Source organism: Aliidiomarina haloalkalitolerans (genome assembly GCF_003987315.1).
GTDB classification, from domain to species: Bacteria; Pseudomonadota; Gammaproteobacteria; order Enterobacterales; family Alteromonadaceae; genus Aliidiomarina; species Aliidiomarina haloalkalitolerans.
In genome coordinates this window covers 402,692-460,362 of sequence record NZ_PIPI01000001.1, presented here as the reverse complement: position 1 = coordinate 460,362, position 57,671 = coordinate 402,692, and the positions used below count along the sequence as shown (strand labels likewise).

51 protein-coding genes and 4 tRNA genes (2 of these 55 running past the window's edge) are annotated in these 57,671 nt (G+C 47.4%); 15 read left to right on the top strand and 40 right to left on the bottom strand.

The features are described from left to right. The 10 genes from uspE to ccoN form a co-directional block, all read right to left on the bottom strand. Positions 1 to 210, bottom strand: the start of a protein-coding gene (uspE, locus tag CWE06_RS02165) for a universal stress protein UspE (protein ID WP_126790723.1). Its footprint begins 714 nt before the window's first position; the window shows 210 of its 924 coding nt (coding positions 1-210); the start codon lies at positions 208 to 210; its stop codon lies off the left edge, out of view. A 116-nt stretch (positions 211 to 326) separates the two neighbouring features. Further along, positions 327 to 1,064: a fumarate/nitrate reduction transcriptional regulator Fnr gene (gene fnr, locus CWE06_RS02160; protein ID WP_126790721.1), complete on the bottom strand. Its 738-nt coding sequence runs from the start codon at positions 1,062 to 1,064 to the stop codon at positions 327 to 329. A gap of 69 nt (positions 1,065 to 1,133) precedes the next feature. Continuing rightward, entirely contained in the window at positions 1,134 to 1,799 is a 666-nt protein-coding gene (locus CWE06_RS02155; RefSeq protein ID WP_126790719.1) for a sulfite exporter TauE/SafE family protein, read from the bottom strand. Further along, positions 1,796 to 2,026 (bottom strand): cbb3-type cytochrome oxidase assembly protein CcoS, encoded by a 231-nt coding sequence (ccoS, locus tag CWE06_RS02150; RefSeq protein ID WP_126790717.1) that lies wholly within the window; start codon positions 2,024 to 2,026, stop codon positions 1,796 to 1,798. Before ccoS ends, CWE06_RS02155 begins: the two co-directional genes overlap by 4 nt. A 12-nt stretch (positions 2,027 to 2,038) precedes the next feature. After that, positions 2,039 to 4,474, bottom strand: coding sequence for a heavy metal translocating P-type ATPase (locus CWE06_RS02145; RefSeq protein WP_241972443.1), 2,436 nt, complete (start codon positions 4,472 to 4,474; stop codon positions 2,039 to 2,041). 69 nt (positions 4,475 to 4,543) lie between these two features. Then, the gene (locus CWE06_RS02140; RefSeq protein WP_126790715.1) at positions 4,544 to 5,077 is read right to left on the bottom strand and encodes a FixH family protein; all 534 of its coding nucleotides are present in this window, start codon (positions 5,075 to 5,077) and stop codon (positions 4,544 to 4,546) included. 67 nt (positions 5,078 to 5,144) lie between these two features. Continuing rightward, positions 5,145 to 6,092, bottom strand: a complete 948-nt coding sequence (ccoP, locus tag CWE06_RS02135; RefSeq protein WP_126790713.1) for a cytochrome-c oxidase, cbb3-type subunit III — start codon at positions 6,090 to 6,092, stop codon at positions 5,145 to 5,147. Beyond that, the gene (locus CWE06_RS02130; RefSeq protein WP_126790711.1) at positions 6,085 to 6,267 is read right to left on the bottom strand and encodes a cbb3-type cytochrome oxidase subunit 3; all 183 of its coding nucleotides are present in this window, start codon (positions 6,265 to 6,267) and stop codon (positions 6,085 to 6,087) included. Before CWE06_RS02130 ends, ccoP begins: the two co-directional genes overlap by 8 nt. 2 nt (positions 6,268 to 6,269) lie before the next feature. Next, entirely contained in the window at positions 6,270 to 6,878 is a 609-nt protein-coding gene (gene ccoO / locus CWE06_RS02125; RefSeq protein ID WP_126790709.1) for a cytochrome-c oxidase, cbb3-type subunit II, read from the bottom strand. Between the two features lie 13 nt (positions 6,879 to 6,891). After that, entirely contained in the window at positions 6,892 to 8,328 is a 1,437-nt protein-coding gene (gene ccoN, locus CWE06_RS02120) for a cytochrome-c oxidase, cbb3-type subunit I (RefSeq protein ID WP_126790707.1), read from the bottom strand. 371 nt (positions 8,329 to 8,699) lie between these two features. Here ccoN and CWE06_RS02115 point away from each other — a divergent pair, with 371 nt between their 5' ends. The 3 genes from CWE06_RS02115 (at position 8,700) to CWE06_RS02105 (ending at position 10,633) form a co-directional block, all read left to right on the top strand. Then, complete coding sequence (locus CWE06_RS02115) at positions 8,700 to 9,068, top strand: hypothetical protein (protein WP_126790705.1); 369 nt, start codon at positions 8,700 to 8,702, stop codon at positions 9,066 to 9,068. Positions 9,069 to 9,096: 28 nt separating this feature from the next. Beyond that, positions 9,097 to 9,969, top strand: coding sequence for a substrate-binding periplasmic protein (locus CWE06_RS02110; RefSeq protein ID WP_126790703.1), 873 nt, complete (start codon positions 9,097 to 9,099; stop codon positions 9,967 to 9,969). A 106-nt stretch (positions 9,970 to 10,075) separates the two neighbouring features. After that, complete coding sequence (locus CWE06_RS02105) at positions 10,076 to 10,633, top strand: fasciclin domain-containing protein (protein WP_126790701.1); 558 nt, start codon at positions 10,076 to 10,078, stop codon at positions 10,631 to 10,633. Positions 10,634 to 10,723: 90 nt separating this feature from the next. Here CWE06_RS02105 and CWE06_RS02100 read toward each other — a convergent pair whose 3' ends face one another. Then, positions 10,724 to 11,287 (bottom strand): hypothetical protein, encoded by a 564-nt coding sequence (locus CWE06_RS02100; RefSeq protein WP_126790699.1) that lies wholly within the window; start codon positions 11,285 to 11,287, stop codon positions 10,724 to 10,726. A gap of 202 nt (positions 11,288 to 11,489) precedes the next feature. Here CWE06_RS02100 and CWE06_RS02095 point away from each other — a divergent pair, with 202 nt between their 5' ends. From CWE06_RS02095 to CWE06_RS02080, 4 genes are all read left to right on the top strand, one after another. Next, positions 11,490 to 12,359, top strand: coding sequence for a MaoC family dehydratase (locus CWE06_RS02095; protein WP_126790697.1), 870 nt, complete (start codon positions 11,490 to 11,492; stop codon positions 12,357 to 12,359). Positions 12,360 to 12,393: 34 nt separating this feature from the next. Beyond that, complete coding sequence (locus CWE06_RS02090; protein ID WP_126790695.1) at positions 12,394 to 12,843, top strand: NfeD family protein; 450 nt, start codon at positions 12,394 to 12,396, stop codon at positions 12,841 to 12,843. Between the two features lie 76 nt (positions 12,844 to 12,919). Next, a complete protein-coding gene (locus CWE06_RS02085) occupies positions 12,920 to 13,855 on the top strand; it encodes an SPFH domain-containing protein (protein ID WP_126790693.1) in 936 nt (311 codons plus the stop codon). A 462-nt stretch (positions 13,856 to 14,317) separates the two neighbouring features. Continuing rightward, positions 14,318 to 14,845: an outer membrane beta-barrel protein gene (locus tag CWE06_RS02080; protein WP_126790692.1), complete on the top strand. Its 528-nt coding sequence runs from the start codon at positions 14,318 to 14,320 to the stop codon at positions 14,843 to 14,845. 95 nt (positions 14,846 to 14,940) lie between these two features. Here the strand turns inward: CWE06_RS02080 and CWE06_RS02075 are convergent, their stop codons facing one another. Beyond that, positions 14,941 to 15,765 (bottom strand): MipA/OmpV family protein, encoded by an 825-nt coding sequence (locus CWE06_RS02075; protein ID WP_126790690.1) that lies wholly within the window; start codon positions 15,763 to 15,765, stop codon positions 14,941 to 14,943. Between the two features lie 262 nt (positions 15,766 to 16,027). Between CWE06_RS02075 and CWE06_RS02070 the strand changes: the two genes are divergently transcribed. Further along, positions 16,028 to 18,064 (top strand): AAA family ATPase, encoded by a 2,037-nt coding sequence (locus CWE06_RS02070; RefSeq protein WP_126790688.1) that lies wholly within the window; start codon positions 16,028 to 16,030, stop codon positions 18,062 to 18,064. 104 nt (positions 18,065 to 18,168) lie between these two features. Next, positions 18,169 to 18,678, top strand: a complete 510-nt coding sequence (gene fabA, locus CWE06_RS02065) for a 3-hydroxyacyl-[acyl-carrier-protein] dehydratase FabA (protein WP_126790686.1) — start codon at positions 18,169 to 18,171, stop codon at positions 18,676 to 18,678. A gap of 90 nt (positions 18,679 to 18,768) precedes the next feature. Here the strand turns inward: fabA and rmf are convergent, their stop codons facing one another. The 5 genes from rmf to rlmKL all read right to left on the bottom strand — a co-directional run bounded on the left by rmf (position 18,769) and on the right by rlmKL (position 25,237). Beyond that, positions 18,769 to 18,945, bottom strand: a complete 177-nt coding sequence (rmf, locus tag CWE06_RS02060) for a ribosome modulation factor (RefSeq protein ID WP_126790684.1) — start codon at positions 18,943 to 18,945, stop codon at positions 18,769 to 18,771. Positions 18,946 to 19,234: 289 nt separating this feature from the next. Then, positions 19,235 to 20,929, bottom strand: a complete 1,695-nt coding sequence (locus tag CWE06_RS02055; RefSeq protein WP_126790682.1) for a DUF3466 family protein — start codon at positions 20,927 to 20,929, stop codon at positions 19,235 to 19,237. Continuing rightward, positions 20,930 to 22,849, bottom strand: a complete 1,920-nt coding sequence (gene uup, locus CWE06_RS02050; RefSeq protein WP_126790680.1) for an ATP-binding cassette ATPase Uup — start codon at positions 22,847 to 22,849, stop codon at positions 20,930 to 20,932. It abuts the gene before it with no gap. After that, the gene (locus CWE06_RS02045; RefSeq protein WP_126790678.1) at positions 22,846 to 23,085 is read right to left on the bottom strand and encodes a glutaredoxin family protein; all 240 of its coding nucleotides are present in this window, start codon (positions 23,083 to 23,085) and stop codon (positions 22,846 to 22,848) included. Before CWE06_RS02045 ends, uup begins: the two co-directional genes overlap by 4 nt. Further along, positions 23,078 to 25,237 (bottom strand): bifunctional 23S rRNA (guanine(2069)-N(7))-methyltransferase RlmK/23S rRNA (guanine(2445)-N(2))-methyltransferase RlmL, encoded by a 2,160-nt coding sequence (gene rlmKL, locus CWE06_RS02040; RefSeq protein WP_126790676.1) that lies wholly within the window; start codon positions 25,235 to 25,237, stop codon positions 23,078 to 23,080. The genes CWE06_RS02045 and rlmKL overlap by 8 nt, the downstream gene beginning before the upstream one ends. 213 nt (positions 25,238 to 25,450) lie before the next feature. Between rlmKL and CWE06_RS02035 the strand changes: the two genes are divergently transcribed. Next, positions 25,451 to 25,527: transfer RNA gene (locus tag CWE06_RS02035), tRNA-Met, on the top strand. Positions 25,528 to 25,640: 113 nt separating this feature from the next. Beyond that, a complete protein-coding gene (gene cls, locus CWE06_RS02030; protein WP_157981110.1) occupies positions 25,641 to 27,071 on the top strand; it encodes a cardiolipin synthase in 1,431 nt (476 codons plus the stop codon). On the opposite strand, the gene CWE06_RS02025 is transcribed toward cls, so the two are convergent. The 11 genes from CWE06_RS02025 to CWE06_RS01975 form a co-directional block, all read right to left on the bottom strand. Continuing rightward, positions 27,054 to 27,599, bottom strand: a complete 546-nt coding sequence (locus tag CWE06_RS02025; RefSeq protein ID WP_126790672.1) for a cell division protein ZapC domain-containing protein — start codon at positions 27,597 to 27,599, stop codon at positions 27,054 to 27,056. The genes cls and CWE06_RS02025 overlap by 18 nt on opposite strands. A gap of 154 nt (positions 27,600 to 27,753) precedes the next feature. Next, positions 27,754 to 28,788: a quinone-dependent dihydroorotate dehydrogenase gene (locus tag CWE06_RS02020; RefSeq protein ID WP_126790670.1), complete on the bottom strand. Its 1,035-nt coding sequence runs from the start codon at positions 28,786 to 28,788 to the stop codon at positions 27,754 to 27,756. Positions 28,789 to 28,813: 25 nt separating this feature from the next. Continuing rightward, positions 28,814 to 33,658, bottom strand: a complete 4,845-nt coding sequence (locus CWE06_RS02015; protein ID WP_126790668.1) for an NAD-glutamate dehydrogenase — start codon at positions 33,656 to 33,658, stop codon at positions 28,814 to 28,816. A 129-nt stretch (positions 33,659 to 33,787) separates the two neighbouring features. Next, the gene (gene pepN / locus CWE06_RS02010) at positions 33,788 to 36,499 is read right to left on the bottom strand and encodes an aminopeptidase N (RefSeq protein ID WP_241972442.1); all 2,712 of its coding nucleotides are present in this window, start codon (positions 36,497 to 36,499) and stop codon (positions 33,788 to 33,790) included. Positions 36,500 to 36,525: 26 nt separating this feature from the next. Next, positions 36,526 to 37,986, bottom strand: coding sequence for a Na+/H+ antiporter NhaC (gene nhaC, locus CWE06_RS02005; protein WP_126790666.1), 1,461 nt, complete (start codon positions 37,984 to 37,986; stop codon positions 36,526 to 36,528). 188 nt (positions 37,987 to 38,174) lie between these two features. After that, on the bottom strand, positions 38,175 to 40,226 hold the full coding sequence (gene prc / locus CWE06_RS02000; protein WP_126790664.1) for a carboxy terminal-processing peptidase: 2,052 nt from the start codon (positions 40,224 to 40,226) through the stop codon (positions 38,175 to 38,177). Between the two features lie 11 nt (positions 40,227 to 40,237). Continuing rightward, the gene (proQ, locus tag CWE06_RS01995; protein WP_126790662.1) at positions 40,238 to 40,936 is read right to left on the bottom strand and encodes an RNA chaperone ProQ; all 699 of its coding nucleotides are present in this window, start codon (positions 40,934 to 40,936) and stop codon (positions 40,238 to 40,240) included. Positions 40,937 to 40,940: 4 nt separating this feature from the next. Next, positions 40,941 to 41,243 (bottom strand): hypothetical protein, encoded by a 303-nt coding sequence (locus tag CWE06_RS01990; protein WP_126790660.1) that lies wholly within the window; start codon positions 41,241 to 41,243, stop codon positions 40,941 to 40,943. Continuing rightward, positions 41,230 to 41,733: a GAF domain-containing protein gene (locus tag CWE06_RS01985; RefSeq protein WP_126790658.1), complete on the bottom strand. Its 504-nt coding sequence runs from the start codon at positions 41,731 to 41,733 to the stop codon at positions 41,230 to 41,232. The genes CWE06_RS01990 and CWE06_RS01985 overlap by 14 nt, the downstream gene beginning before the upstream one ends. Positions 41,734 to 41,760: 27 nt before the next feature. Then, positions 41,761 to 42,057 carry a YeaC family protein gene (locus CWE06_RS01980; protein WP_126790656.1) on the bottom strand — a complete coding sequence of 99 codons (297 nt, stop codon included), beginning with the start codon at positions 42,055 to 42,057 and terminating at the stop codon, positions 41,761 to 41,763. Between the two features lies 1 nt (position 42,058). After that, positions 42,059 to 42,391 (bottom strand): hypothetical protein, encoded by a 333-nt coding sequence (locus CWE06_RS01975; protein WP_126790654.1) that lies wholly within the window; start codon positions 42,389 to 42,391, stop codon positions 42,059 to 42,061. Positions 42,392 to 42,606: 215 nt separating this feature from the next. Between CWE06_RS01975 and CWE06_RS01970 the strand changes: the two genes are divergently transcribed. Further along, positions 42,607 to 44,118, top strand: a complete 1,512-nt coding sequence (locus CWE06_RS01970) for an alanine/glycine:cation symporter family protein (protein ID WP_126790652.1) — start codon at positions 42,607 to 42,609, stop codon at positions 44,116 to 44,118. 84 nt (positions 44,119 to 44,202) lie between these two features. Here CWE06_RS01970 and CWE06_RS01965 read toward each other — a convergent pair whose 3' ends face one another. Together CWE06_RS01965 and CWE06_RS01960 are read right to left on the bottom strand one after the other, a co-directional pair. After that, the gene (locus tag CWE06_RS01965; RefSeq protein WP_126790650.1) at positions 44,203 to 45,330 is read right to left on the bottom strand and encodes a M14 family metallopeptidase; all 1,128 of its coding nucleotides are present in this window, start codon (positions 45,328 to 45,330) and stop codon (positions 44,203 to 44,205) included. Between the two features lie 104 nt (positions 45,331 to 45,434). After that, the gene (locus CWE06_RS01960) at positions 45,435 to 46,883 is read right to left on the bottom strand and encodes a glyceraldehyde-3-phosphate dehydrogenase (protein WP_126790648.1); all 1,449 of its coding nucleotides are present in this window, start codon (positions 46,881 to 46,883) and stop codon (positions 45,435 to 45,437) included. Positions 46,884 to 47,134: 251 nt separating this feature from the next. On the opposite strand from CWE06_RS01960, the gene pyk reads away from it, so the two are divergent. Continuing rightward, positions 47,135 to 48,568, top strand: coding sequence for a pyruvate kinase (gene pyk / locus CWE06_RS01955; RefSeq protein WP_126790646.1), 1,434 nt, complete (start codon positions 47,135 to 47,137; stop codon positions 48,566 to 48,568). A gap of 23 nt (positions 48,569 to 48,591) precedes the next feature. On the opposite strand, the gene CWE06_RS01950 is transcribed toward pyk, so the two are convergent. From CWE06_RS01950 to CWE06_RS01940, 3 genes are all read right to left on the bottom strand, one after another. Beyond that, the gene (locus CWE06_RS01950; RefSeq protein ID WP_126790644.1) at positions 48,592 to 49,452 is read right to left on the bottom strand and encodes a DUF6279 family lipoprotein; all 861 of its coding nucleotides are present in this window, start codon (positions 49,450 to 49,452) and stop codon (positions 48,592 to 48,594) included. A gap of 103 nt (positions 49,453 to 49,555) precedes the next feature. Then, complete coding sequence (locus tag CWE06_RS01945) at positions 49,556 to 50,401, bottom strand: LytR/AlgR family response regulator transcription factor (protein WP_126790642.1); 846 nt, start codon at positions 50,399 to 50,401, stop codon at positions 49,556 to 49,558. A gap of 24 nt (positions 50,402 to 50,425) precedes the next feature. Next, positions 50,426 to 51,493 (bottom strand): sensor histidine kinase, encoded by a 1,068-nt coding sequence (locus CWE06_RS01940; protein ID WP_126790640.1) that lies wholly within the window; start codon positions 51,491 to 51,493, stop codon positions 50,426 to 50,428. Positions 51,494 to 51,676: 183 nt separating this feature from the next. Between CWE06_RS01940 and CWE06_RS01935 the strand changes: the two genes are divergently transcribed. Next, a complete protein-coding gene (locus CWE06_RS01935) occupies positions 51,677 to 53,455 on the top strand; it encodes a M61 family metallopeptidase (protein WP_198679009.1) in 1,779 nt (592 codons plus the stop codon). Between the two features lie 26 nt (positions 53,456 to 53,481). Here CWE06_RS01935 and CWE06_RS01930 read toward each other — a convergent pair whose 3' ends face one another. The 3 genes from CWE06_RS01930 to CWE06_RS01920 all read right to left on the bottom strand — a co-directional run bounded on the left by CWE06_RS01930 (position 53,482) and on the right by CWE06_RS01920 (position 55,913). After that, on the bottom strand, positions 53,482 to 54,318 hold the full coding sequence (locus CWE06_RS01930) for a M23 family metallopeptidase (RefSeq protein WP_126790636.1): 837 nt from the start codon (positions 54,316 to 54,318) through the stop codon (positions 53,482 to 53,484). Next, positions 54,311 to 55,189, bottom strand: a complete 879-nt coding sequence (locus CWE06_RS01925) for a 6-carboxytetrahydropterin synthase (protein WP_126790634.1) — start codon at positions 55,187 to 55,189, stop codon at positions 54,311 to 54,313. The genes CWE06_RS01930 and CWE06_RS01925 overlap by 8 nt, the downstream gene beginning before the upstream one ends. A gap of 61 nt (positions 55,190 to 55,250) precedes the next feature. After that, the gene (locus tag CWE06_RS01920) at positions 55,251 to 55,913 is read right to left on the bottom strand and encodes a LysE family translocator (protein WP_126790632.1); all 663 of its coding nucleotides are present in this window, start codon (positions 55,911 to 55,913) and stop codon (positions 55,251 to 55,253) included. A gap of 127 nt (positions 55,914 to 56,040) precedes the next feature. Between CWE06_RS01920 and CWE06_RS01915 the strand changes: the two genes are divergently transcribed. Continuing rightward, the gene (locus CWE06_RS01915) at positions 56,041 to 56,961 is read left to right on the top strand and encodes a LysR family transcriptional regulator (RefSeq protein WP_198679008.1); all 921 of its coding nucleotides are present in this window, start codon (positions 56,041 to 56,043) and stop codon (positions 56,959 to 56,961) included. A 5-nt stretch (positions 56,962 to 56,966) separates the two neighbouring features. On the opposite strand, the gene CWE06_RS01910 is transcribed toward CWE06_RS01915, so the two are convergent. From CWE06_RS01910 to pgsA, 4 genes are all read right to left on the bottom strand, one after another. Continuing rightward, positions 56,967 to 57,053, bottom strand: a tRNA-Leu gene (locus CWE06_RS01910). 36 nt (positions 57,054 to 57,089) lie between these two features. After that, a tRNA-Cys gene (locus tag CWE06_RS01905) sits at positions 57,090 to 57,163 on the bottom strand. Positions 57,164 to 57,179: 16 nt separating this feature from the next. Next, a tRNA-Gly gene (locus tag CWE06_RS01900) sits at positions 57,180 to 57,255 on the bottom strand. A gap of 174 nt (positions 57,256 to 57,429) precedes the next feature. Further along, positions 57,430 to 57,671, bottom strand: partial view of a CDP-diacylglycerol--glycerol-3-phosphate 3-phosphatidyltransferase gene (gene pgsA, locus CWE06_RS01895; protein ID WP_126790628.1) — the final stretch only. Its footprint extends 307 nt past the window's final position; only the last 242 of its 549 coding nucleotides appear in the window; its start codon lies off the right edge, out of view; the stop codon is at positions 57,430 to 57,432.

Sequence of the window (57,671 nt, the reverse complement as noted above, 5' to 3'; positions counted from 1 at the left end):
GATCCACTGTTCGCGTTCTTTGACTAAACCCAGGCGCATTTGCTCGCGCTCTTCACCTGAAAGCATGGTTGTCATTTCATAAGCGAAATCATAAATCGATAAGAACAAGGTCAAGCGGGCTGGCTGAAGCTTGGCAATGTGCAAAGCCCGCGCTAACGCTTTTTGTTGGTTATGGTTGGGATCGAGAACAACTAAAATATTCTGAAACATACGAGCATTCCTCGCGCTACACTGTTTCCACTAGCATAGCGCAAGTACATAAATTCGCACGTTTTTTAACAAGAAGATTGGTTTAAATCAAAGTTTCCAATGGGAGTTGGCTGTTGTTAGTCGTCGCAAGGAATACCTGGCAAACCCGCAAGGTCACATAAGGCATTGATTTGTTTCAATGATACCAAGCGTCCATCAACCGCGATGAGATCCGATTTTTGAAATTTACCGAGTAGGCGACTGACCGTTTCAACGGTCAAACCCAAATAATTACCGATTTCTGCACGAGTCATGGTTAGGCGAAATTCTTTCGATGACAAGCCGCGCGTACGAAAACGCGAGGATAACTCGATCAGGAAGGTCGCCAGCCGTTGTTCAGCGGTGCGTGTATTCAGTAGGGTTAGCATGCGTTTATCCGCATTAATTTCGTCGCTCATGAGACGCATTAATTGCCGGCGAAGTTCAGGGATTTGGCCACTTAATGATTCGAGGTTGTGATAAGGAATTTCACAAATCATTGATGTTTCCATGGCTTCAGCATAACCATGATGTTTGCCGCTACCAATAGCTTCAAAGCCGACTAAATCGCCTGGTAAATGAAATGCAGTAATTTGCATTTCACCCGCGTCGTTGAGTGTGTAGCCTTTAATACTTCCCGAGCGTACAGCATAGAGCGCTTGCAACGGCTGACCGGCTCGGAAAAGCGCATCGCCGCGTTGATAGGGGCGTTTACGCTCGATCATCGAATCAAGGCGGTCGAGAGAGTTAGCATCTAGCGTGAATGGCAGACACAACTGACTAATGCTGCAATTCTGACAGTTAATGTGATTGTTGAGCTTAGACTCACCGGCCATGCTGACTCCTTAAAAGACTGAGCGGATATTCTACCGTAAATGTTTGTCGACTACACCTGTCGGCTCAGTTTAATGTACCATTCGCTGCAACTGCTGAATCGCAATCCAGAGTGTTGCTATACCGTACCCCAAAAGAAGTAGACCTGCAATCCAACGAAATCCTTTTGAAGCGATGATATGCGAAAGTCTATGGCTTAAGACACCGGTTAAAAACATAGCAGGAAAGGTTCCAAGCCCAAAAATAAGCATGAAGCCTGCACCTTGAACAGGGTTTGCACTTAATGCAGCCCATGCCAATGCGCTGTAAACCAAGCCACACGGTAGCCAGCCCCAAAGCATACCGGCCAGAAAAATTTGGCCGCCGCGACGGTTTTGTTGCGGTAATTTCCGAGTGAGCGGTTGAATTCGGCGCCAAAGCACAGCACCCAGTCGTTCTAGCCAGATTAAAGCGCCGTTCCAGCGGATTAAATAAAGTGCCAGTAGAATCATCATGACGCCGGCAAGCCCGCGCAAATAAATAAGGGCATTGGGATAGAGCGCAGTCACCGAGAACAGCGCGCCACTGATCAACAAACCAGCGATTGCATAACTACTGATGCGGCCTAGATTGTAGAGTAATAGGCGGGCAGGTGACTGATTCATGCCCATGGCAGCGGCAAGGCCGCCACACATGGCTAAACAATGGCCACTGCCAGCCAAACCCATTATTAGCGCGGCGAGCCAATCAATTGTCACTGGGAGTCCTTGTCGCTGTCGTGTTTTTCATCGTTTTTGTCAGCATCGGTCTGGCTTTGCTGGCGTGTCGATTTTTTCCGTTTGGGCTGATCGTCGTCTAACAGAATATTGTAGCCTTGACGTTCAAGATCATCGAATTGGCCGCTACGTACCGCCCAAAAGAAAATCACAATCGCAATCACCACGAGGATGATGGCAATCGGCACCATGAGATGTAGTATTTCCATTGCGACTCCGGTTTAGCGAGCATCACGCATTAAGCGCAGCGAGTTTGTCATCACGATCAACGAGCTAGCAGACATGCCAAGCATAGCAAGTAAGGGACCAACATGACCAGTCACGGCTAATGGCAGAATAACGAGGTTGTAGCCAAGTGCCCAGGTGAAGTTTTGTCGAATCACACGGCGTGTCAAACGGGCGGTGTCGTGCAAACGGCGCAGAGCTGCGAGCTCCCCCGTGAGAATAACCACATCACTGCTGGTTTTCGCGAGGTCAGAGCCGGTAGCAAAAGTGACCGAGCCGTCTGCTCCCGCTAAAACTGGACCGTCGTTAATACCGTCGCCGACCATCAGCACAGGACCTTGCTCACGCAAAGTTTGCAGTACCGTCAATTTGTCTTCAGGTTTTAAGCCTGCATGAACTTCATCAATCGCTAGCGTTGCGGCCAGACTAGTTGCGCGCTCATGGGAGTCGCCCGTTAGCATAACAATACGGAAGCCGTGGCGGCGATACCAATCAAGCGTTACAGCGGTGTCCTGACGTAATTGGTCATCGACTTGCCAAGCACCTAATACTTGCTCACGCGAGGCTAGAATAACGTTTGCTTGCGGCAGCGCTAGTTCAAAATTCGGGTGCCATTGGCGAATAAACTCGAGACTACCGATGCGATACTCAAGACCTTCAATAAAACCTGATAAACCAAAACCTGGATGGTTTTCAACGCCGCTTGCTGCCACATGCGTACTGAGTCGCTGTAGCGGTCGTGCGATCGGGTGTTCAGAATAACTTTCAAGACTCGCAGCTAGGGTTTCAACCCGTGCTGGATCAAGCAGTTCCTGGTTGTGTGTTGTCGGCGGCTGGTTGTGTGTTGTCGGCGGGTAGTAGCGTTCGATAATCGCAAATTTACCATGCGTGAGCGTGCCGGTTTTATCGACGCACAAGGTTTTCATTTTCGGCAATGCTTCGAGCAATACCGCTTGCTTCATTAGAATGCCACTGCGATTGAGGCGACTCACCGCACCGCTCATTGCGGTTGGTGCGGCAAGGGAAAGTGCGCAAGGACAGGTTGCAACAAGCACTGCCAACATAACCCAGAACGCTTTCGACGGGTCGACGAACATCCATGCGATATAGGTGAGGGTGGTAATGATCAAGGTTGCCGCAACGAAATAGCGACTCACAATATCTGCCAGTCGAACAAACCGAGGTTTCTGTTCGAGAGCGCTGTCCTGTAACGCAATAATGCCGGACAACAAGGTTTCTTGCCGGGTCGCTTGAATACGGATGGTAATGGGGTGTTCTTGGTTAATCGCACCGGCAAATACAGTGTCGAGATATTTCTTTTGTACCGGACGGCTTTCACCGGTCAACAAGGCTTCGTCACACCAAGCTTCTTGTTCTAGTAACTCACCGTCGGCGGGTATTGCTTCACCAGCCTTAACGCGAATGACATCGCCTTGCTCGAGATATTTCACCATGACTTGTTGCCAACCGTCGTCGGTTTGGCGCTCTGCTATCGCTGGAATCAATTTCATTAAGTTTGCAGCGTTTGCTACCGCTTTATGCCGCGCTTGCATTTCTAAAAAACGACCGGACAGCAAGAAAAAGGCAAACATAGTGACGCATTCATAGTAGATTTCGCCACTGTCAGTCACTGTCGCATAAAAGCTCGCGACAAAAGCGATGGCCATGGCCAGTGCCACCGGCACATCCATATTCAAACTTCGCGCCTTAAGGGCTTTAATCGCATTGACAAAAAATGGTTGGCAGCTGTAAACAATCACGGGCGCGGTAAAGAGCAGTGAGACCCACCAGAAGTAAAGGCGAGTGGTGTCATCAATGTCGTCAAAATACAAACCGAACGCAACCATCATGGTTTGCATCGAGGCAATACCAGCAACGCCGAGACGACGAATGTAGCCACGCCGCTTCTTCTCATAAGTGGCTTCTAAGTCAGCTTGTTGGAAAGGCAGGGCTTTATAGCCGACTTGATGAATTGCCTGCAGAATTTGACTGAGGCGAGTTGCTTCTGCCTGCCACTCAACGTAGAGGCGCTCGGTAGCAGAGTTAACAACAACTTTGCTGACACCGGGGGAGTTCATAAGCTGGCGTTCGATTAACCATGCACAGGCAGCGCAAGTCATGCCTTCGAGTGCTAATGTTGCCGACTGCCGGTCACCGTCGCTATGCACAAACTCTTGTTGAATGTCTGGGTCGTCATAGCGTGTTAGTTCACTCGCCAAAGCCTGCAGTTCATCGGGAACGAGAATTAGTTCACCAGGTTTACTCTCGCGAAACTTGTAGAAATGGGTCAGTCCTTGGTCGACGATCGTCGCCGCCACTGATTGACATCCATAGCAGCACATCGGCTCGCTTTGGCCGTCAATTTCGACACTTAAATCAACCCCGCGTGGTACCGGTTGATGACAATGAAAACAAGCTGTTGTTGTACTCACATCGACCTACTGAGTTATGACCTTTTTAGCAACTGCGCAATGACTGCTTTGTCGAGCACGCGATAAGCGTTAAATACCGTAGTTCACCGGCAAAATCGTAATTCGCTGGCTGACTGGTAAGTGGATATTCTGGCTAACTCGCCACTCGCGATCAAAAGGTTCGATGTCGAGTCGCCAATGGCCATCGAGTTCGCGCGGTAGCATTTGCCGATATACGCCATCACCGCTTTGAGTCATACGCAGTTCAAAGTCATACTGTTGAGTGGTTGGATGATAGAATGTGACGACTAAGGCAGAACCGTCATTCGGTGCACCCGAGCGAAAACGAAGCTCGAGGTTATCGTTTTTAAACTCAGCATAAAAAGAAATATTCCGTTCTTCTGCGATGGCAACACGCTGCAGTTGAAGATTGATACTACGGCCTTCGTTGTAGTAGTCGTCAACAACCATCGAAATCGGATTCCGATATATCAAAATTGCAGTAACGATACACGCTGTAATAACGGCGAATTTCATGAAAATAATGTACCAAACCCAAGTCACTTTGTACCAAGGAGTATGGTTGTTAGCGTTGCTGTGATTCGTTTGCTGTTTTGTCGTCATAGTGTTCTCGAGTTGAATAACAGAAAGCCCCGACGAGCGGGGCTTCCATGCCTATCAAGTGACTGTGTTATTCGGCTAAGCTTAATACGTAACCGGATAAGATTTTCACTTTGTCTTCACCTAGGATGTCTTTCCATGCTGGCATGACACCGTTGCGACCATAGCGCAGCGTTTCTGCAATTGCGCGCTCTGTCGCTCCGTAAATGAATACATTATCGGTTAAGTTTGGTGCACCTAGAGCCGGGTTGCCTTTCGCATCCTGGCCGTGACAAGCCGCACAAACCATCCAATTCTGTTCACCGGCGCGAGCAAGTTCACGGTCAACAATACGACCATTCAAGCTAAGCACGTAGGCCGTCATTTCTTCAATGCCACGTTCACCTAGTTGTTCACCGAAGGCAGGCATTGCAGCTTGACGTCCGTCCATAATGGTGGTGTGAATCTGTTGTGCTGAGGCACCCCAGTTAAACACGCCATCGGTTAGGTTGGGGAAGCCTTGCGCACCGCGTGCGTCAGAGCCGTGACACTGGGCACAGTTTTGTAAAAACAACCGCTGACCAATACGTAGGGCGTCGCGATCTTGAGCAATCTCTTCAATAGCCATACTTGCGTATTGCTGGAAGATTGGACCGTAGACTTCATCAGCGCGACGACGTTCGGCGTCATATTGAATGTTCAGACCAGCTTCACGTGAATCGATTGCCGCTTGACGTGATTCGTCAAGCGATAACACGAATTGGTTCGCGCTTTGCCATTTAAACAAACCTGGGAAATTACCTAAACCAGGATAGAGGATTAAATAGAGCAAACCCCAAGCTAAACAAATCCAAAATAGAACCGTCCACCATGTCGGCAATGGGTTATTCAGTTCGATAATACCATCGAACTCATGCCCCATACTTTCGCCTTCTTCGACATCCGTGAAGTTCTTCATGTTCCACCAGAGTAGTAGGCCAATAGCGACCAACGACCCGAGGGTGAGTACGATTATCCACCAACTCCAGAAGCTACTCATCTTTATCTGACTCCTGTTGTGAGCGTTTGACGTTTTTCTTCTTATCTTCTTCGAAGATCGAATTTGCGTCGTGCTCAAATTTATCTTTGTTTTTCGGCCAAAATGCCCAAACAATCACAATAATGATGACTAAGAACACCAAGGCTGTGTGAACCGCCTGAAATTCAGCACCCATGATTACCTCAACGCTGTTCCTAAGGATTGCAGGTAAGCGATTAACGCTTCCATCTCTGTTTTCCCTTGTACAGCAGCTTGCGCACCGTCAATGTCTTCGTCCGTGTACGGCACACCAAGACGTTGGAAAGCACGCATCTTCCGAGCAGTCAACTTGCCGTCGAGGGTGTTCGTTGCAAGCCATGGATAGGCTGGCATATTTGACTCTGGAACGACTGCGCGTGGATTCACTAAGTGCACATAGTGCCATTCATCACTATAACGGCCGCCAACGCGAGCAAGATCAGGGCCAGTCCGTTTTGAACCCCACAAATGTGGATGTTCCCAAACGTGCTCGCCAGCGACTGAATAGTGACCATAGCGCTCAGTTTCCGCTCGGAAAGGGCGAATCATTTGCGAGTGACAGCCAACGCAGCCTTCACGGATGTAAATGTCACGACCTTCAAGTTCAAGGGCAGTATACGGGCGCAGGTTTTTCACTGGTTCTTGTAGCTGCTTCTGGAACAGTAGGGGGGTGATCTCTACGAGACCACCAATTGAAATTGCGATGATTGAAAAGACCGCGAACCAGCCGACGTGCTTCTCGACCTTCTCATGTTTATTTTTACTCATGATTTAGCCTCCTTTACGCCGGTTGCGCCGCAGCTAACGGCTCATTGCTACGGACTTTATCAGAACGGATGGTTTTCCAAACGTTGTAACCCATAATCAGCATACCCGCGACGACAAACACGCCACCGACGAAGCGAACGAAATAGAATGGGTACGACGCTTCTAAGCTCTCAACGAAGCTGTAAGTCAGGGTGCCGTCAGAGTTAACTGCACGCCACATAAGACCTTGCATGACGCCGGAGATCCACATTGCAACGATGTAAAGGACAACGCCAATGGTATGTAACCAGAAGTGCATGTTGATCAGCTTGATGCTGTACATACGCTCGCGGTCGAACAAAATTGGAATCAAGTGATAGATAGCACCGATGGAAATCATGGCAACCCAGCCTAAAGCACCTGAGTGAACATGACCAACGGTCCAGTCGGTGTAATGCGATAACGCGTTAACCGATTTGATCGCCATCATTGGGCCTTCGAATGTCGACATGCCGTAGAACGACAGGGAGACAATCAAGAAGCGCAGAATTGGGTCAGTCCGCAATTTGTGCCATGCACCTGACAGGGTCATGATACCGTTGATCATACCACCCCAAGACGGTACGAAAAGGATCACCGACATGACCATCCCCACTGACTGTGCCCAGTCTGGCAGCGCAGTGTAATGCAAGTGGTGTGGGCCGGCCCAAATATAAATAGTGATTAAGGCCCAGAAGTGCACGATCGATAAACGATACGAATAGACAGGACGCTCGGCTTGTTTCGGCACGAAGTAGTACATCATACCGAGGAAACCGGCTGTCAGCAGGAAGCCGACCGCGTTATGGCCATACCACCACTGCATCATGGCATCGACTGCGCCAGAGTAGATAGAGTACGACTTCCAGAACGACACTGGAATTGCCAGGTTGTTACCAATATGCAGCATGGCAACGGCAATCATAAATGCGCCATAGAACCAGTTGGCCACATATATGTGTGAAGTTCGACGAATTGCCAAGGTGCCAAAGAAGACAATAATAAACGCGACCCAAACGATTGCGATTAGAATTGAAATTGGCCACTCAAGTTCAGCATATTCCTTCGTGGTTGTGATGCCCAGTGGCAACGTGATTACCGCAGATACGATAACCGCTTGCCAGCCCCAAAATGTAAACGCTGCGAGGCGGTCAGAAAACAGTCGAACTTGACAGGTCTTCTGAACAACATAGTAGGCGGTGGCGAACAATGCACTGGTACCGAAGGCGAAAATTACCGCGTTCGTATGCAATGGACGTAGACGAGAATAGGTTAACCACGGTGTATCGAAATTCAGCGCAGGCCAAACAAGTTGCGCAGCAATTAAGACACCGACGACCATTCCGATAATTCCCCAAATAATCGTCATCACAGTAAACTGTTTAACGACTTTCAGGTTATAGTCGACAGGCTGATTGGAAGTTGTGCTCATTATTATTAATCCGCTGTAGTTTGCAGAACAGACAGTGAGTATGAACCATAACCACAAAAATTAGTAATTTGATATGGTTATGCATTTCAACTCGGATTGTAAGGGTTTTCGGCCCGAAAATACAGCCGATCAATACCCCGAAAGCATGATAAAGATCAAACTAATCCCGATTGGGTAGGTCGTTTGTAGTAAAACTTATGAGTCGGATTAACATTAATAATTCTTTTGCTGAAAAAGAGAACATTATTATGCAGTTAATAGGAATTTGCAGATGCACTCTGGCTCTTGCCTTAATACCTCTTTTGGGAGCCTGTGGGGGTGAACCAGAGGTTTACATTGGTAACAACCAGTTCTGCACTGTAGGCACAGATTTGGAACAAGCTTACCACCAATGTCGGGTACCATTACCTGCTGAATTCGCCGACGGTGACCTCTACCTGTTCACAAGCGACCTTTCTATGACTGTCGAACAACTCTTAGAACTAACCCTAGTTACGCCAGCGGCTGTGCAACCGATCATGAGTGATATTGTTGGCGTGTCGATGTATATGGGGCGAATACCAGTTGTCTGGGAACAACGTGACGCCGATGAGGAGCTAGCTACGTCTGCCACATGGCAGGCACAATTGTTACTCGGCGCCTGCAGTGACCCTAATATGGTGTGGAATTTACGCCTCAACGTTGAAAACATCGCCGGCGATCGGCACACTCTCATTATTCCGTTCCAGTCTAGCTGGTAATTTAATTTTACATTACAGGACTATTCTAATGTCTTCTATTCGTCGTTCATGGCTGCTTCTAATTGCCACATTGGTTTTGCTTGTAGGCTGTAGCCCAAACTCAAATACGGTCGACAGCGGGCCATATCGCAGTGACTCCACAGGCCCGACTGAGGTAACGCTAAAAGTGTTGTACGTGAACGCTGATGGTTTTGCATTTCGCAACGAACAAGGTGAGTTAACCGGCGTCACCGTCGACATCATGCATGAGTTTGTGCGCTGGTTTGAGCGTTATCATGCTGCGCGAATTAATCTCAACTTTGTCGAAGAAGAAAATTGGTCTGTATTTTACCAACGAATTCGCAATGCGAGCGGCGGTGTATTTGGCTTAGGCAATGTGACAATTACAGAAGCCCGTCGCCAAGAGCTGCAATTCTCGCCACCTTATATGACAAATGTAGCCGTTCTTATTTCCCCGGCAGAGACTGCCGAGCTCACTAGCTTTGACGAGTTTCCACAGGTTTTTACTGGCCTCCAACCGATGGCATTTGCTGGTACTTTACATGAAACTCGCATTAAGCAGTTGCGTGATCGCTATCAACCGGATGCCGAAGTTCGGGCCGCTACAAGTAACCCAGAGATCATCGAAGCCGTTGCCAGTGGTCATTATTACAGCTATATCGACGCTTATAATTATTGGCGGGCAGTTGCGGGCGGGGCAGCAATCCGTCATCACTCGATAGCTGATGATCCCGGTGAGACCTTTGGCATTATTATGCCTCTAGATAATGACTGGGCGCCTTTACTGACGGCGTTCTTTGCTGCTGAAGGCGGATTCACTTTAACCGAACGTTATCGTGAGATTATGCATGAGCACCTCGGTGAAAACTTGGCTAATTTATTATTAGAAGCTGCGCGTTAACGTAATCTTTACAAAAAAGTTTGCGTGAAAAGTAATCTAAATTCGGCTTTCGTTCCGTTTCTAGTGGGCAACAACAATTCTCCCCCAGGAAATGAGGAACTTTAAGATGAAAAAATTGAATCTTCTTACCCTAGCAATGACGTTTGCTTCAGGTTTGGCTTTAACTGGCGTCGCAATTGCTGATCATCACGGTGGCGATCGCCAGAAAGAGCGTTCTGAATACGGTTCAAAAGATTACAGCGATAAGAAAAAAGGGACGATCGCTGAGATTGCGGCAAACAATGGTAGCTTCAACACCTTAGTTGCAGCGCTTGATGCTGCTGACTTGGTAGACGTACTGGCTGGAGAAGGGCCATTTACAGTATTTGCGCCGACCGATGAAGCCTTTGCGCAATTACCAGAAGGCACGGTTGAAAGCTTGTTACAGCCAGAAAACCGCGACCAGCTCATCGCAATTCTTACTTACCACGTTGTTCCAGGTAAAGTAATGAGTGGTGATATTAATGGCGACACCTACGCAGAAACGGTGCAGGGTAGTTCGTTAAGCATTCGTGCCAGCAGCTACGGCGTGCGCATTAACGATGCTCGTGTTGTGACTGCTGATATCGACGCAGACAACGGCGTTATTCACGTTATTGACAGCGTGCTAATTCCTAGCGAATAAAATTTGTGAGACTCGTGAGACGCAAACGGGCGCTTTTAGCGCCCGTTTTTATTTTTACTCAATGCTTCTACTTGTGCAGTATGTTTCGAGTTAGTCTTCATAGCCCCATGGCGTAGGGGGCAGCTCAACTGGATTAGTCAGATCGAAATCGACACGCAACTCTCGGCCTTCTCGTGTCAGACGGTAACTGAAGAAATTACCCGGATATATATACATGTGCCAGGTATTCCAGATCGATTGTGGGATTTGACGACGAATGAAGTCTTCTTTTGAGTATTGATCGGCCGGAAATGATTGCGCGAATTCCCAACCGGCATCAACAGTATGGCCGCCATACATGGTGCCATCATCGTCGCTACCATCAGGCTGGCGATGATCATGCTTCAAAGAAATACCTGAACCCGTCTTGGTTAGAATCCAAGTCCGACTATGGTTATCGCCAATGTGAAACGGAATCCGCAGCTCATTATCACTACATTCACGTACGTGCATCACGAGTCGATTCTCAGTAAAGGTTTCTACCCCTTTAAAATTGTCTTCGACCACTTGACCTTCGAACGCTTGTCCACAGTATTGTCGGATATTGTCAAAAAATGCGTCGTGAGTGGGGATTGAAACTGTGCTACTTAACATGAATGCCGCAACGATACTCATAGTAAACCTTCTTATTGGGTGATTTAATCAGTCCTAACCATAACAAAATGGTGGTCAAAGCGGAAATCCGACCTTGAAATGTTTTTTAACGATTTCGTTACACCTGATTACAACAAATTTGCTATGCTTAGAGTCTTAAGAATCAATCATAGTATTGCTAGCAGGGCATAAGCTATCCATCTTTTCGAGGTAGAAGGCAATTATGGCAGAGCAGTTACCAGCACTTCCAGGGATGTTAATACGTGCAGTGCCGACTATGGTCAGCCGCAAAAAAGTCTTACAAGAAGAACCACAGGATCTTCAATTCTCCTTCCAGCTTGAGGCCTTTGAGCGCAGTCACATTGAAAAATACCATGCTATGTTTCCGGGTATGGTGAGCTCGATCCCGCTCACTTATTTCTATTTAGCTGCACAACGAGCGCATTTAGCAGCGATGCTGGATCCTCACTTTCCGTGGCCAATTCTCGGCATGGTGCATGTCGCTAATCGTATGGAACAACTAGCTGAAATACGCGAAGAGCAGGGGTATCGCCTTAATGTGACGATTGAAATGCCGGAACGTGCCGCGACTAAAAAACGGGTGCGGCCGCTTTATCGAGTGGAGTTTTTCCAAGGCGATGAACTCGTGGTCGAGTGTCTCTCAACCTACCAAGTAGGTGGTGGTGAACCGCCTGCACGTGGTCGTCGACGGGAAATGCCTGCACCAGAACTCGACGGGTACACAGATACCGGTCTATGGCAGCTCAATAGTGAGCTCGGTCGGCATTATGCAACATTATCGGGTGACTTTAACCCAATTCATTTACACCCGTGGCTCTCACGTTGGTTTGGGTTTGCGAGGCCAATTATCCACGGCATGTATTCCGTTGCGCGCGCACAAGCCAAGCTTGAACAAGAATTACAGAGACCCGTTACGATGATGGATGTCGTCTTCCGTCGACCGCTCATTCTCCCGGCTGAAGCGCATTTCTACTACGCGGACACGTCGTCGAAGTTCATAGTGACTGATGCAAAAGCTAGCAAAGCGTTTCTCGATGGGACGTTTGCGTTAAAAGAACACGTGAAACAATAATAAAATCAATTATTAAAACATGAGGGAAGCCTGCATGAGTAGTGCTTTAATTTGGATCATCATTGGCGTTGTTCTAATTATTTCAGAATTATTAGCGACCAGTGTCATTGCTGTATTTCTTGGCATTGGCGCCATTGTTACTGGCATTCTACTGCAGTTCGGAATAATCGAATCGTCGAGCGCTCAGTACATCGTTTTTGGTTCGGTCAGCCTTATTATGCTATTGACCGCACGCGGTAAGTTTAAGCGATGGTTTCGTGGTTATACCGCCAATGCGGGTGAGCACGGCATGGTCTTTCAGAAAGATTTGGGTGAGCGGGTGACTGTCCACACAACTTTTGTGAATGGAGCCGGACGCGTTGTTTTGAATGGCGTGCAGTGGGACGCATACAGCGACGATGCCTTAGAGAAAGGTGATGTCGCTTGGGTTGAACGCAATGAAGGCATTAAGCTAAAAGTTACAAAAACAAAACTAAGTCAATAAGTTAAACGGATTGAATTATGCTGATTTGTTTATGTGGCATGATAAATAATCACAACACGCAAGGTAAGGGACAAAAATGGAAGAACTTCAAATAGGTACGGTTTTATCGTTTGGTTTTGCGATTGCCGTTATCATCATTATCGTCAAAACCGCACGCATCGTGCCGCAACGTTCGAACTATGTCGTTGAGCGTCTCGGTAAATATAGCCGGACTTTGGATTCAGGTTTCCATATCCTAATCCCGTTTATTGATAAAGTTTCCTATATTCACACGCTTAAAGAAGAAGTGATTGATGTCGAACGGCAAGCTTGTGTGACTAAAGACAACATTCAAGTTGGTATCAATGGTGTGTTGTACATCCAAGTCATCGATGCCTACAAAGCCAGTTACGGGATTAACGACTACCGCTATGCGGCGTCACAACTGGCACAAACCACAATGCGTTCAGTAATCGGTCAAACCGACCTCGATAAAACCTTTGAAGAACGTGCAGCTATTAACGAAGAAGTTGTGAAAGCACTTGATGAAGCAGCGTCACCTTGGGGTATTAAGGTATTGCGTTACGAAATTTCCGACATTGAGCTGCCCGCATCAATCAAGGACGCGCTCGAGCAACAAATGCGTGCAGAGCGTGAACGTCGAGCTGCGATTGCGAAATCTGAAGGTGAACGCCAAGCCATGATTAACGTTTCTGAAGGTAATCGCCAAGAAGTGATTAACTTGTCAGAAGCTGAGAAGCAAAAGCAAATTAACGAAGCTGAAGGTCGTGCACGTGAGATTGAATTGATTGCGCAAGCAACCGCAGAAGGTTTGCGTAAAATTGCCAATGCGATTAGCGAGCCAGGCGGTAAAGACGCCGTAAACTTGCGTGTCGCTGAGCAATATGTGAAGGAGTTCGGCAATTTAGCGAAGGCCAATAACACCATGATTATTCCAGCTGAACTTGCGAATATTGGTGGTGCGGTTGCCGGAATTACCGAAGTACTGAAACAAACCCAGTCACGTGGTTAATGCGTTAGTGGTGTTTAGCAACTCTTCGCTCTAACTGCAGAAATCTAAGTACTGAAATCTAAGTACTGAAATCTAAGTGTGGAGTTCTAATTACAGAGTCCTGAGTAAAGAGATCGCAGTAAAGAGAGCTAAGCACAGAAAAGAATGAAAGCCTCAAACGAAATTGTTTGGGGCTTTTTTGTGGGCGTGTACATGAATAGTAGGAGGAGTGTAACTAGGTTCGGAGGCTAGAGGCTAATCCATAAAGATTGATATAATCGTTAATTTAACATAATATACATTATGCGAATACATATATTAATTGCTAGGAAGGCTTGTCATCGTATGTTTTCTCGCCAAACGGATGCATTCCATGACTTTACTGAGATTTTACGTGTTAACATTTGAGACTTAATGGAAGCACGTCTAGACTTGCTGATGTTCCCGGTAACGCTAAGTTACCCAAATAAAGGAAGGAAATATATGAAAAACAAATCTGCGAAATCTTTACTGATCGGTTCTGCTATTGTTGGTGCACTTGCTTTAGGCTCAGCATCTGCGTCGGAGACGCCATGGCACAACTACATTAGCGGTGGTTATTATGATTTCGGCGATAGCGGTTTTTTCATTGACGGTGCGGCTCAAGTGAATGAACAATTCGTTCTTAATGCCGAAATTGGTGACACGAACTTCACCAGCGTACGTATTGGTGGTCGTTTCTTAACGGGTGTCGATTTAGGTACAGCACCGCTATTCTTAAGTCTTGGTTATGCTGATTATTCGCGTGGCTTTGACGGTGTGTATTTCGGTGCTGGTATTACGCATCCGCTAGATACCAATATCCACAGTATTTTCGAATTAAACCACGATACAGCTGGTGATGGCTTTTGGCGTTTCCGCAGTGGTTTGATGTACCATCTAAACGAGAATCTCTCGGTACAAGGCAGCTACAGCTTAAATACCGACAGCGTTCGCAACGAATTTAAGCTGGGTGTTGCTTATCGCTTCTAATGAGCCAGCGAATGTTTAGATGAACATGTTCATAAGCAAAAAGCCCCGATATTCGGGGCTTTTTACTTGCTCACACAGCTATTTACTCAATCTAGCTAAAATCGGTAACTCACAGCAAGAAATAAACTTCGTGTTGAGCGCCCTCTTACCATTGGACTATTGCGAATGGAGCCGTCGTTGCGAGCGATTGTATAGCTCGCAACAGCGCTGAATTGTGGTGTGAAATACCGATACACATTAAGTCCAAGTAATGGGCTTATCGCGTCGGACGGTTGGTATTCAGCTAGCCCAGAGCGCTGTGCTTCAGCGGCACTCACTGCATAGTAATAACGAACGTAGCTACGACTATAGTAATTAAAGCCAATCTCTGGCGTAACTTGCCAAGCCTGACCCGGGCGATTCAAGGGGTAACCATAGCGAAAATTAAACAGTTGCCCTTCATGACGTCCCGTAATGTCGGTCTTTAAATGTGACGAGAACACACCGTAACGACTACTGTAACGGTGTTGTAAGCCAAGCGTTAGACTTAGGTTTCGACGATCCAATTGCTGCATTTGTGCATCAGTAGACTCCGCAGGACGGAAGCGAAACAGCTCGCCATTCAAGGTTAATGCCAGTTGTTGCTGGCGATCTCGTTGCAAATACCAACCCGCGGTAAGACCACGAAGATAAAATTGTTCGCCCTCGTAACCAAGAAAAGGTACTGCCACTGAATCTGCGCTTAGTCCGCGATAGCTTTGGTTCGACGAAACATACGCAGCACCAGCGCTTAGGCCTTGCGGTGGTCCTGTCATCACGGGTTCATCCGCAGACGCATGAGCTTCCGATGTCATTATGGCTGAGGCAAGCGTTAAGGCCAGGACTGCTTGTGCTATGGGGCTTTCCATTAACGTTTTACGGTAGTTAGGTACACGGGTCATCAATGACCTCCTCTATTCCAATCGGTCGGTTTGTTGGCGACGGTAGACATTCATGTCATTCAGCATTGCGTAACATGCGAGAAGCTTCACGCAGCACCGTGATTCACGTATGATACGGCAATCTTTGTGGCTTAGTTTATATTTAACATAGATTTTTATGTTCTGGCTTCGTTGTGAACTTAACGGTATGTTAAAAGTTCATTGGCGCTCTTGCTTTAAATATGTGTCCAGCCACTGCTAGCAAACGGAATCAAATCGATACATGACAACCTCGCAAACTTCGGAACTCAATTCAGAACAGCAGATACAAGCAAAACGGCAAAAGCTTAGGTTGCTTGTCGAACAGTTACAAGCCGATGTTAGGCCATGGCTAGAACATTTGCCCGCCGTGTCTAATCCCGATCCCTTGGTTGGTCAAACACGCGCAACAACGGCAATTGCAAGAGCACAGCAAATTCGCTCCAATCTTTCGCATATCTACATGGCTACCCCTGCGGGCGTCATTGTTGAGGACGTGCTCGATACAATGAGTCAACGGCAACAATGGAGTTGCGCGAACTTACGTGATTGGGTTTATTTAGCGAATCCAAGTGATGAGCGTGCACCTATTTGTGTGAGCTTGCCGCCAGGAACCGCAGAAGCAGCGCTGACTGGCCTCTGGGAATATTTAGAACAAGCACCTGAGCAACGCGAAGTTAAGTATCAAGAATTAATTGATAACTTTAGCTCCGCTGAATTCCGACACTATTTAGATTTAGTCAAAACCATGTCGTTCGATGATATTCCTGGCTCCGAACTAGCCACAGTAATCGTCTCCCATACTGAACGCAAGGCGTGGTATTTTTGTGATCGGGTGTCGCAAACGACTTTATTTGGCGATATCCGCCTGCAAAGTGTCGAAGGCACAATTAGTACGGAATTACATTTAATTAAACCAGGCGCAGTATTAAAAGCGAATGGCGGCACCCTTGTCGTCAATGCATTGCAGCTGTTAACGCAACCGGACCTTTGGAACCAATTAAAGCACGTGTTACGCACGGGCAAATTTGAATGGGCGCAGCCGACAGCGCAGCAAACTGCAATCCATTATGAACCTGATCCGGTTCCGATCGACCTTAAAGTCATTCTCGTCGGTGGGCGCGAGCTGTATAGCCAGCTTAAAGACCTCGATGGCGAGTTTTCTAATCTATTCCCCTACTTTGCTGAGCTTAGTTCTTACTACCCAACTAAGAAAGAGCCAGTTGCGCCCTATTTCGACTTTCTGACCTATGTCCAAAATCGCGCGCGCTGCCGTCCTTTAACGGCTGACGCAATTGCTGAACTATTAGCCACAGCGTCGCGATTTACTGAGCACCAACATGAGCTGAGCTTAGATGCGGTAATGTTAGTGCAGCTTCTTGAAGAAGCGGAGGTACTCGCTGCCTTAGAGGGCGAACCGAATATATCCGCTGAACATTTGCGCGAAGCTGAACGTGAAAGCGAGCATCGAGACCGTTTGTTAGCAGAATTGAACTGGCAGTCGATTTTAGAGCAACAAATCAAAATTGACACCGACGGCGAAGTTATTGGCCAAATTAATGGACTTACAGTTGTCCATATGGGCGGTGTCGAGTTTGGCGAGCCTTCACGAATAACGACAACTATCCATTATGGTGACGGCGACATTATCGATATCGAACGCAAAGCTGAGCTCAGTGGCGCGATTCATACCAAAGGTATCATGATTCTGACGGCCTATTTGGCTAACCTGTTTGCTCGCCAAGAACCAATGCCGTTGTCTGCGACTTTAGTGTTCGAGCAGTCGTATCATGAAGTCGACGGCGATAGCGCATCATTGGCGGAACTCTGCTGCTTGGTATCCGCATTGAGTGAACTGCCGATTCAACAAACCATTGCTGTAACCGGTGCTATTGACCAGTTTGGTAATGTCCAAGCAATTGGCGGGATTAATCAAAAAATTCAAGGCTACTTTGAAATCTGCAAACGCCGTGGCTTAAATGGTAAGCATGCGGTGATTGTGCCGCAGTCAAATGTGATGAATATCCACTTAAGCCCTGAGGTGCGCGCAGCAGTTTTAGCCAACCAGTTTTCGATCTATGCGGTATCACATGCAACAGAAGCGTTCGAGTTATTGATGCAAACCCCATGTGGCGAAGCGCTGAAATTCGATGACCAAACCATCTTTGGGCTGATCTATCGGCGCCTACAAACAGCGTTAGCCGCTCAACAAAGCAGTCCGGAACCATGGTGGAAACGCTTATTTTCCGGTCGCCGTGCTGAGAATTCTGCAGAAAACTAACTGTTCGGACTTGTTAGGCGTACATGTGTTCGCTAATCTTGGCACCTGATTTTATTTTCAATGTAGTGCCTACGCAAAAACGTGGGCCCATCAGGTGACAATTTATGCAATCGAGTTATACCCGTGAAGAACTTTTAGCTTGTAGCCGCGGCGAAATGTTTGGCCCAGGCAATAGTCAATTACCTGCGCCTAATATGCTCATGATGGATCGTATTACGATCATGAATGATGATGGCGGTGACCATGGTCTTGGCTATATCGAAGCTGAACTCGACATTCACCCAGACCTGTGGTTCTTTGCCTGTCACTTCCCAGGTGACCCGGTGATGCCCGGTTGTTTAGGTCTTGACGCCCTGTGGCAAACTCTCGGTTTCTTCCTTGCTTGTTCTGGCGGTCCAGGGCGCGGTCGTGCGTTGGGTGTCGGTGAGGTTAAATTTACCGGACAAGTTTTGCCAACAGCAAAAAAAGTTACGTATAAGATTCATATGAAACGCGTTGTGAAGCGCCGTTTGTTTATGGGTATTGGTGATGGCTATGTGGAAGTGGACGGTCGTTTAATTTACGAGGCGAAAGACCTCAAAGTTGGCCTGTTTACTGACACTTCAGGCTTCTAAAAGCCTGCGACTGTACTAAGTTCGCTGCTTTTGCTCGATACAACAAAGCCCCCAAATGTGGGGGCTTTTCTCGTTAACCAATAGAACGTCTTATATTCGGAAGAGTCCGTCGGTTCGGGCTTCGATTGCGTCTCGCCAGCCTCCCAACCATTGTGAGCGTACATCGCTATTTTGATAAGGACAGGTTTCTTTTGAGCGGCCTGATACGCCGGCTTTAAAACCTTGAGAATGCGCACGTTCCATCCGGTCACGTTTTTGTCTTCTCATTATACTTTCCTCTCTGTTTTCATTGTACTCAGTATTGCCTTGAACAATACTTGCGATACCTCGTTGTTCGCATGTGCGAAGTAAACGAGTTGGTGAAACTTTGGAAAATAGCTCCTATTTTTTGTGGAATTGAGAATTGTCTAGATTTGGTTACGGCAGTTAATTTTTCTTCCGTACTTATATGGATAGTGATTTAGGCAGGAAAGTTCAATATAAAAAACGGAACCTCAGCACTGTTTTTGATTAACGTGTTGAGGTTCCGTTGAATTTTAGGTTAGACCAATAAAGACTAACGCTTTGACTTTTGGCGACGTATCGCTATAAGTGAGAAAAAGCCAAGAAACGCAAGCCAAACCGGGTGAAAAGCTGCGCCTTTGCGACTCGTTTGATCATCACTTTGCTCTTGGCAACCGGTTTCGCTGCTATCTGGCGTTAAGATCAAGGTTCGCAAACGGTTCACATTGACAGGTTCACCATCAACACTGACTTCCATGTTGCGCACTGCGGTCACAACAATCTCACCGTTATCATTGATTGCAACTGCTTCATTGATGTTGTAACCACTGTTACACGGCAGAAACGAATTCAAGTCATAAGTCATATCGGTATTTATGTCGTATAAAAAGCCGACATTCCGAGCTTGAACGCCTTGCACTGAGCGTAATGTTGCGGCGCCCACCACCTGACCGTGGTTATTAATTGCGCGCGGCGTCCAGTTCGTATCCACAAATAGACCGTTAGGGAATACTGCTTCCCCCGGTCCATTGCTGACGTCCATATAAAACATGCGCTGACGCTGAACACCGAAAGCAAATACGGTTGCTGAACCAACAGCAATATTTGCATTATTGACGTCAATAAATGAGCTTACATCGCGATAAGGGCTGTCGTCAGCAAAGCCTTTGACGACACCTTCGTCCGTGAATAGCGTTGCGCGCGTAAACGCACCTTGCACGAGTTGGCGAACTGAACTACCGACGATGATACCATTGTCATTGATCGCATTCGCCATACTGACATAGCGCACGGTTTGCCATGGGTCTTCTTCATCTTCCTCTGGATCGAAAGCGACGCCAAACGAACGTGAGTCGAGCACATCGCCTGTTGCACTTAGTTCCCACACAAAGGCGCGTTCTTCGGTAATTGGGGCATTGACACCAACACGCGAGCTATTGTTGTACCAGAAGCGGTACAGGCATGCAGAAAGCGGCTCAAGGTTAATCGCTTCGCCATCTTCGTCAACCTCGGTTGTGCACTGCTCGTAAATTTGTTCTAGGCGGACGCCATTTAAGAAGGTTCCAAACCCAACCGCTACGTTATTGTTGTTGATATCGGTAAACCCAGACACGCCACCGAGAATTTTATCTGGGTCGGTGCCGACTAATTTAAATTCAACACCGTCAGTCCATGCTGCAACTGGAAAGCCGTCACGCAAATGAAAACGTGCTTCTTCACCTTCTAGGTCAGTCCCCTCGCCCCAGTAGAAAGGCAATGCAGATTGTCCTACCATAATTCCTTGATCGTTGATTGCACGAAGACGCAAATCAACACTGTCGGTGCGCAGGCCGGTTTCAGAGTCAAGACTATCAAACCCTGCTACTTCACTTAGGTTTCCGCCTTGAAAGAGATAACCAAGCTCAACCGCAATCTTTTGGAACTTTGGATTGCCACCAATTTGTGTACCATTGATCAATGCATTGCGAACTCGCAATTGTTGTTCTTCGGTCAAGTCAGTCATGTCGACATCTTCACCTAGAAACGGGAAATCTTCAGGATCAAGTAATTCAAAGCGAATATTCTGATTACGAAGGTCAGCGAGTTGACCAACAATTTGTCCTTGGTTGTTCAAATCGCGAGGTACTGTATGCAGGACACCATCGACACTGCCGATGTCGGTGACTCGGTAGCCTACATCTGCATGTGCCATGCTCAAAGAAGTGGCGGCTAGCGCTGCAATAGCTAGTGAAATCTTAGTTCTGCGCATTTAATTACCTTGTAAGTTTTCTAAATAATCCCAACGCTCAAGAGCTTCCATCAGCATTTGCTCCACGGTGGCGAAGCGTTCGGTAATTGGTTGCGTCTGCTCAACCGGTTTGCGGAAAAACTCAGGATCATTGATCTGTTGTTGTAACAATTCTAGCTCTGCTTCTAATTCGTCAATTTGTTTTGGCAGCAGCTCTAATTCCCTCTTTAATTTGTATGATAACTTGTTCGAGCTCTTAGCTAAAGAGGATTGCTTGTCTGAGTGCTCGCTGGTTGAAATAGTTCCTTTTTCTTTCGCTTTTTCCGACACTTCTTGTTGTGCAGCTTGGTAATGAGCCACTTCATTGAAGCCACCGACTATCTCTGTGACTTTCCCAGCACCTTCAAAAAGCAATACAGACGTTGCTGTGTTGTCAATAAATTCTCGGTCATGGCTAACAACAAATACGGTTCCCGGATACTCAACAACGACCTGCTCTAATAGTTCAAGGGTATCGATGTCGAGGTCGTTAGTCGGTTCGTCCAATACTAATAAGTTGCTTTCGCGAAGTAAGATTTTTGCCAGCATCACGCGGTTTTTCTCACCGCCAGATAACGCTCGGACTGGCATCTGCGCTTGCTGTGGTGAGAATAAGAAGTCCTGCAAGTAACTAAAGATATGACGTGTACGCCCGCCGTGAGTAACTTCTTTCTTACCCTCAGCAACGTTATCTGCGACCGAAAGGTTTTCATCGAGTAATTGCCGGTGCTGGTCGAAGTATGCAACTTGTAAATTAGTGCCAAGTTTGTAGGTGCCGCTTTGCGGCTCTAAGTCGCCCAAGATACAGCGAATCAAACTACTTTTACCGCAGCCGTTCGGCCCAACGAGTGCTAACTTATCACCACGTTGAATCGTGATTGTTAAATTTTCAATCAATGTCTTATCGCCAAAGCCCAATGCCAAGTCTTTAGCTTCGAAAACCACCTTGCCTGAACGTTCCGACGTTGTGCTATCGAACTTCACTTGACCTTGTACTTGTCGCCGTTGCGAGCGCTGTTTCCGTAGCTCTTGTAGCGCACGTACGCGGCCTTCATTGCGTGTGCGACGGGCTTTAATTCCCTGCCGGATCCAAACTTCTTCTTGAGCTAATTTCTTATCAAACTCAGCATTCTGACTAGCTTCAACCTCGAGTAAACGTTGTTTCTCCACGAGAAAAGCTGCGTAATCCCCTGGAAAGCTAGTTAACGTGCCGCGATCAAGGTCAACGATTCGAGTTGCCAAGCGACGAATAAACGCCCGGTCATGGCTGATAAAAATAATCGCCCCACGAAATTCGAGCAGCATATTCTCAAGCCATTTAACGGCGTTGACGTCAAGGTGGTTGGTCGGCTCGTCAAGGAGCAAAATATCTGGATTGGTTGCCAAGGCCCGTGCAAGTGCAGCACGGCGCAGCCAACCGCCGGATAAATTCGCCATCGCCTGCGCGCCATCGAGACTTAAGCGACTTAAGACTTGTTCGACTTGAGTTTGTAACTGCCAGCCTTGAGCCGCTTCGATACGACTTTGAATCTGCGTTAATTTACTTAATGCTGCTGCGTCATCAGGGTGGTTCGCTAAGCGCTGACTGAGCTCTTGATACTGCTCTAATAAGGCGCCAGTTTCCGCGAAAGCACCGATCACATAGTGAAAGACACTGCCTTCGGTGCGCGGCGGCGGATCTTGCGGTAACATCGCGACACGTGTATTGCCGACATAGTGCAATTCACCACCGTCGAGTTGAAGATCCCCTTGCAATACTTTCAATAAACTTGATTTACCAGCACCGTTTCGGCCAGTAATACACACACGTTCACCCTGCTCCACGACCAATTCAGCTTGATCGAGAACGGGCGCGGTGCCAAACGCAAGTTGGGCGTTAGCTAAGCGCAGAACAACACTCATGATTGCAAAAATTCCTTCAACTTCTCCGCCTGAAACGGCCACTTCAATTCTTGTTCGTCACTGCCACGGATTAGCACGGGTACCAAGGTGGCGTACTCTTCTAGCAGATCAGCATCTGTCGCGATGTCGACTACCCCGAGCTCAATCGGCTCTTCTAGCTCAGTGAGGTGAATAATCTGAATAGCTTGGATACAGAGTGGACAGTTGTCCTTCGTCAACAAATAGAAACTACGCATGACGCAAATACCAACAGTAATGAATCGCTCGCTGTTTCGCGAAGTCAGGCGGAATACTGTCACGGGTGTGATCTTCACTCACTAAACCAAGTGCAGCGAGTTCCTCGCTAGCAAGCTTAAAACCGCGCTTATTGGTGGTGAAAATAAGTAAACCATTCTTACTCAGTAATGATTTCGCTGCGCGAAGAATCGCAACATGGTCGCGTTGCACGTCAAAGACATCACTCATACGCTTTGAATTCGAAAACGTTGGTGGGTCGATAAAGATTAAATCCCATTGTTCTGGTTCAGCTTGCGTACTTTGCTCTTCGAGCCATTTCACACAGTCCGCTTGGATAAACTCGTGACGATTAATCGTCAGATGGTTTAAACGGAAGTTATCTTTCGCCCAATTCAAATAGGTTTTTGATAAATCAACCGTGGTAATTTGCTCTGCACCACCTAACCCTGCATGCACCGATGCCGAGCCTGTATAAGCGAACAAGTTAAGCACGCGTTTACCCATTGCGCGTTTTTGAATATCTTTACGCACCCAGCGATGATCGAGAAATAACCCGGTATCAAGATAGTCGGTGAGGTTCACAAGGAACTTAGCGTTATACTCTTGAACTTCAATCATAACGCCTTCTTCAGCAACGCGATTATACTGAGACTCGCCTTTCTGACGTTGGCGTTGCCGGGTATGTATCTTGTCAGCATCAATCGGTAAGCTATCGAGTACGGCTTCAATGATTTGCCACCAACGTTTCTCGGTGACTTGCACCGGGATATTTGCAGGTGCTGCATATTCTTGAATAATCAAATGACCATCGTAAAAATCAATGGCAGCATTAAACTCAGGAATATCGGCGTCATACACTCGAAAACAGTTAACCCCTTCTTTGGCTGCCCATTTTTCCCGTGCTTGCCAATTCTTAAGTAATCGGTTTTGTAATGCTTCAACTTCTGGTCGAGCAAACTCTTCTTGCTCATCATTGAGTTGCAGAATTGCGAGCAAAACAGAAATACCACCGTTATTCAGTTTGTATTTTTTTTCAGTGCGAATACGCATCGCTTTAATCATGGCTTCATCTGGTGCCAAAATTGCCGCTCGCCAACCTGGAATGCCTTTACGTAACTGACGCCCGAAATCGCGGTAGAAACGCCAAGCGCTGAAGGTATTGCCGAGCCGCTCGCCATAAGGTGGGTTCGCCAACATTAAACCGCTACTGGCGTGACGGTAACGCTTCAATACCCAGTCAGCTGTTGCATTGCCCTGCTCGATTTTAATCAAATCATCAAATTCAAGCGCATGAATATTCTGTTGTGCTGCTTGCACAATCTGTGCATCTTCTTCAACACCATGAAATTGCGTTTTGCATGCAGCACGGCCGCGCTCAAAACGTTCTTGCGCCGCAGCTTTAACGTCATTCCAGACTTGCGCTTTGTGTCCACGCCAAGCGTTGAACCCCCAATCGCTGCGCCCCAAACCGGGTGCTCGGTCAGTGGCGACCATGGCTGCTTCGATTAATAGAGTCCCTGAACCACAGGTTGGGTCCGCAATTAACGCAGGCCACTGGTCTGGTGCAAGAATTGCTGATTCGGTTAGTCCAGCTCTTTGCACCAATGCGGCAGCTAATGTCTCGCGAATTGGAGCTGCGCCTTTGGCTTGTCGATAACCGCGCTCGTGTAGGCCACTGCCGGCCAAATCAAGGTAAATCGTTACTTCACTCTTATGTAAGTAACCTTGGATATTAATTTCCGGGCGCTGCACGGCTACATCAGGACGCCGCAAGCCACGGCGGCGAAATGAATCGACGACACCGTCCTTAATGACTTGTGCTGAAAATTGTGTATTTTTGAGTGTTTCGCTCGTGCCGTTGAAGCGCACCGCAAAGGTATTGCGCTCATTAAAAATCTCGGGCCAGTCAAACTGGGCGGCAACTTTCTCCAATCCGTAGCGATCGTGAACTTCGCCTGCGGTTAAGCGCATGAGTACACGGCTGCCGAGTCGACTCCATAAACATAATTCATAACCCAATTGGAGGCTACCAGTGCAATGAACACCTGAATTGGTGGCTTTCACTTGTTCGCCACCAAGACTTGTTACTTCGGCGAGTAAAAGCTCTTCAAGGCCTCTCCCGCAGGGAATAAAATACTCAAACTGTTGCATGTAAATTTCGCTAATCACAGAGTCAAATTAATAGCGGTCAGTATAACCTAATCACAACGAACTGTCTGTTGCGGCAAGACTAGATAACAGCAAAAGCTGAGTAAAAAGCCAGGTTTTGCTGTTTATTTCAGCAGTTAGACGGCAAACGCCTATTTATTTAAGTTTACTGCTTGCAATTAAGTTCGACGCTGTTAAGATACGCCCCACATCGGACGCGGGGTGGAGCAGTCTGGTAGCTCGTCGGGCTCATAACCCGAAGGTCGTAGGTTCAAATCCTGCCCCCGCAACCAATTTTTTCCGATGTTCTATTACCCTCTTATTTTTCTCGTAAAATCACTACCTTGTTGCTTTAATAGCACCAAATGTCTATAGTTTCCAGATAACGTCACAGCAAGAGTCGAAAGTGCAACTAACCGATTTACTGGTGGTTTTCTACTGGTTTATTATTGCCACCGTTTTTTTACGCATTATTTTTAAACGCCGTTCGGTTTCTGCGTCTTTAGCGTGGGTGCTGATTATCGTTGTATTCCCTATTTTCGGTGTGATTATCTATTTGTTCTTTGGCGAAATTCAGCTTGGCCAAAAACGTGCCGACCGGGCACTAGCCTTACGCAAGCCATTTCTAGAAAATTATAATAGCCATCTCCGCGGCCACGAACCGCCTGCCCCACCACAACAAACGGCCAACGCCATTTTTCAGCTCATTCATCATCGTGATGGTATCGGCGCGCTTAGTTACGATGACTTCAGTCTGTTAGCTTCACCTGACGAAATTTTCGACGCTTGGATTGCCGATATTAATGCAGCTCAACAGAACATTCGTATGGAGTTCTATATTTGGCATCCGTACGGACGTGTTAGCGAAGTAACTGAAGCCTTGCTGGCTGCCGCGAAACGTGGCGTTGAAATTGAATTACTCATCGACCATGCGGGAAGTTGGCGGTTTTTCACATTTTCAGCCGCAGAGCGAGTGATGCGCGATGCGGGTATTAAAGTTGTTCCTGCTTTACCCGTTAATCTGTTCCGTAATTTATTTCGCCGCGCCGATATTCGCCTACATCGCAAGTTATTGCTTATCGATCACCAAATTTGTTACACCGGTTCCATGAACATGGCTGATCCACGTTTCTTTAATGCCAATAAAAAATTTGGCCCTTGGGTCGATATGATGATTCGCTTTACCGGAACGGCAGCCTTTGGAGTCTCGAAAGTCTTCTCATGGGATTGGGAGCTTGAAACTGGACAACGGAACTTCCCACAGTTGCAATTCCCACTCACTGAATCACCTAAGCGATTGTCGATTATCCCGTCCGGACCGGGACACGACGAAGAATACATGCATCAGATTATGTTGTCGGTTTTACACCGGGCCAACAGTGAGATTTTCATTTCGACGCCCTACTTTGTCCCATCGGACAGTATTTATGCAGCCTTGTGTCATGCTGCACACAGAGGCATTAACGTCACGATATTGTTACCGCAAGTGAGTGACTCAAAAATGGCTGCTATTGCCAGCCAATCCTATTTTGAAGGCTTACTGCGCGCAGGCGTAAAGATTCATTTGTTTGGAAATGGATTGTTGCACACCAAAGCCATTACAGTTGACGGTGAGCTTGCTTTAGTCGGAAGTATGAACTTAGACATGCGCAGCCTGCAACTGAACTTCGAGCTTTCATTGGCGCTTTACGATCAGGATTGCTGCGACAAGATATGTGAATTACTCCGTCACTACGCAGAGCAAAGCGAGCCAGTGTCACTAGAGCGTTGGAGTCAGCGGCGTAAATACCGCCACCTGGCTGAGCGATTTATGTACTTCTTAAGCCCGCTGCTGTAGATGAGATCGAGAAATCGGTAAAGGATGGCGTTGTGAAGGCTGTAGCCGATCATTAAGAACTCGCACGACATCAAATTGCTGCATACTTAGTAGACCATTCATATCGAATGACTCATCAACTAGCATACAAAGAGCACAGCGTTCGTCTTGCTCAATAATCAGAAAGTCTGCTTGCGAGAAACCTGAATCTAAGGTGCAAAACAAATGAGCGTTTGGCCACTGGTTCTGTTCATCGAACTCACCGAATTTAAAATGCCAACTTTGCGGTAGCATCAATTTGCCAAAGCGAACCAGCGCTGTTGCATGCAGCGCGATTTCAAATTGTTGCGTGGGTGCAAGGGAACTGTAGCTGTCTAAATAGTCGGCGAAACGCTGGAACTGGCACGCATCGTCCATTGAGAAAGCAACCGATTCAGGTAGGCGATCACGCAGCACTGAACGCTTAAACTTCAGTGTATGCGAAATGTTTTTCCCTAATTCGATTGTTAGAGCTTTATTGTTATTTAACGACCAATGCCAATTTTGCATCGTTTCAATCCTGTGAAAATGTATCGCTATGTTGTTGCTAGATTCGTAACCATGCTTAATGTGTTGAGCAATTACACGAATCAACGCTGACCAAAATACCTCTTATTGGTCATAAAACAACCTATATCATAATACTAAGGGAAAACCCTCAGTTTTACAAGCTTCTAACAATTTCTTTTATTAATGCAGGTCCTTGGTAGATAAACCCTGTATAAATTTGCACCAGTTGAGCACCGGCGGCCAGCTTTTCTTTGGCCTGTTCTGCGCTAGCAATACCACCCGCGCCAATAATTGGGAATTCAGCAGGCAACACTTCGCGTAACCAACGGATCACTTCCGTACTTTTGCTCGTGAGTGGCTGACCACTCAAGCCTCCGGCCTCACTTCCGTGCGCTAAATGACTCACTTGCTCGCGATCGAGTGTAGTGTTGGTGGCAATGACACCGTCAAGCTGATGCTCTTGGATCGCATGGGCAAAACTGTGGGTTTGCTCGCGCGTCATATCGGGAGCTATCTTCACTAAAATTGGCACATAACGCTCATTGGTCGCAGCTAATTCAAGTTGTTTCTTACGAAGCTCCGAAAGCAACCGTGTTAACGAATCCCCTTGTTGAAATGCGCGCAAGCCTGGTGTGTTTGGCGAAGAAATATTCACCGTCACATAACTTGCATAGGGATAAACTCGTTCCAAACAATACAAGTAATCTAAGTGCCCTTGTTCTTCCGGTGTGTCCTTATTCTTGCCAATATTAATCCCTAAGATACCGCGGTAGCCATCGGGCCGTTGTTGCTCCGCTCGCACGCGTTCTACTAATGCATCAACACCATCGTTGTTAAAACCCATCCGGTTAATTAGCGCTTGTTGCTCAGGTAAGCGAAACATACGTGGCTTGGGGTTACCAGCTTGTGGTTTCGGAGTAACCGTCCCCACTTCAATAAAGCCAAAGCCCATTGCAGCAAAGGCATTAATACAGGTCGCGTTTTTGTCTAACCCAGCGGCAAGGCCAACTGGGTTCGGAAATGACAAACCTAAAAGCTCAACTGGTTTGGTCGGTAAGTCTTGTTTAATCAAACACCGCAGCGGACTATGATTTAGTTGCTGCAGACGCCGTAAGGTAAAGTCATGAGACCATTCAGCGTCCTTGCTGAATAAGGCCTTCCGCATGATTGGATAAAGCTTCACAATCATTTATATCCTTCGTTAGAAACTCGAATCAGCTACCAAGACTACATTTTTGACCGAGTAAGGTTAGTTCACGCAAGGCCACCGAGAATTTAGCAAACTCATGACTCTTCGTTGTTTTGAAGTCGGCCAAAGTTGACTTCCAACGCTCAACTGAGCTGGTGTTATTCTCTAACCACAGAGCCAAAATTTCGTCAGCGGACTTTTTGTCTTCCGCATACTTCAGCACGGTTCCTGTTAACAACCGCTGTTGCCAATCGAGCTCTTCACGGAAAGCAGCACGGGCGAGTGCTTGCCAATGGTTTGCTACCGGCTGTTTATTCACTTGATCAAGGAACCAGTGAATCTGAATTTCAGCACCCAAGCGGAAATAAGTCTCAGCAACCATTGGAATTTTTTGACCCGTCTCTGCGGCAACTTCGGCAATATCCATTGCTGAGAAGACAGTACTTAAAATACCAACCCGTTGGGCTAATTTAGCCGGTACGCCCTGCTCAACCAGTTCATCAATGCGCGCAACAATGACTTTACGCTCGGCATCATTCATGTAATCCAACGCATTTTTGTTCAGGTCATTAAAGGCTTTCTTATAAAAGTCGATATGCTCTTGAATCGACGTAAACGCTGGATTGCGATGACGCAGGAACCAACGAGTTGCACGCCGCACCATACGGCGAACTTGGAACAAGACTTGATTCTGCACATTCGCGGGAATCTTATTATTCAGCTTCTCAATTTCGCTCCAAATATAACGGCTTTCGAATACTTCACGCGCAATAATATACGCGGCAGCAATCTCAGCGACCGTTGCACCTGTTGCTTCTTGTTTCCGATAAATGAAGTTTGGCCCCATGTCATTGACAATATTATTCGCTAACTTAGTTGCGATAATTTGCGCTTTCAATGGGTGATCGTTCATCGCTTCAGCGAATTGCTCTTGAAGCTGTTTCGGGAACGCTGCAACGAGTTCCTTGGCATGGAACGGATCATTGGTGATTTCTTCTGTGACTAATTCGTCTTTCAAGACCATTTTGCCATAGGCATTAAGCACGGCGAGCTCTGGGCGAGTTAAACCTTTACCCGCTGCAGTGCGTTCGGCTAGCTCATCATCATCTGGCAGATACTCAAGCGCACGATCCAACAACCCTTCTTTCTCTAGGTGATGAATAAAGCGTTGCATTTCTTTAATTTGATCAGCGCCACGTAACAAGGTCACAGAGATCGATTGCGTCTGACGATTACAGTCATGCAAAACGATATGCGCAACATCATCGGTCATTTCATACAACAACTGGTCGCGCTGTTGCTTGGTTAATTCACCTGCTCGCACTAACCCATTCAACAAGATCTTAATGTTGACCTCGTTATCTGAACAGTCAACGCCGCCGACGTTGTCGACGAAGTCCGTGTTGATTCGGCCACCGCGCATGGCGTACTCGATTCGACCCAGTTGCGTAAAGCCTAAGTTACCGCCTTCGCCGACGATTTTGCAGCGTAAGTCCTTGCCGTTAACGCGCAGAACGTCATTCGCACGATCACCGACTTCCGCATCGGTCTCTTTACTTGCTTTTACGTATGTGCCGATACCGCCGTTCCATATCAGGTCTACTTCCGCCATTAGTAGTGCGCGAATCAACTCGGTAGGCGTCATGGTACGTTTTTGCGTACCCAGCAGTCGTTTCATTTGCGTGGTTAATTCAATCGATTTAGCGCTACGTAGGAATACCCCACCACCTTCGCTAATAAGACTGCGATCATAATCGTCCCAGCTCGAACGTGGGAGATTAAACAAACGCTCGCGCTCTTTATATGACTTCGCCGCATCTGGCTCTGGGTCAATAAAGATATGCATGTGGTTGAACGCACCAACTAACTGCGTATGTTTCGATAACAACATCCCGTTACCGAACACGTCACCGGCCATATCCCCGATTGCAACACAGGTGAAATCAGTGGTCTGGCAGTCGATGCCCATTTCACGGAAGTGACGTTTGACTGATTCCCAACCACCGCGAGCAGTGATGCCCATTTTCTTATGGTCGTAACCGACTGAACCGCCAGACGCAAATGCGTCGCCTAGCCAGTGGTTGTATTCGGCTGAAATACCATTGGCGATATCTGAGAAGGTTGCCGTTCCCTTGTCGGCCGCAACAACTAAGTACGGGTCGTCTTCATCGTGACGAACAACGTTCGCTGGGTGAACGATCTCACCGTCGATGATGTTGTCGGTAATATCGAGCAGCGCACGAATAAAGGTGCGGTAGCATGATTTGCCTTCTTCAAGCATAGCGTCACGTTCTTCAGGCAGCTGCTTACAGACGAAACCACCTTTCGCGCCAACTGGCACAATGACCGTGTTCTTAACTTGTTGTGCTTTTACTAAACCGAGAACTTCAGTACGGAAGTCTTCACGACGATCGGACCAACGTAAACCGCCGCGGGCAACTTTACCGCCACGTAAATGAACACCTTCAACCCGCGGTGAATACACAAAGATCTCATATTTCGGTAACGGTAACGGCATTTCCGCAATCAGTTCAGGCAAGAACTTGATTGACACATATGGCTTCTCGTTACCGTCTTTGTCGACTTGGAAGAAGTTAGTTCGCAAAGCTGCTTGAATCAGGTCTAAGTAGCGACAAATAATGCGGTCGTCGTCCAAGCTTGCGACTTTCTCGAGTTCGCCTTGGATTTTGCTGACAAGCGCTTCAACTTTCTTCTTCACATTCTTCACGCCCGGCTCAAAGCGGGTGTAGAAAAGTTTTACCAACAATGCTGCGATATTCGGGTAACGCGTGAACGTACTCTCAATATAGCTTTGGCTGAACGTGACACCGATTTGGCGCATGTACTTGGCAAACATTCGAAGAATAACCACATGACGACCTTCCATACCGGCACCAAGTACCAAACGGTTAAAGCCGTCGTCTTCATATTCGCCCGCCCAAACCTTAGCGAAGGCGTTTTGAAACGCTTCTCGGCTCTGCTCTAAATCGAGTTTGCCAGCGGTATGCAGCATAAAGAAGTCAAGCGCCCAGAAAATATGACCGTCATTGGTCTTAATTTGATATGGACTTTCGTTAATGATTCGCAAGCCAAAGTTTTCCAACATTGGCAAAACGTCCGATAAGTGAATCGGCTCATCACGGTGGAACAATTTCAATTTAACTCGGTTTGAGTCGTCCTGAACTTCTTGCGCGCGATAGAACAGCATGCCAAGACGATGTTCATCGTCTAACGCTTCTAACTGTTCGATATCTGCTAGTGCAACGGACGGCAAAACATCTTCTTTGTATGCACGTGGGAAACCTGCAGCATACCGCTTCATTAAGTCGCGAGCAGCCCCTTCACCCTTTGCTGTTACCAGCAAGCGCTCTAAGTTATCTTCCCAACTGCGTGATGCTTCCATTAGGTTCTCTTCCAATTCTTTAATATTGATTTCCTGGTCGCTGTTTTTTACGCGGATCGTATATTGCGTGCGCGCCAGTGCCGATTCAGAGAAATAGGTGGTGAAATCCACTTCTTCAGTGCTACCAAGTGTTTTCGCCAAAATATTTTGGGTTTTAACCCGTAACAAGGTGTTGTAGCGCTCTTTCGGCACATACACCATCGCGGTAATAAAGCGACCAAAAATATCCCGGCGTAAAAACGCTCGGGTGATATCACGCTCTTGAATTTGGAGAACACCTAACGCCGTTTTCAGCAGGTCTTCTTCGTTACTTTGCACGATTTCGTCACGTGGGTAGGTTTGCATAATATTAAGCAATGCTTTACTTGCATGCGTACCTTTTGCGTAACGTGATTTGTCCAGAACCGCTTTCACACGATCGCTGACCAAAGGGATGTCCATGACGCTATCGTTATAGAAAGTCGCAGCGTACAGACCAATAAAGCGGTCTTCGCCAATTACCTTGCCTTTCTTATCGAAACGTTTAATGCCAATGTAGTCATTGTGCGCCGGACGATGCACTCGCGAACGCGCATTGGTTTTGGTCAGTAACAGTATTTCATCGTTCGCAAGAGCCGTTGCGCGTGCTAATTTGCTCATGTTACCTAAGCGAAGTGGCTTGTTGTCTTTGGAGTTTTTCAACAAACCTAAACTTGAATCTTTGTCTTGAACAAGCTCGTGGTCACCTTCGACTGCGTTCACGGTGTAACTGCGATATCCCATCAGCGTGAAATTATCTTCGGCTAACCACGTTAAAAACCGCTGTGCTTGTTCAAGCTTTTCTGGCGCACCAGGGAAGTTGCGTTGGTCTAGCGTTTCTGCAATCGACTTGAGCTTCGCACGCATGGGGCGCCAGTCACTCACAGCGAGCGCAACTTCATTCATGACCGAAACCAGTTCAGCTTTTAACTCTTTAAGTTCATTCGCATCGTTTTGACGATCAACTTCCACCAAGAAAACAGTGTCGGTCTGCGCAGCTTCATCGGTTTGACCTGCCGGTAAAATTTCGACAATTTTGCCTTCATCATTGCGACGATGAACCAATGGTGAATGCAATAATAACTGTGAGTTGATGCCTAAACGGCTCAATGCCATACGCACCGAGTCAACCATAAACGGCATGTCGGTCTGAATAATCTCGATAATTGTATGGGGTGATTCCCAGCCGTGCTTTGACACCTCTGGGTTATAAACTTTAATAGTCGCTTTGGTGTTCGACTCGTAATCGTTAAAGCTGTGCCAAAGGCCTACGATAGCGCCATAGATATTACTATGATCGCGTCCCGCTAAGTCGTCGCGAGAAACATTTCGATAGAGGCGTTGAGCAAATTCATCCACAAGCGCTGCACTGGCTTTCGGGAAGCGCTGATGAATGGTCTCTGAAACTTTTTCGAGGATAACCGGTGGTTGACTGTTGACCGATGCCATGATGATTAATCCTTGTCTGAGGCAAAAAAGTGTTGGCATGACAACCGCCGCCGGGCGGTGGTATGGTTGTTGCCATATTGTCGGCCTTTAAGAAAGGAAAATCAACGTATTCCGGGCTGGTGCGATGAGTTAATTTTCGGTTAACGTTTGATTAACTTTTTCATATAAATCAGGCGCTAAATTATCCAATCGACTAAGCGAAATGAGCTCCTTTTTGAGTAGCACCTGCTGCTTAGTAGGTAGCTTTCGCCATTTCAACAGTGGTGACAGTAGCCGTGAGGCAACTTGTGGATTAGTCGTATTCAAACGTCGAATTGCACCCACGATTAATTGATAGCCTTCGCCACTGGCATGATGCAATGCCGCCAAGTTATGAGTGAACGCAGCAAGCAGCGCATAAATCCGATTCGGGTTTTGCCAGTTGAAGTATTTTGACCCCGTTAGATTCGCTATTTCAGTAACACTTTCTAGCTGCGGTGACGTAGCTTGAACCGCAAGCCATTTGTCCATGACCAGAACGTCTTGAGCCCAGTGTTGGGCAAATTCATCTAGGAATGTCTTAGCGTATGGATGTGCTGCATGCACTGCAGCCTGCAAAGCACCGAATTTTAAAGTCATGTTGTCACTGGCAAACTGTGACTGGAGACGAACGTTGACTTGGTCGTTGTCCGACAACTGAGCGAGTAAGGCCATACAGGTATTAACTAGCATCCGTTCTGCAATCGCCTCTGAGTCGAGCGATTGAATTTCATTCCGCGCTTGCGCAATAACTTTTAAGAGCGGTGCTTGTAATGCCACCGCGAGCTGATTTCTTAAGCTAGCTACTGCGGTTGCGATCGCTTCAACCGGAATACAGTCGTATTCTTGACTTAGCGCTTCTTCGTTAGGGATTTGCAATAATAGAGCGAGTAGTGCTTGATCCGTATTAGTTCGTTCGAGCTCTTGCTGTAAGAGCTGAATTAAAGCCGACGGCACCTGTAACGCTTGATGTTCGAGTTGTGGGTCCGTTTGTAGCAGTGCGACGGCGTTTTTTAAGGTCTGCAAATAGAATGTTTGCACCGCGTCCCAGCGCAAAAATGGGTCTCGACCACCAGCAATGAGGGCCAGTAGCTGTTGCTCATTGCGTTGAACCTCTACCCGAATGGGTGCAGAAAAGTCTGCTAGCAAGCCTGCGATGACTGGCTCATTCACGCCGTGAAAGACAAACTGTTGCCGTGCTTTTCGTAACTCGAGTAGCGTAACCGCATGGCCCTGCTCGTCATTCAGTTGTTTAGGTTGCCCAGCCTTATTGACAAACTCGACACGCAGTGGAATATGCATGGGTAGTTTATGATTCTGCCCAGTTGTCGCCGGCAGTGACTGTGTCACATCGAGGGTAAAACATTGTTTTTCTGCGTCATAATGTTCTTCGACATAAACGTGCGGCGTTCCGGCTTGGCTATACCACAATCTGAACTGGCTTAAATCGACTTGATTGGCGTCCTCCATGGCGCAAACAAAGTCCTCGCAGGTAACCGCTTGGCCATCATGGCGCTCGACATACATTGCCATACCGCGTTGAAAGCCCTCTTCGCCCAGCAAAGTATGCAGCATACGAATGACTTCGGCACCTTTGTTATACACTGTCACAGTGTAAAAATTATTCATCTCCACGACACGGTCCGGTCGAATCGGATGCGCCATAGGACTCGAGTCTTCATCAAACTGATGAGTACGAATAATTCGTGCATCCTGAATACGGTTTACCGAGCGCATACCCAGATCGGCGCTAAACTCTTGATCACGAAAGACCGTTAATCCCTCTTTCAAACTCAGTTGAAACCAATCTCGGCACGTAATTCGGTTGCCGGTCCAGTTGTGAAAATATTCATGACCAATAACCGATTCAACATTCAAAAAGTCCTGATCGGTCGCCGTTTTATCGTTAGCCAGAACATATTTTGAATTAAAAATATTCAGGCCTTTATTTTCCATCGCGCCCATGTTGAAGAAGTCGACGGCGACAATCATGTAGATATCGAGGTCGTAGACGAGATTAAAACGCTCCTCGTCCCATTTCATCGCTCGCTTTAAAGCCCCCATAGCGTAATCAGCTTTCGGCAAGTTGCCCTTATCAACGAATAGCTCAAGCGCCACTGTGCGATGGTCTCGCGTCACAAAGGTATCCCTCAAGACATCAAAATCACCAGCAACTAAAGCAAACAAATAGCAAGGCTTGGGGAAAGGGTCGTGCCAAATGACTTTGTGTCGTTGGCCAAGATCTTCTCGTGCAATCGCATTACCGTTGGCTAATAAGTACGGGTAACTGGCTTTATCGGCAATCACAGTGGTGCGGTATACCGAGAGGACATCAGGACGGTCAAGGAAATAGGTAATGCGCCGAAAGCCTTCGGCTTCACATTGGGTGCAAAAAGTGCCGGCTGAAAGGTATAGGCCTTCGAGCGCTGTATTCGCAAGTGGATTAAGCTTGGTGACAACACGCAAGGTGCCTTCAGACGGCAGGTTAAAAATAGTGAGCTTATTGCTGGTTGCGTGAAACTGTTTTGCTTCAAGTTCAACGCCATCTAACTGCAGTTCGACCAATGATAGTTGTTCACCATCGAGAACGAGAGTGGTTTCATCACCGAGACGCCGAACTTTAAGTTCACTCACCACGGTAGTAGCCGTTGGTTGCAAATCGAACACTAGGTCAACTTCGTCGATCGCAAATAACGGCGCTTGATAATCAAGCCGTAGTTTAGCTTGCGGAGCTGTTTTGGCCTGTTCAGACGTCTGCTCAGACGTCTGCACAGAAGTTAATGTCGAACCACTCGTTTGTACAGTATCAGTCATCAGCGCCATAACAACTCCGCTAGTGACGGTAGCCCTTAAGCTACCGTCATGTTCTTTTCAGGTAAACGTAAAATTTTAAAGTTCGTGTAGGCATACAAAATCGTTAGCATAGGAACGAGCAGTAAGAAGAACGCAAACGGTGCGTAATGCAATGGATAAACCCCGAGCACCGAGAACATGTATGCACCACACGTGTTCCATGGAATCAAGGCCGATGTAATTGTACCGCTAGACTCGAGTGTCCGCGACAGTACGCGTGGATCAAGCCCCGCTTCAGCGTACGCTTCACGGAACATCCGTCCTGGCAGAACGATAGCCATGTACTGATCAGCGGTTAAAACGTTAGCACCAAAACAGGTAAATACGGTTGCAGTGACCAAGGACGTTGTGCCCTTCACCACTTTTAAAATGCCGCGAATTAGTTTTTGTAACAGCCCAGTGGTTTCCATGACGGCGCCGAACGTCATTGCACTAATAATCAACCAGACCGTGTTGATCATGCTTTCCATGCCGCCGCCGCTGATCAACGATTCTAAATCAGCATTGTCAGAGGCAATTTGCACGCCACTTGCCAAAGCTAACCAAACGGTTTCAAAGGCGGCAACAATGGCACTGGTGCGGTCTGCATTAGCTAACGTAGCTAAAACATCTTGTTGAAATAATAACGCCCATAAACCACCGACCAACGCACCGATTAAAATGGATGGCAATGCAGGCTTTTTCGCCACCGCAAGAACAAACAACACGGCCAATGGAATCAGCATCACCGGGCTAATATTAAATAGGTTGCGGAGCTCTGACTGCATGGCATCCAGAGAGTCAAGGTTAGCGCTGCTTGAAGATGACCAGCCGAGAATCAAAAACAATACAATGGAAATCCCCAGTGCTGGGAATGCGGTCCAACTCATATAGCGGATATGTGCAAATAACTCGGTGCCACTGACGGCTGGAGCAAGGTTTGTTGTGTCTGATAACGGTGACATTTTGTCGCCGAAATAGGCTCCAGAAACGACGGCACCTGCTGTAATTGGCAATGATAGCTCCATACCTGTCGCAACACCAATCAATGCGACACCGATTGTCGCAGCAGTAGTCCAAGAACTACCAATCGAGAGTGCAACGATGGCACAGATAATACAGGCGGCTGCATAGAACCAACTCGGACTCAGCAACTCTAGGCCATAGTAAATCATGGTCGGAACAATCCCAGCGAGCAGCCAGGTACCGATAAGCGCACCCACCATTAAAATGATCAGAATCGCGCCGAGTGCAACTGAAATGCCATCCGTAATACCCTTTTCGATTGCTTCCCAACGATAACCATTGGCAAATGCAATAACCGTAGCGATCGCAGCAGCAATCAGCAAGGCAATTTGATTTGGGCCATACGACGAGTCTTCACCGAACAGAAAGACCGAACTGCTCAACATGGCAATCAGCGCCAATAAAGGAATGAGCGCCTGTAAATAAGAAGGACGTTTAGTGGTGACCGTCATTAGTTATTATTCCATAGTGATGAATGTGTAAATGCTAGCAAGACTTATTCTATGAGTTTTCCCTGCAGCACTGAGAAGATGATTCTACTGTATGTCTTTTATCGCTGTAAAACCAAGTTTTTTGTCCATACCGGACACAATAAAGGGCTTGTGTTCAACAAGCCCTTACTTTTGCCAATTGGTCTATTTTAATTTTCTTGCCGCAATAAACGCAAATAGTCGCTTGCGACGCGCAATGTCTCGCGCATAAAGATGTCTGGGCTACGCAGCTCATCGTCAACATCGTCGAGGCTTTCAACCGGCTCTAAACCGGCACGAACTAAGCGTTCATTGACGCGCGCCAAATTCCGTTCGCGCTCGCGGGCAGACTCAGCCTCACGTTCTGCCTTCACTAAGCTAATGTGCGTGCGCTTACGCATTGTTTTAAAACGCTCAGCGTCTTCTTGAATGTAGGCAAACTCAGGGTCATCCGCGACGCGTTGCGCGTGTTTCGCATTTAAAGCGGCCAATATTTCGTCATTAATATAACCAAAGCGTTGGAAATCGACCGGTTCAATTTGATCCCAAGGTAATGCGTTATCTGCGCGACTTTCTCCGAACTCTTCTGGGTCAATCAGACTTGGATATTGAATGTCTGGCACCACACCTTTATGTTGCGTGCTGCCCCCATCAATACGATAGAACTTCGCCATGGTATATTGCACGCTACCCATTGGATTTGCGTTAAGATCAAAGCGACGAGCTAAGCCGCGATGCTGTTGCACGGTGCCTTTTCCGAAACTATTTTCGCCAACCACTAACGCCCGGCGATAATCCTGCAGCGCAGCAGCGAAAATCTCAGATGCTGAAGCACTAAAGCGATCAATCATAATGACCATTGGGCCGTCGTAATGCACTTGTGGGTCTGGATCACCGCTCACGTCAATTCGACCTGTGCTATCACGCACTTGCACCACTGGACCCGATGGTATAAACAAGCCAGTTAATGTGATTGATTCGTTTAACGCACCACCGCCATTGCCGCGTAAGTCAATTAACAAACCTTCGGCATCGCTTGCGCGAACCTCCGCCAATAACTGTTGTACCTTCTCGGTCAGCTTATTGTAGAAGCCTGGAATTGTAATAACGGCATATTTGGTGCCGTCGTCAGCGGTTTCAAAACTAAGTTTCGCTTCGCGATCCTCAAGGCGAACTTCTTCACGCACAATTTCAACTTCAACAGGAGACGAGCCTGGAGCCTCACCGCCTTTTAAAACTTGTAAGCGAACAACACTACCTTTCGGGCCTTTGATGATTTCAACAACGTCATCGAGTCGCCAACCGATAATATCAACGAATTCTTGATCACCTTGGGCCACCGCGATAATGCGGTCGTCGGGACTTAATTTGCCAGATTTATCCGCCGGACCACCAGGCACTAATGAGCGGATGACGGTGTAGTCAAACTCAGCCTGCAGCACTGCGCCAATACCCTCGAGGGATAAGTTCATGTTCTGCTGGAAACGCTCGGCATTGCGCGGCGACAAGTAGCTTGTATGCGCATCGACACTACGTGCAAATGCATTCATCACATTTTGAAATGCGTCTTCGCTTTGAGTTTGTGTCAGTTGATGGATAGCAGAGCGATAACGACGCTTCAGATTGTCACGAATTTCTTCATCGCTGCGGCCAGCCAACATTAAATTAAGTGCATCATTTAACACTCGGTTATGCCAAATCTCGTCTAACTCTGCAGAGCTTGTAGCCCACTCTGCTTCGCTGCGATCAAAGCGAAATTCTTCAGCTTGTTCTTCAAAGTCGATGCCACTCGCAACCACACTGAGAGCATACTGAAAACGTTCGAAACGACGTTGCATGCCACGTTGGTGAATTGCATAGGCGGCTTCGAGGTCACCGTTCAGGAGTTGTTCGTGGAAATTCTTACGGTGACGATTAAACTCGTTAACGTCGCTGGCAAGGAAAAACATCCGATTGTAGTCTAACTGCTCGAAGTAGCGGTTGAATATTTGCTCCGCCATTGCTTCATCTAACTCAACGCGACTGTAATGATAGCGTGTAAAATAGGAAGCAATGCGCCGACTCGCAGCCTTATGTTGGCCTTCTGGGGCCAGTTTCGGCAGGCTCGCTAACGTGTACTCCGTTTCAAGACCACCTGTGTCTTGCCCCTGCGCGCTCGCAACCGGAAAGCTTAGTAGTAACGCTGTCGTCAGAACAACGCTAGAGACAACCTGCTTAATCATTCGAACTCCTGTTAGCTGCGGAACAGCTCAGTCCGCGCGACCCGAACGGTCATGCCTGATGGTAACTGAACTTGAACCTCATCTTTTTCAATCGCTTCAACAGTACCTTGTACGGCTAAACCACCGAGTTTGATCTGTATTTTCTGTCCAACCACGACTTGCTCCGGCTGCACGGTTTCAAGAGACTTTGATGCACTAACCGTGCGAGCCTCGGTCGTCGCTGTCGCTTTATTGTCGGTTTTCACCGACGCTCGACGAGGTACAGATACTTTCTTACGTCTAGTATCTCTGACCTGATTATCGCCTGTTTTGTTCGCCGGCTTCTGCCCTTTAGTCGCAACAGACTTGCCTTCTACCGCACGCTTCGCTTGTTTTTCCTTAACTTTAGCTTGCGACTCTTTTAACTGTTCAAGCGCATGTGTTTGATGATCTTCTTCCACTGCACCCGCATCGGCGCCGTCCAAATCAACCCGTTGCACACCCACTTTCACGCCACGAAGATAGCGCCAGCTATTGGTGTATTGACGCAACGCTGCCCGTAAACGGGTCTTGCTCACGTTGTCGTCGTCTGCAAGACGTGCTGCTAAATCGTCGAAAATCCCGATTTTCAGAGGCCGTGCCTCTCCCTCCAACGTAAAGCAACTTGGAAACTTAGTTGCCAAGTACGCGATGACTTCTTTGCTGGTAGAGAGTTTTGCCGTATTTTCCATTGAATTAACCTTCATCGTTCTCAAGGATCTGATCGTCTTGTTCTATGCGTTGGATCAGATGGGTTATGTAATCTTCTAGTTCATCCGCTTCAGCTTCAATGAGGCCTGGTTCACGTAACCACATGTCGCTAATTTCCAGAACCAATTGTTCACGTCTTTCTAGTGTCCAAAATTCGTTATCTGCCGTGTGTTCTTCAATTGTATACAGCATTAAGTTGAGATGATCAGCCGCTAACTCGGCGTCATCTTCAAAATAATCCATATCGTGGATTGAAACCAAGTAAGGACGAATATCAAATTGGCTCATATTGTGACCAATTTAATGACTCTAGCAGCGGTAACAAGCTTGCTAGCCCGGCTTCATCATCGGCTGAAAAGCGATCATGTATCGGGCTGTCGATATCAAGTACTGCGACGACTTTATCACCAACAATAATCGGTAAGACGATTTCTGAATTGCTCGCGCTATCGCACGCAATATGTCCGGGAAACGCGTGGACATCGGCTATCCGCTGAATTTCTCGTGTCGTCACCGCGGCGCCACAAACGCCCTTAGCGAATGGAATGCGGACACACGCAACCTTCCCCTGAAAAGGCCCAAGCACAAGCGTATCACCTTGGCTTAAATAGAAGCCTAACCAATTGAGGTTCGGAAGTTGATCATATAGAAATGCACTAATATTGGCCAAATTTGCGATTAAATCAGGCTCACCATCGACTAGCGCGGTAATTTGCTGAGTAAGGCTTGCATAAAAGGCCGGCGAACCCGGCTGTTCAGTCGTCGTTGCGGAAAACACGGAAATTAGAGCTCCAAACAGAGAGAATTAATGTTCATGGTCAGATTTTAAGTCAAACCGAGCAATATCAGCTTCGGCACGCATCCGTAATTCAGAACGCAAATCGCCTTTGGTCTTCATGACCAATTCACCGTTTGCGCCAATTGAAAAATGGTCGGTTTGATTCAACCGTCGGGCTTGGTACACCATGACGAGTTCCATGGTGTTTTCAAGTTGCTCAGGCGTGAGCTTATTGCCATCGGGCCAACGTCCAGTTTCTACTGCTTGCACCATTCGCTCATAAATCTCAGGCGTCATGGCTTTCAATACATCATCATACTGCATATTATTTTTGCCGCTTTAACCAATAAATTCGTGCACGGGTAATCAGGTACCAAATAAAACTTGCGCCGGCTAATGCTGGACCGGCAATGGGCATCCAAGCAGCAAATTGACTGCCACTCCAATCATAGAAAGTCGCACCAATTCCTGCAACAAAAAATACAATGGCAAGCATTTGCTGGCTTACTAATTTATTCACCCGGATTGAACGCTCGGTCCGAGCCTTGCGCGCCAGGCTCTCGGCATCATGTGCGCCGAGCATAAAACCACAATGCTCACAGACCGCCGCTCGATCCGAAACTTTTTTCATACAACCTGGGCAGTTAATAATAGCCATCGTTACTCTCGTTCCGTACTTGGGTGTTGATTAACTCTCGAGCACTAATCATATCAGCCATCTGCCAAGGGATCATCCGAAAGCGAGCAACAACCGTGTAATTCCTGCTCATCTAGCAAAAAAACTCGATAAAGCGCATAGAGCTTGAATAAATTCTGTGGCAAAGTAGCGCATAAATACAAAAACAACAAATCCATAACAATCGGGAGACGCTGATGGAGAGCATCGTCAATACCATCAATAATATAGTCTGGAGCCCTGCACTGGTATTTCTCTGCCTCGCAGCAGGTCTCTTTTACTCAATCCTTACACGTTTTGCTCAGGTTCGTCATTTTCGCGAAATGGTGCGCTTGTTGTTCAGTGGCAATGACTCCACCAAAGGCATTTCGTCCTTTCAGGCATTAGCCGTAACACTTTCGGGTCGGGTCGGCGTCGGTAATATTGCCGGTGTTGCCGCAGCCATCGGCTTCGGTGGTCCTGGTGCAGTGTTCTGGATGTGGGTCGTAGCATTCCTTGGTGCTAGTACCGCCTATGCAGAATCAACCTTAGGTCAAATCTACAAAGTTGAAGATCAAGGCCAATATCGCGGTGGTCCGGCATATTACTTCGAAAAAGCTCTCGGACAAAAATGGTTGGCGATTCTATTTGCAGTCTCTGCCATCATTGCCTGCGGTATTTTCCTTCCGGGCATTCAAGCTAATGCGGTCGGCAATGCAGTCACCCACGTCTTTGGCGATGGCAATATGGTCGTCACTGATTACGGCGAAGTTGGCAGCCACAAATTAATTGCGCTTGCGGTCATTCTAATTGTCCTCGGCTTTATCATTTTTGGTGGTATTAAGCGGATTGCTAGCTTTACTCAGATCGTCGTCCCATTTATGGCGCTGGCCTATATCATCATGGCACTGGTGATTGTCTTCCTTAACCTGAATAAAGTGCCGGGCATTTTAGCCATGATTGTCACCGACGCGTTTACTGCACAAGCGGGTTTCGGTGCGGCGATTGGTTGGGGTGTTAAACGGGGAATCTACTCGAACGAAGCGGGTCAAGGTACTGGCCCACATGCGTCGTCAGCTGCGGAAGTAGACCACCCTGCTCAGCAAGGACTCGTTCAAGCATTTTCAGTTTACGTCGACACCCTTTTTGTGTGTACAGCAACCGCATTGATGATTTTGATTACTCAGCAGTACAACATCGTCAACGAAGTAACCGGTGACCTTATTGTGCAAAACGTTGCCGCAGGCACAGAAGTTGCTTCGCCAGCATTCACGCAATTAGCGCTGTCGAGCGTCTTCAGTAACTTTGGCCAAGGCTTTGTTGGGGTCGCGATATTCTTCTTCGCATTTACGACTATCCTCGCCTACTACTATATCGCAGAGACCAACGTTGCCTATTTAAACCGTTACTTTAAGAACCGTTTCTCGTTGTTCTTAGTGAAAATGGTGATTATGTTTATGGTCGCTTACGGCACCGTCAATAGTTCCGGCTACATTTGGAACCTAGGTGATATCGGTGTCGGCCTCATGGCGTGGATCAACATCCTCGGTATTCTCGCGATTTTCTTTGTCGCCCGACCGGCAATTATGTGTTTGCGTGACTACGAAGAACAGAAAAAGCTTGGTAAACCAATTATCTTTGACCCACAAAAACTCGGTATTCAAAAAGCTGAGTTCTGGGAAAAACGGTTAGCCAAACAACGTGCAGCGGAAAAAGAAGTCGAGAAATAATATCGTTCTAGAAATACTGCCGTTGAAAATACAAAGGGCGCTGTCATCTGACAGCGCCCTTTTCTATACTCGTGCCACAACTGATTAACGCAAATCGTTCGCTACATCGAGAATAGCTTTTAACGTGTCACGCCCAAGCAAACGTGAACGAATGTCCGACCATTGCTGATAAGGTTCTGGCAGATCATCATTATCTTTAAATGGCATTTCCACCGTAAACGCTAAACATTTAAAGCGCTCGCCCACTGCGTTGCTCGCAACGGTTAAATTAGCTTGACCTGGTGCATCGACGTCATAGCCATATTTCGTTTGGAATTCAGCAGTCGCACGTAAATAAGCTTCTTTAAATAAGCGTTCTAAATTTGCGTGACGCTCGTCATAAGACGGAATACCTTCGGACCCAGCCACAAAGTTGTAGGGCAGATTTTCATCACCATGAATGTCGAGATACATATCGACGCCAATCGCGTCCATCGCCTTCAACACATGGAATACTTCCGGGCTTTTCTCCAAGGTTGGTTCTGCCCATTCCCGATTCAGGTTCACACCCGCAGCATTGGTACGCAAATGCCCGCGCACACTGCCATCGGGGTTCATGTTAGGTACGATATAAAATACCACTTGATCAAGTAGCTGACGTGAAACCGGCTCATCTTCATTGAGAAGGTGCTCTAACAGGCCTTCCACGAACCATTCAGCCATGGTCTCGCCAGGATGCTGACGCGCAGTAATCCAGACTTTCCGCTTCTTCGGACTCTCTTCACCAACGACCAACAAGTTCATTTCTCGGCCATCGAGCGTTAGGCCTAAGCAGCGCTGTTCAACCCACGCTGATTGCTGTGCCCACTGCAGTAAATCGAGGTGGCGCTCCCAGCTGTAAGGCACGAAATACGCGTAAAACACAGTTTCTTGTTCAGGCGTGTGGGTAATGGTTAATTTCTTACCATCAAAACTAGTCGGCACACGAAACCAGTGCTCGCGATCATAACTGGCAAACGAATAATAGTGTTCCCAGCCTTTCGGATAAGCTGATTCACTCGCGTTCTCGATAATCAGGGTATGTTTGACATCAGTTTGCGCAAATAACTTAAAGTGATACCACTGGAAAAACTCACTTTCATTATCTTTGCGAATACGCAAACGAATTTGATCCGGCGCATCAGCCGAGACAACTTCAATATTGCCGCTATCAAATTCCGTTGAGATCATCATAGGTTTCTGTCCCCTGTTGTTGACAAGCCAACATGTACGAACGGCTTGCCGTACATGCGAAGTAAAAGAAGCGCCTCAAGGCGCCTCTTTTTCATGTTTTGCTATTAAGCTGGCAAATTTGGTACTAACAACCCAGCCATGTCTTGCACAACCCGCAACACTTGGCAGCTGTAACCAAACTCGTTGTCATACCAAACGTATAATACGGCACGATCACCATCAACGATGGTCGCTTGTGAGTCAACAATACCCGCATAACGGCTGCCGACTAAGTCTGACGAAACGATCTCTGTTGACGAGGTAAAGTCGATCTGATTTTGCAATTCTGAATTTAACGCAGTCGCACGTAAATATTCATTGAGAGCTTCGCGATCGGTTGTCTCACCAAGGTTCAGGTTCATGATTGCCATTGACACGTTCGGTGTAGGCACACGAATTGCGTTACCGGTCAGTTTACCCGCCAACTCTGGCAGTGCTTTCGCTACTGCCTTTGCCGCACCAGTTTCGGTAATAACCATGTTCAGAGGTGCTGAACGGCCACGACGCTCGGCTTTATGGTAATTGTCGATAAGGTTCTGGTCATTGGTATAGGCATGTACAGTTTCAACATGACCATTCTTAATGCCAAATTTATCATTAATCGCTTTTAATACCGGTGTAATTGCGTTCGTTGTACAGCTTGCTGCTGACACAATTAAGTCTTCTGGCAAAATGTCAGTATGGTTAACGCCATGCACGATATTTTTAATGTTGCCTTTCGCAGGTGCGGTTAACAATACTTTGCTGGCACCCTTCGATTTCAGGTGTAAACCAAGACCCGCTTCGTCTTTCCAAACGCCGGTGTTATCGACAATAATCGCATTATCAATGCCATATTGCGTATAGTCGATTTGGTCTGGAGAGTTCGCGTAAATCACCTGAATGTGAGTGCCGTTGGCTTTAATTGCACTCTTCTCATGGTCAACGGTGATTGAACCATTGAATGGTCCATGAACCGAGTCGCGACGCAGCAAGCTAGCACGCTTCTCCAGATCGCCTTCACCGCCACCGCGCACCACGATCGCACGTAAACGCAATTTGTTATTGCGACCGTTACGTTCAATTAGTAAGCGCGCAAGCAAACGGCCGATGCGACCAAAGCCATAAAGAACTACATCGCGTGGCTCAACATCATCAGGTTTACCCACCACGTCAGCAAGCTCACGAACGAGGTATTCTTCAACCGATTCTTCGCCTTGGCGTTTTCCGCCAAAATGGAAACCGAAAGCCAATTTTCCTAAGTCGATGCGCGCTGGCGACATTTCCATCTCGGAAATAGCTTTCAAAAATGGATAGCTTTCCCGTAAGCGTAGTTTGTGGCCTTCATGCTGACGCACTAAACGGTGCGTTTTAATGATATCGATCGTCGAGCCATTCAATAAACTCCGGCCATAAACCAGAATCTCCACTCCCTTGGTACGGTACAAACGGCCAATTAAAGGCTGCATTAACTCTGCAAATTCTTGGCGTTCTTCCCAACTTTTCAACGTTGTCTCGTTATGCACGTCAGTCATTGTGAAACCTATGTCAGTGTTTACATGAGATGATAGGAACGTTCTCGCAGTGGACCCGCGTGACGCATAAAATTCGGGCGCTATTGTACTGAAAATGTCCCTCAGCTGCCACTATCAGACGAACATTCCGCATTTTCAATTCTATGAAAATCATGAAAAAGTGGAAATACTCGATTACAGCCATACATTGGTCATATTCACTGTGATATGATTTAGCCCACTTTTTTGCAGAATGATTAGGGCTTTGCAACATGTTACGTCGTACAAAAATTGTTACTACTCTTGGTCCAGCTACGGATAAGCCGGGTGTTTTGGAAAAGCTGATTAACGCTGGCGCCAACGTTGTACGCCTTAACTTTTCGCATGGTAAGTCAGAAGATCATATTGAGCGCGCCCAACAAGTACGCGAAATTGCAGCACGCCTCGGTAAACATGTCGCTATTCTTGGCGACTTACAAGGTCCTAAAATCCGGGTCGCGCGTTTTCAAAATGGCGCAGTTGAACTGCAAGACGGTGCTGCTTTTATTCTTGATGCGTCTTTGCCAAGCGACGCGGGTGACGAGCATCAAGTCGGCCTCGATTACAAAGACTTACCAAAAGATCTCATTGCTGGCGATGTCTTGCTTCTCGACGACGGGCGCATGCGTTTAACGGTCGAGCGAGTTGAAGGCAGCTGCATTCATACGATTGTGACCGTCGGTGGCAAGTTATCAAACAATAAAGGAATTAATCGCCTCGGTGGTGGTTTGTCTGCCGCTGCTTTGACTGACAAAGACTACCGAGATATCGAAGTGGCAGCTGAAATCGATGTCGACATTCTCGCAGTATCTTTTCCTCGCAGCGGTGCCGATTTACAACTAGCCCGTGCGTTACTGAATAAGGCTGGTTGTGACGGTGCCATTTGTGCAAAAATCGAACGTGCGGAAACCGTGGCAACAGACTCAGCATTAGACGACCTAATCGAACATTCTGACGTTGTGATGGTCGCCCGCGGCGATCTCGGTGTTGAAATTGGCGACGCTCAGCTCGTGGGTAAACAAAAGCGAATTATTAAGCGTGCTCGTGAACTGAACAAAGTAGTGATTACCGCCACGCAAATGATGGAATCGATGATCGATAACTCGATGCCAACCCGCGCGGAAGTAATGGATGTAGCTAACGCAGTGCTAGATGGTACTGACGCAGTAATGTTAAGTGCTGAAACAGCTGCTGGTAAATATCCAGTCGAAACGGTAAAAGCGATGGCTGATATTTGCCGTGGTGCTGAAGAATATCCTGCGTTGCGCTTAACTCGTGATACTGTTGAAGAACCTGTGACCTCAGTTGCTCAAGCGACTGCTCTCGCCGCTATGTATACTGCAAATCACTTAGCCGGCGTCAAAGCAATTATTGCCTTAACTGAGTCAGGCCATACGGCTAAATTGATGTCGCGTATTCATACAGATCTACCCATTTTCGCCCTCTCCCGCCATCAGCACTCACTGAACCGCGCGAACTTATATCGGGGCGTGTATCCAACTTACTTTGACTCGACCAAGTCCGAACCGCAAAACGTTTTACGTGATGCCATTGAGTTGATTCGTGCACGTGGTCTGTTAGAGAAAGGTGATATGGTCATCATTACCCATGGTGACGTGATGGAAACTATCGGTAAAACGAACACCAGTAAAATTTTGCAGGTCTAAGTATTGTTTCAACGTGGTGTGGGCTAAACGGTCACACCACGTTGCCGCATCATTCCCCGCAAATCGCGCCGCAAGCGGTCAATTTCTCGAATGACGTGGCGTTGTTGACGAACATCGATACTGCTGAGTAACTGCAGAATGAGTTGCGTACCGACTTGCTCATTATGCGCTAACGTGGTTATAAGGTTCTCGCCCCGCCATTCCTCTGGTGTTAAAAACAAACGTTGCAATAAGTCTTGCCGCCCTTCAGTGCCCGCTGGCAACATCATGACATTCGTGAAACTGTCTAACCACGCCAATTGGTACTCACGCCAAAGCTCTTCACTATCAATATGTTGCTCTGCCCACACTTGAATATAGTCTTTTTGGCTCTGCTGTAACCGCCCAAAGGCGCTGGCAACACGGTCTTCCATTTGTGTGATTTGTTCTTGTTGCGGATCTTTTGAGCTGCGACGCTTAGGTTTGTCGTCCTCTTGCAAGCGTTCTTGCAATGAAACCAGCAAATTGCGTTGTTGTTCTTCAGAAAGATCTGCGAGAAAGCGCTCTGCATAGGGGAGTAACTCAAGGCGGAAGTCATACCAAAATTGCATGACCTGCTCACTGTACTGTGCAAGTAACTCATCGCTGAATCGACTGTTTTCAATGTCGACCTGCACCTGCTTTAGTAAAGCGTAATAGGCTGGCATTTGCGTTTCGGCGTGCCACTGGAGAAAACGATCGAGCTCGGCACGTAATTCGCGACGTTGTTGACGTTCGAGAGAAATCGATTGATGCAATTGCCAGGCGACGAGGTTTTCCGCATACCGGTAGCCAAGTTGTCGACTTGAACAACTACTCAGAAAAATAAGCGCCAACAAAACCAACGCAAGACCGCGAAAAGACATAAACGCTCCAGCAAATTATGATTGATTACGCTTACGTGCTGGCTGCCAACTGCGATCACAGAGTGAGTTAATAGTCGCTTTGAATGGCTGTATGAACGCGCTTTTAGGCAAGCCCGAGCACTAATTGTTTAATGCGGTCTTTGTAACTCCGACTGACTTTGAGTTCTTGGCCATTTTGCAAAATTAAATGGTACTCGCCATTCTGGCGACTACAGAGTTTTTCGACTTGGCCAAGATTAACAATCGCAGACCGATGAATACGTTGAAACAGACGCGGGTTTAACTCTTGCTCAAGCTCTTTCATGGTGCGACGGAGAATGTGAGTTTGGTTGCCTGCATGAATACACATATAGTCGCCTGCCGCATCGATCCATTCAATTGAATTAATTGCAACACGGGTAATCTCACCGCTGTCCTTAATAGCGATATGCTCTGGATAGTGGTCCAGTGACGGCGCTTTACCTTCAGCCAGAAGACGTAAAATTTCTTCCACGTCTTCACCGGTAATATCGGCCACCAATTCGACCAACCTCTGTTGGTGCAAGCGTGATTGATCAACGAGCACTTCTGCTCGAATTCTCTCGAGCGATTCAGCTAGGCGCTCTTCGTCGACGGGTTTCAGCAGATAATCAATCGCCCGCACTTCAAACGCACGAATTGCATAGTGATCGTAAGCGGTGACAAACACAACCGCTGGCATTTGTGTGCCGGTTTGGTCATATTCTGCTTTCAGCTTTTTCAGAACGTCAAAGCCATTTGTACCCGGCATTTGAATGTCGAGAAACACCAGATCAGGCTTCGTAGCAAGGATTTTCTCAACCGCCTCACGGCCATTATTTGCTTCGTCAATGACTTCTAAAAAGTCAAATTCTTGCAGACGAATCCGCAAGCCCTGGCGTGCTAGTGGTTCGTCGTCGACAATAATGGCGCGAATTTTCTGTTGGCTCATGCTCTCTACTCGAAGGCGGTTAGTTTATTCAGCTAACTGAAATGGAAAACGCAGGCTAACCAGACAACCGGTTGGCTCATTAGCAGACAGATTAAATGAGAATTGTTTTCCATACAAGGCCTTGAGGCGTTCACGTGTATTTTCCAAGCCGACGCCAGAGCCTTTGACTTGCACATTTTCCGCGTCAAAGCGCTGCGGCCCGTTATCCGCAATTGTAATACACAAATCACCATGCTCGACCCAAGCACGTATTTCGATACGTCCAGTATCTTCTGTTTTTGCAATCGCATACTTGATCGCATTTTCAATCAATGGCTGGAGGATTAAGCTTGGAACTAACGCAGATAACGCCTTTTCTTGGATGTCGACACGAACATCAAGCCGCTCAGCAAAGCGCACTTTCTCAATATCGAGATACAACATTAAGGCTTTCATTTCTTTCTCGAGCGTAATCCGTTTAATCGGTTCATTGTCGAGCGAAAAGCGTAAAAAGCGACTCAGCTTACTCATCATTTGATTCGCATTCTTGGTGTCATTTACCAAGATCAAGGTGGAAATCGCATTCAAGGTATTAAACAGAAAATGTGGGTTAAGCTGATAACGCAACATTTTTAGTTGCGACTGATGAGCCATGGACGCTGCTGTCAGTGCTTTTTGGCGAGCGTCTTGCAAGAGCTGGTAATATTTAATAACAAAGTACAGGCCACTCCAAGTCAGCATAATGTAAAACTTGGCGATGGAGTGTTGGAAATAGAACAACAAGTTCGTTGGTCGATAACCAAACTTGTAGATTTCCCAATTGGTTAAATTGTCAATGACAGCCCAAGTCGCTGCGGCCACGTAGGAACAAGCTAAAACGACAATTAACTGCAAGGCCGGGTGCCATGACCAGATTGAGCGATAGATATAACGCATTGGAACGGTCAATAAAAACCCTGCATACGCACCAAGCAAAACGATGGCGATCCAGATTTCGCGCATCTCATGCATGAGCGACCCCATGTATTGCACGAGGGCATAGCCTAGCCACCCCGCAATCTGCATGAGCCAGAACAGTTTATTTCGATCTTCGAGTAATGAGCGCCAGTTCAAACTCTATCCTTAGCAAAATTAACAATTTTTATACATCCTGAGCGCTATGTTAGCGGAATTCTTCAGGAAGTAACGGTAATTAATCGGGTAGAACAGTTCGTTAGTCGCAGTTCTCAGGCATTCATTTGCTAACTGTCCCTATGCTACACTGACTTCCCATTCGAGATGTATGAGTGCTTGTGTATGCAACAATCTGTTCGCTATGAAATTTCTTGTGATCCTAACCAACACTATTTCTGTGTTCGCATGCAGCTGAGCAACGTTGCAGCCCCCTTACGACTGCGGCTCCCAGCGTGGTTACCCGGCAGCTATATGATACGAGATTTTGCAAAACACATCGTGGCTTTTTCGGCAGTTGGAACAAGCGGTGCGCTCGATTACATTCGTCCGGATAAAAACACGTGGGAGATTCGCCACCCCGATGAGCAAGTCACCATTGAATACAAGGTCTACGCCTTCGACTTGTCAGTTCGCACCGCCTGGCTCAATGACGAATTTGGCTTCTTTAATCCCAGTGCTGTCTGTTTAGAGTGTTTAAATTGGGACGGGCCATTGGAAGTCGAGTTAATTTTGCCGCCTGACTCTGATTGGTCCATAAGTACCGGATTAAAACGTGTTACGACGTTAACGCCGCAGCACCAGCGATTTTGTGCTGACGACTATGCCAGTTTAATTGACCATCCGTTCTTAATCGGCGAACTTGATGTGATTCCATTTCAAGTCAATAACATTGAACATGAACTCGTGCTTGCTGGTCGCCATTATGCCGACCGTGAACAAGTGGCCAACGATCTCACGGCGATTTGCCAACGCCAAATTGATTTTTTCCAAGGGCATGTGCCCTTTCATCACTATAAATTTCTGACCATGGTTGTCGGCGATGGGTTTGGCGGACTCGAACATCGCAACTCAACCGCCCTATTAACCTCGCGCCACAGCCTTGAGGCGCCCAAAGGCGCAGCAGCCCAGGCTAGTGCGGCGAATGACTACTTCACGTTCTTAAGTTTATGCAGTCACGAGTATTTTCATAGTTGGAACGTTAAGCAACTGCGTCCACGACGGTTCCACCCGTATCATTTACAAAGTGAACAATACACTGAGCAGTTATGGTTCTACGAAGGCGTTACGTCCTATTTGGACGACTTTTTCGTGCATCAAGCCGGTATCATGACTGCCGAGCAATTTCTCAATCGCACGAGTGAAACCTTAACTCGCGCTTTACGTGGTTTAGGGCCTTTAAGGCAATCGTTGACAGAGTCTAGTCAAACGACTTGGACGACCTTTTACCAACAAAATGAAAATAGCCAGAATGCGATTGTTAGTTATTACACCAAAGGCGCAGTCATTGCCTTACTTGCTGATTTAGCCATTCGTACAATAAGTGTGGATCGTCACAGCTTAGCTGATGTTATGAACTATTTGTATCATCGGCACGCAGCCACCGGTACCAGCCCAAAGGACTTAATCGCCGGTTTTGAGAAGTTTACCAACGCCGATTTTGCCGCAACGCTACAACATTGGTTACAGGCAAAACAGCCGCCTGAGCTTACTGAATGGTTTTCTGCCTTTGGGATTCAAGTGGAACCAGCCACGGCCGATCCACTCACGCTGCAACCGCAAACTAGCCAGCGAGAGCCGCGGTTACCTGTGAGTTTCGGTGCCGTGATGCAGGAGCAAGGAGGACGTTACGAGGTGGCTCGGATTTTTGAAGGGAGTGCGGCAGCGCAAGCGGGACTAAGCGTCAAAGATCGACTAGTGGCCATTGATGGCCTTGAGGCGAAGTCTACGAACGTTCAATACGCCATGCGGCGCGCAAGTCCTGGCGACAGCGTGCGCCTGCATGTCTTCACCCACGATCGCTTGCGCGAACTCACCTTAGTTTGGCAAGCCCCACCTGCGGATGGCTACAAACTTACCTTGCAGGACAAAAGCCTAGCGAAACGCTGGTTAAAATTAGACTGAAGAACGCCTGTTAGCAAGAGCCGCGTCTATTGACGCGGCGGAAGTAGTAGTTCAGGGTCAATGCGCACACCACCCCAATTCATACGCCAATCAAGGTGTGGGCCGGTTGCGCGACCGGTCGCACCAATCTCACCAATCAGATCTCCGGCTTGAATCTCATCCCCCACATTAACATGCAGCGCATGCAGGTGCAGAAAGCTCGAAAAAATATCGTGGCCATGGTCCACAATCAGCGTACCACCCGACAGCACCAAGTCCGGTTCAGCCAAGCGGACCACGCCTGCGGCAGGTGCATACACTGGCGTTCCGGTGACATTGGCAATATCTAAGCCCCAGTGCGGCGCACGAGGCTCACCGTTGAGAATTCGCTGGCTGCCGTAAACACCGGTAATGCGCCCTTCTGCTGGCCAAATCCATTCGCCATTAAAATCAGTGCGAGAACTGACAAGACTGCGAGCAGCACCAATTTTGCGGTTATCTTCAGCAATTCGCGCTTGCGTGTCTGGATCCGGTGTCACCGTTTGTTGCGGCAATCCATCAACACGCTGAATATCAAACTTGCGTGTGGTAATGGTAAACGTTTGTCGCCAGCGCTCACCACCTTTGCTGACCACTGCTAGTACGAGAGGCTCAACATCGTCACGACCAATACCGAACACGAAATAGCCCTCAGGGCTTACTTTCAACGGATTACCATTCAAACGTACTTCACTACCAGCGCTGGTTTTGCCAACAATCATAGCGCCTTGCACAAAATCGCCGCGTAGTTTTGGCTCTGCTGCGAATGCCTGTCCAATTGTGAGTGCGCAACAAAGAACAAGCACACTGAAAAGGCTTGTAACCCAATTCCCAAGTTTATGCATAGCCTATCGCTCCTTTACCAACCCCTTCGAACGCTATGACTTTAATGTCATGAGAAGGTTCTTGGTTTTTAATTTCTTTAGCAATGTATTCTGCAATACATTCAACCGTGGAATCAGCCGTCATCACTTCGTTTTCCGCTTTAGGCAATGCAAGTTCGAACACGCCCTGTTCGGCCAAATACGAGTAGCAGACATGTTGTGAATCGATTAGGTCTTGGGCGGCTGTACTCAAGGTCATGTGTTCTTTCGCAACCACGTCTTCTGCAGTGCCAATATAGATGTCCTGCCAGCGCCGCGACCAGCGTTGCTCCCAAGCTGGGCTGCGCATGCCATCGAGAAAGATTTGAATCGCCGAGCGGTGACCATGCGCGATGCGTTGGCAGTTGCCATCGTGCTTTTTTAAACCATGGGTGTAATGATAATAAAAGCTTGGTATTTCTTCCGCCCGCAAGTTGAGCTCAAGCCCTTTTACATTGGTCGGGAGTTCTTTTTTAATCACCGCATGCAAATACGCGACCGTAGCCGCCATATCGATTTCTGGGGCGTCAATAAACGCATAAGCATCGGCTGGACAAAACAAGTGGATCGAGTTTTGTGGCCGCACAAAATCAACCCAATAATGCGTTTCATTCTCGTGCTTGGTTACCAACGTATAAGGGTGCTCACTCGGCACAAGAAGTTTGTGGTCAACCGACTGGTCAATAATTGCTTTTATTTGTTTTTTAACCCGACCGAAATCCAAGACCATTGACTGGTCATTTAAGGAGCCGTCTAGCAAAATATCGACGATCCAGCTTTCCCCAACTATCCCACGTTGTGGGCACAGATATGAGAAATCGATAACGGTTAAATCTTTAACAAACAGCTGCATGCAATCGCCTATGACTCATTACGACAAGAATAAATTAGTAGAACCGCCGATTATAGCGCAATCAAAGCCCCTGCAGCCACATCCAAACGAGATTCATTGCTAATAACCATAGAATTCCGCCCATGATGCGGTCAAACCAATAGCCTTTTTTGAGTAAAGTTTGCCGAACGCGACTACGCCCCAATAAATAGCTGAGCGTGGCGAACCACGCAAAGGTGGCACAGGCTAAGTAAATACCATAGCCCGCTTTAACAGTGACTGGTGTCGTCGTCGCAATAATCGAAGTAAACAATGCCAGAAAGAACATCGTGGCTTTCACATTCAAACCGTTAGTGAAGAAACCTATCACTACAGCTCTGCGGGCTGATACTTCCGCTTCAAAGCCAGTCACTTCAATCTCGTTCGTTTCTGTGGGTGGCTGTGAGCGCATCGCTTGCCAACCGAGCCAAAAGAAATAACTTGCGGCGACTAACATTAACAGCTGGTACAGCCAAGGCGTTTGATGAATGACTAAAGCCAAACCGAGAATGGAATAGGTCACGTGCACCAAAATGCCTAGTGCAATGCCGAAACTGACCCATACTGCCACGCGGGTGCCATGCCGAATACTGTAGCGGCTTACCACAGCAAAGTCAGGGCCTGGGCTGGCAACTGCAAACGCATGAGCAATGGCCATGGCGATAAATTCGGCGGCATAGCGATTAGAGAATAATTCGTCAAACATACCTAAAGTCACTGATTAAAAGAGAGTTAATCCATTCTAAGGTTTATTCCACAGGCTGTGAACAACTTATTTGCTTCTTAAATAAGATTCATCTAAGATGATTTTAACTCAATACGGTGTAATAAATATGAATCCAAATTCTCTTCCCTCTTTAAATGCATTGCGCGTATTTGAAAGCGTCGCGCGTCTCGGTAGTTTCAAAGCTGCAGCCGCTGAACTTGGTGTCACGCAATCTGCCATTAGTCGCCAAATGACCACGCTCGAAGAGCAGCTCGGTGTGCGTCTTGTACAACGCGACAATCGCGTACACGCGCTAACGCCAGCGGGTGACGCGCTAGCATCTGACCTTTCTCGCGTATTCCGGCAAATCGAGCGCCTAGTTAAGCGCACTATGAAAAATGGCGACCATGCACGCCGGACTATCACACTCGGTATTAGTAGTGAATTACTGCGCTGGTGGTTAGGTCCTTTGCTAACTGAGTTCAATCAGCTCTACCCGCATTTGGAACTGCAATGCGTGCAGGTGCCAGAATACCTCAGTCGTCAGAACGAAGGCCCGCTAACCCACGAAATTCTCCATGGTGAGCTCGATGCCCTGCTCACGTTCAGTGCGCCGGCCCAGAAGGCTGTGGTGAATTGGCGACTAACGGAGCCGCGTTTAATTTTAATCCGCCCTGCTGCCGTTCCTGAGCCAACGAAAGACAACTTGAATGAATACAAGTTTGTAGCCGTTAATACGAACAAGGACTGGGACCGTTGGAATCGCGCTTATGAAAGCAAGATTAACAATGAGAACGTGCAGTTTGTAAATAACACGAGTATGGCGGTTGAGCTCGCGCAGTTCACCGGACGTTTAATGCTGTTACCTGAGTGCTATGCCAAAGCAGCAACTGAAGGTGACTTGGTGGAAGTGCCTGGTTTTAGCTTAGACGGTAAACATGGTTTGCATATTTCAGTGCGACGTGAGAGCCAACGTGAAATGGCCATTGTTGCATTAGTGAACTGGATGCGTCATGTGGTTGAAACGGTAGAGAAACAGAAGCGATAAAGAAATGGTGCCCGGGGCCGGACTCGAACCGGCACGACCGTTAAGTCGAGGGATTTTAAATCCCTTGTGTCTACCAATTTCACCACCCGGGCTTATTCGTAGGCACTATTTCTTATAGTGTTTTAAACTGGAGGCGGGTCCCGGAGTCGAACCGAGATCCACGGATTTGCAATCCGCTGCATAGCCATTCTGCCAACCCGCCTGGGTTGAATAAAGCTTGGAGCGGGAAACGAGACTCGAACTCGCGACCCCAACCTTGGCAAGGTTGTGCTCTACCAACTGAGCTATTCCCGCGTTTGCTTTATTGCTACCAGAGCGCTGCCCCAGTGGCTCGCCATTCTACCTACCCTTTTATTTCAGTCAACAGAAAATTTCGTTTTTTTGTTTGTTTGCTGATTTTTTAGCTAGTTTGCTGCATTCTCGATCAAAATGGGTCTGAAAATTCAGCAACATCAATCCAGTAGTTATTTAACTATCGTGAGTTAAGTCGGCCCACGCAGCCGTTAAATACAGGTACATCGACCAAAAAGTAAGAATTGCGGCGATGTATAAAGCAATCGTTCCTAATGCAATGACAAACGTATTCGCACTCCAAAGCAAGCCAGTTAACGCAACCATTTGTGCCGTTGTTTTAACTTTCCCAAGCGTTGATACGGCCACACTGTCACGTTTACCAATTTCGGCCATCCATTCACGCAACGCCGAAATAA

Excerpts from the sequence above, each read along its gene's own strand:
- ccoN (WP_126790707.1), bottom strand. The coding sequence starts at position 8,328 with ATGAGCACAACTTCCAATCAGCCTGTCGACTATAACCTGAAAGTCGTT.
- fnr (WP_126790721.1), bottom strand. The coding sequence starts at position 1,064 with ATGGCCGGTGAGTCTAAGCTCAACAATCACATTAACTGTCAGAATTGC.
- CWE06_RS02015 (WP_126790668.1), bottom strand. The coding sequence starts at position 33,658 with ATGGCATCGGTCAACAGTCAACCACCGGTTATCCTCGAAAAAGTTTCA.
- CWE06_RS02025 (WP_126790672.1), bottom strand. The coding sequence starts at position 27,599 with ATGCAAAATTGGCATTGGTCGTTAAATAACAATAAAGCTCTAACAATC.
- rlmKL (WP_126790676.1), bottom strand. The coding sequence starts at position 25,237 with ATGCAACAGTTTGAGTATTTTATTCCCTGCGGGAGAGGCCTTGAAGAG.
- ccoS (WP_126790717.1), bottom strand. The coding sequence starts at position 2,026 with ATGGAAATACTACATCTCATGGTGCCGATTGCCATCATCCTCGTGGTG.
- CWE06_RS01970 (WP_126790652.1), top strand. The coding sequence starts at position 42,607 with ATGGAGAGCATCGTCAATACCATCAATAATATAGTCTGGAGCCCTGCA.
- pyk (WP_126790646.1), top strand. The coding sequence starts at position 47,135 with ATGTTACGTCGTACAAAAATTGTTACTACTCTTGGTCCAGCTACGGAT.
- CWE06_RS02100 (WP_126790699.1), bottom strand. The coding sequence starts at position 11,287 with ATGAGTATCGTTGCGGCATTCATGTTAAGTAGCACAGTTTCAATCCCC.
- CWE06_RS02130 (WP_126790711.1), bottom strand. The coding sequence starts at position 6,267 with ATGGGTGCTGAATTTCAGGCGGTTCACACAGCCTTGGTGTTCTTAGTC.
- CWE06_RS02020 (WP_126790670.1), bottom strand. The coding sequence starts at position 28,788 with ATGATTGTGAAGCTTTATCCAATCATGCGGAAGGCCTTATTCAGCAAG.
- fabA (WP_126790686.1), top strand. The coding sequence starts at position 18,169 with ATGCAATCGAGTTATACCCGTGAAGAACTTTTAGCTTGTAGCCGCGGC.
- CWE06_RS01975 (WP_126790654.1), bottom strand. The coding sequence starts at position 42,391 with ATGGCTATTATTAACTGCCCAGGTTGTATGAAAAAAGTTTCGGATCGA.
- CWE06_RS02105 (WP_126790701.1), top strand. The coding sequence starts at position 10,076 with ATGAAAAAATTGAATCTTCTTACCCTAGCAATGACGTTTGCTTCAGGT.
- CWE06_RS01950 (WP_126790644.1), bottom strand. The coding sequence starts at position 49,452 with ATGTCTTTTCGCGGTCTTGCGTTGGTTTTGTTGGCGCTTATTTTTCTG.
- CWE06_RS02140 (WP_126790715.1), bottom strand. The coding sequence starts at position 5,077 with ATGACGACAAAACAGCAAACGAATCACAGCAACGCTAACAACCATACT.
- CWE06_RS01915 (WP_198679008.1), top strand. The coding sequence starts at position 56,041 with ATGAATCCAAATTCTCTTCCCTCTTTAAATGCATTGCGCGTATTTGAA.
- nhaC (WP_126790666.1), bottom strand. The coding sequence starts at position 37,986 with ATGACGGTCACCACTAAACGTCCTTCTTATTTACAGGCGCTCATTCCT.
- CWE06_RS02090 (WP_126790695.1), top strand. The coding sequence starts at position 12,394 with ATGAGTAGTGCTTTAATTTGGATCATCATTGGCGTTGTTCTAATTATT.
- CWE06_RS02095 (WP_126790697.1), top strand. The coding sequence starts at position 11,490 with ATGGCAGAGCAGTTACCAGCACTTCCAGGGATGTTAATACGTGCAGTG.
- ccoO (WP_126790709.1), bottom strand. The coding sequence starts at position 6,878 with ATGAGTAAAAATAAACATGAGAAGGTCGAGAAGCACGTCGGCTGGTTC.
- CWE06_RS01965 (WP_126790650.1), bottom strand. The coding sequence starts at position 45,330 with ATGATGATCTCAACGGAATTTGATAGCGGCAATATTGAAGTTGTCTCG.
- CWE06_RS01980 (WP_126790656.1), bottom strand. The coding sequence starts at position 42,057 with ATGCAGTATGATGATGTATTGAAAGCCATGACGCCTGAGATTTATGAG.
- pepN (WP_241972442.1), bottom strand. The coding sequence starts at position 36,499 with ATGGCGCTGATGACTGATACTGTACAAACGAGTGGTTCGACATTAACT.
- proQ (WP_126790662.1), bottom strand. The coding sequence starts at position 40,936 with ATGGAAAATACGGCAAAACTCTCTACCAGCAAAGAAGTCATCGCGTAC.
- CWE06_RS01930 (WP_126790636.1), bottom strand. The coding sequence starts at position 54,318 with ATGCATAAACTTGGGAATTGGGTTACAAGCCTTTTCAGTGTGCTTGTT.
- uup (WP_126790680.1), bottom strand. The coding sequence starts at position 22,849 with ATGAGTGTTGTTCTGCGCTTAGCTAACGCCCAACTTGCGTTTGGCACC.
- CWE06_RS01920 (WP_126790632.1), bottom strand. The coding sequence starts at position 55,913 with ATGTTTGACGAATTATTCTCTAATCGCTATGCCGCCGAATTTATCGCC.
- CWE06_RS02055 (WP_126790682.1), bottom strand. The coding sequence starts at position 20,929 with ATGCGCAGAACTAAGATTTCACTAGCTATTGCAGCGCTAGCCGCCACT.
- ccoP (WP_126790713.1), bottom strand. The coding sequence starts at position 6,092 with ATGAGTAGCTTCTGGAGTTGGTGGATAATCGTACTCACCCTCGGGTCG.
- rmf (WP_126790684.1), bottom strand. The coding sequence starts at position 18,945 with ATGAGAAGACAAAAACGTGACCGGATGGAACGTGCGCATTCTCAAGGT.
- CWE06_RS01945 (WP_126790642.1), bottom strand. The coding sequence starts at position 50,401 with ATGAGCCAACAGAAAATTCGCGCCATTATTGTCGACGACGAACCACTA.
- prc (WP_126790664.1), bottom strand. The coding sequence starts at position 40,226 with ATGATTAAGCAGGTTGTCTCTAGCGTTGTTCTGACGACAGCGTTACTA.
- CWE06_RS01925 (WP_126790634.1), bottom strand. The coding sequence starts at position 55,189 with ATGCAGCTGTTTGTTAAAGATTTAACCGTTATCGATTTCTCATATCTG.
- CWE06_RS02110 (WP_126790703.1), top strand. The coding sequence starts at position 9,097 with ATGTCTTCTATTCGTCGTTCATGGCTGCTTCTAATTGCCACATTGGTT.
- CWE06_RS01935 (WP_198679009.1), top strand. The coding sequence starts at position 51,677 with ATGCAACAATCTGTTCGCTATGAAATTTCTTGTGATCCTAACCAACAC.
- CWE06_RS01990 (WP_126790660.1), bottom strand. The coding sequence starts at position 41,243 with ATGAGCCAATTTGATATTCGTCCTTACTTGGTTTCAATCCACGATATG.
- CWE06_RS02085 (WP_126790693.1), top strand. The coding sequence starts at position 12,920 with ATGGAAGAACTTCAAATAGGTACGGTTTTATCGTTTGGTTTTGCGATT.
- CWE06_RS02070 (WP_126790688.1), top strand. The coding sequence starts at position 16,028 with ATGACAACCTCGCAAACTTCGGAACTCAATTCAGAACAGCAGATACAA.
- CWE06_RS02075 (WP_126790690.1), bottom strand. The coding sequence starts at position 15,765 with ATGACCCGTGTACCTAACTACCGTAAAACGTTAATGGAAAGCCCCATA.
- CWE06_RS02045 (WP_126790678.1), bottom strand. The coding sequence starts at position 23,085 with ATGCGTAGTTTCTATTTGTTGACGAAGGACAACTGTCCACTCTGTATC.
- CWE06_RS01960 (WP_126790648.1), bottom strand. The coding sequence starts at position 46,883 with ATGACTGACGTGCATAACGAGACAACGTTGAAAAGTTGGGAAGAACGC.
- CWE06_RS02080 (WP_126790692.1), top strand. The coding sequence starts at position 14,318 with ATGAAAAACAAATCTGCGAAATCTTTACTGATCGGTTCTGCTATTGTT.